The 55,975-nt window shown below is 62.2% G+C and carries 57 protein-coding genes and 2 pseudogenes (2 of these 59 only partly in view); 38 read left to right on the forward strand and 21 right to left on the reverse strand.

Features of this window, described 5'->3' with window-relative positions; genetic code table 11:
* The 6 genes from DBV08_RS21905 to DBV08_RS21930 form a co-directional block, all read right to left on the reverse strand.
* Positions 1 to 343, reverse strand: the 5' portion of a protein-coding gene (locus DBV08_RS21905; protein ID WP_095973530.1) for an N-acetylmannosamine-6-phosphate 2-epimerase. 365 nt of this gene lie to the left of the window's left edge; only the first 343 of its 708 coding nucleotides appear in the window; it begins with the start codon at positions 341 to 343; the stop codon falls past the left edge of the window.
* Positions 340 to 1,269 (reverse strand): ROK family protein, encoded by a 930-nt coding sequence (locus DBV08_RS21910; protein ID WP_124568825.1) that lies wholly within the window; start codon positions 1,267 to 1,269, stop codon positions 340 to 342. Before DBV08_RS21910 ends, DBV08_RS21905 begins: the two co-directional genes overlap by 4 nt.
* A 1-nt stretch (position 1,270) precedes the next feature.
* Positions 1,271 to 2,200, reverse strand: coding sequence for a dihydrodipicolinate synthase family protein (locus DBV08_RS21915; protein ID WP_095973532.1), 930 nt, complete (start codon positions 2,198 to 2,200; stop codon positions 1,271 to 1,273).
* Positions 2,201 to 2,272: 72 nt separating this feature from the next.
* Positions 2,273 to 3,331 carry a Gfo/Idh/MocA family protein gene (locus DBV08_RS21920; RefSeq protein WP_124568826.1) on the reverse strand — a complete coding sequence of 353 codons (1,059 nt, stop codon included), beginning with the start codon at positions 3,329 to 3,331 and terminating at the stop codon, positions 2,273 to 2,275.
* Entirely contained in the window at positions 3,328 to 4,323 is a 996-nt protein-coding gene (locus tag DBV08_RS21925) for a Gfo/Idh/MocA family protein (RefSeq protein WP_124568827.1), read from the reverse strand. The genes DBV08_RS21920 and DBV08_RS21925 overlap by 4 nt, the downstream gene beginning before the upstream one ends.
* Positions 4,320 to 5,378: a Gfo/Idh/MocA family protein gene (locus DBV08_RS21930; RefSeq protein WP_124568828.1), complete on the reverse strand. Its 1,059-nt coding sequence runs from the start codon at positions 5,376 to 5,378 to the stop codon at positions 4,320 to 4,322. Before DBV08_RS21930 ends, DBV08_RS21925 begins: the two co-directional genes overlap by 4 nt.
* Positions 5,379 to 5,652: 274 nt before the next feature.
* Here DBV08_RS21930 and DBV08_RS21935 point away from each other — a divergent pair, with 274 nt between their 5' ends.
* The 6 genes from DBV08_RS21935 (at position 5,653) to DBV08_RS32380 (ending at position 12,192) form a co-directional block, all read left to right on the forward strand.
* Positions 5,653 to 7,278, forward strand: coding sequence for an ABC transporter substrate-binding protein (locus DBV08_RS21935; protein ID WP_124568829.1), 1,626 nt, complete (start codon positions 5,653 to 5,655; stop codon positions 7,276 to 7,278).
* A gap of 43 nt (positions 7,279 to 7,321) precedes the next feature.
* Positions 7,322 to 8,281, forward strand: coding sequence for an ABC transporter permease (locus DBV08_RS21940; RefSeq protein WP_029254514.1), 960 nt, complete (start codon positions 7,322 to 7,324; stop codon positions 8,279 to 8,281).
* Entirely contained in the window at positions 8,281 to 10,356 is a 2,076-nt protein-coding gene (locus tag DBV08_RS21945) for a dipeptide/oligopeptide/nickel ABC transporter permease/ATP-binding protein (RefSeq protein ID WP_221621616.1), read from the forward strand. Before DBV08_RS21940 ends, DBV08_RS21945 begins: the two co-directional genes overlap by 1 nt.
* Complete coding sequence (locus DBV08_RS21950) at positions 10,353 to 11,171, forward strand: ABC transporter ATP-binding protein (protein WP_124568831.1); 819 nt, start codon at positions 10,353 to 10,355, stop codon at positions 11,169 to 11,171. The genes DBV08_RS21945 and DBV08_RS21950 overlap by 4 nt, the downstream gene beginning before the upstream one ends.
* Positions 11,172 to 11,231: 60 nt before the next feature.
* The gene (locus DBV08_RS21955) at positions 11,232 to 11,969 is read left to right on the forward strand and encodes a FadR/GntR family transcriptional regulator (protein ID WP_007734278.1); all 738 of its coding nucleotides are present in this window, start codon (positions 11,232 to 11,234) and stop codon (positions 11,967 to 11,969) included.
* 67 nt (positions 11,970 to 12,036) lie between these two features.
* A complete protein-coding gene (locus DBV08_RS32380; RefSeq protein WP_019746984.1) occupies positions 12,037 to 12,192 on the forward strand; it encodes a hypothetical protein in 156 nt (51 codons plus the stop codon).
* Positions 12,193 to 12,247: 55 nt separating this feature from the next.
* On the opposite strand, the gene DBV08_RS21960 is transcribed toward DBV08_RS32380, so the two are convergent.
* Both DBV08_RS21960 and DBV08_RS21965 read right to left on the reverse strand, forming a co-directional pair.
* Complete coding sequence (locus DBV08_RS21960; protein ID WP_003945863.1) at positions 12,248 to 13,363, reverse strand: nitronate monooxygenase family protein; 1,116 nt, start codon at positions 13,361 to 13,363, stop codon at positions 12,248 to 12,250.
* Positions 13,363 to 15,036, reverse strand: a complete 1,674-nt coding sequence (locus tag DBV08_RS21965; RefSeq protein ID WP_039973409.1) for an acyl-CoA synthetase — start codon at positions 15,034 to 15,036, stop codon at positions 13,363 to 13,365. Before DBV08_RS21965 ends, DBV08_RS21960 begins: the two co-directional genes overlap by 1 nt.
* A gap of 79 nt (positions 15,037 to 15,115) precedes the next feature.
* On the opposite strand from DBV08_RS21965, the gene DBV08_RS21970 reads away from it, so the two are divergent.
* Complete coding sequence (locus tag DBV08_RS21970; protein ID WP_070796348.1) at positions 15,116 to 15,940, forward strand: crotonase/enoyl-CoA hydratase family protein; 825 nt, start codon at positions 15,116 to 15,118, stop codon at positions 15,938 to 15,940.
* Between the two features lie 106 nt (positions 15,941 to 16,046).
* On the opposite strand, the gene DBV08_RS21975 is transcribed toward DBV08_RS21970, so the two are convergent.
* On the reverse strand, positions 16,047 to 17,021 hold the full coding sequence (locus DBV08_RS21975; protein WP_124568832.1) for a hypothetical protein: 975 nt from the start codon (positions 17,019 to 17,021) through the stop codon (positions 16,047 to 16,049).
* Between the two features lie 172 nt (positions 17,022 to 17,193).
* Positions 17,194 to 18,231 (reverse strand): LLM class F420-dependent oxidoreductase, encoded by a 1,038-nt coding sequence (locus DBV08_RS21980; protein WP_095971001.1) that lies wholly within the window; start codon positions 18,229 to 18,231, stop codon positions 17,194 to 17,196.
* A gap of 73 nt (positions 18,232 to 18,304) precedes the next feature.
* Here DBV08_RS21980 and DBV08_RS21985 point away from each other — a divergent pair, with 73 nt between their 5' ends.
* The 6 genes from DBV08_RS21985 to DBV08_RS22010 all read left to right on the forward strand — a co-directional run bounded on the left by DBV08_RS21985 (position 18,305) and on the right by DBV08_RS22010 (position 23,421).
* On the forward strand, positions 18,305 to 19,282 hold the full coding sequence (locus DBV08_RS21985) for a Zn-ribbon domain-containing OB-fold protein (RefSeq protein ID WP_172436585.1): 978 nt from the start codon (positions 18,305 to 18,307) through the stop codon (positions 19,280 to 19,282).
* 10 nt (positions 19,283 to 19,292) lie between these two features.
* Positions 19,293 to 20,363, forward strand: coding sequence for a thiolase domain-containing protein (locus DBV08_RS21990; RefSeq protein WP_124568833.1), 1,071 nt, complete (start codon positions 19,293 to 19,295; stop codon positions 20,361 to 20,363).
* On the forward strand, positions 20,363 to 21,544 hold the full coding sequence (locus DBV08_RS21995) for a thiolase domain-containing protein (protein WP_095970999.1): 1,182 nt from the start codon (positions 20,363 to 20,365) through the stop codon (positions 21,542 to 21,544). Before DBV08_RS21990 ends, DBV08_RS21995 begins: the two co-directional genes overlap by 1 nt.
* Before the next feature lie 36 nt (positions 21,545 to 21,580).
* On the forward strand, positions 21,581 to 22,444 hold the full coding sequence (locus tag DBV08_RS22000) for a TIGR03619 family F420-dependent LLM class oxidoreductase (protein ID WP_095970998.1): 864 nt from the start codon (positions 21,581 to 21,583) through the stop codon (positions 22,442 to 22,444).
* Positions 22,445 to 22,453: 9 nt separating this feature from the next.
* Positions 22,454 to 22,864, forward strand: a complete 411-nt coding sequence (locus DBV08_RS22005) for a nuclear transport factor 2 family protein (protein ID WP_007734269.1) — start codon at positions 22,454 to 22,456, stop codon at positions 22,862 to 22,864.
* A 176-nt stretch (positions 22,865 to 23,040) separates the two neighbouring features.
* A complete protein-coding gene (locus tag DBV08_RS22010) occupies positions 23,041 to 23,421 on the forward strand; it encodes a VOC family protein (protein WP_020906296.1) in 381 nt (126 codons plus the stop codon).
* A gap of 194 nt (positions 23,422 to 23,615) precedes the next feature.
* On the opposite strand, the gene DBV08_RS22015 is transcribed toward DBV08_RS22010, so the two are convergent.
* The gene (locus DBV08_RS22015) at positions 23,616 to 24,866 is read right to left on the reverse strand and encodes a cytochrome P450 (protein WP_007734267.1); all 1,251 of its coding nucleotides are present in this window, start codon (positions 24,864 to 24,866) and stop codon (positions 23,616 to 23,618) included.
* A gap of 174 nt (positions 24,867 to 25,040) precedes the next feature.
* Between DBV08_RS22015 and DBV08_RS22020 the strand changes: the two genes are divergently transcribed.
* From DBV08_RS22020 to DBV08_RS22035, 4 genes are all read left to right on the forward strand, one after another.
* Positions 25,041 to 26,204 (forward strand): steroid 3-ketoacyl-CoA thiolase, encoded by a 1,164-nt coding sequence (locus DBV08_RS22020; protein WP_095970996.1) that lies wholly within the window; start codon positions 25,041 to 25,043, stop codon positions 26,202 to 26,204.
* Position 26,205: 1 nt separating this feature from the next.
* Complete coding sequence (locus DBV08_RS22025; RefSeq protein ID WP_095970995.1) at positions 26,206 to 26,694, forward strand: nitroreductase family deazaflavin-dependent oxidoreductase; 489 nt, start codon at positions 26,206 to 26,208, stop codon at positions 26,692 to 26,694.
* A gap of 57 nt (positions 26,695 to 26,751) precedes the next feature.
* Positions 26,752 to 27,165: a hypothetical protein gene (locus DBV08_RS22030; protein WP_021342917.1), complete on the forward strand. Its 414-nt coding sequence runs from the start codon at positions 26,752 to 26,754 to the stop codon at positions 27,163 to 27,165.
* Positions 27,166 to 27,259: 94 nt separating this feature from the next.
* Complete coding sequence (locus DBV08_RS22035; protein ID WP_095970994.1) at positions 27,260 to 27,931, forward strand: GNAT family N-acetyltransferase; 672 nt, start codon at positions 27,260 to 27,262, stop codon at positions 27,929 to 27,931.
* Positions 27,932 to 27,995: 64 nt separating this feature from the next.
* Here the strand turns inward: DBV08_RS22035 and DBV08_RS22040 are convergent, their stop codons facing one another.
* On the reverse strand, positions 27,996 to 28,910 hold the full coding sequence (locus tag DBV08_RS22040) for an SDR family oxidoreductase (protein WP_095970993.1): 915 nt from the start codon (positions 28,908 to 28,910) through the stop codon (positions 27,996 to 27,998).
* A 102-nt stretch (positions 28,911 to 29,012) separates the two neighbouring features.
* On the opposite strand from DBV08_RS22040, the gene echA20 reads away from it, so the two are divergent.
* Genes echA20 through DBV08_RS22060 form a run of 4 tightly spaced genes read left to right on the forward strand, consistent with a single transcriptional unit; the run spans position 29,013 to position 32,515 of the window.
* Positions 29,013 to 29,789, forward strand: coding sequence for a (7aS)-7a-methyl-1,5-dioxo-2,3,5,6,7,7a-hexahydro-1H-indene-carboxyl-CoA hydrolase (gene echA20 / locus DBV08_RS22045; protein WP_003945611.1), 777 nt, complete (start codon positions 29,013 to 29,015; stop codon positions 29,787 to 29,789).
* A 7-nt stretch (positions 29,790 to 29,796) separates the two neighbouring features.
* Positions 29,797 to 30,705, forward strand: coding sequence for a cholesterol ring-cleaving hydrolase subunit IpdA (gene ipdA / locus DBV08_RS22050; RefSeq protein ID WP_003945662.1), 909 nt, complete (start codon positions 29,797 to 29,799; stop codon positions 30,703 to 30,705).
* Positions 30,702 to 31,457, forward strand: coding sequence for a CoA-transferase subunit beta (locus DBV08_RS22055; RefSeq protein ID WP_003945796.1), 756 nt, complete (start codon positions 30,702 to 30,704; stop codon positions 31,455 to 31,457). The genes ipdA and DBV08_RS22055 overlap by 4 nt, the downstream gene beginning before the upstream one ends.
* The gene (locus tag DBV08_RS22060) at positions 31,454 to 32,515 is read left to right on the forward strand and encodes a nitronate monooxygenase family protein (protein ID WP_124568834.1); all 1,062 of its coding nucleotides are present in this window, start codon (positions 31,454 to 31,456) and stop codon (positions 32,513 to 32,515) included. The genes DBV08_RS22055 and DBV08_RS22060 overlap by 4 nt, the downstream gene beginning before the upstream one ends.
* 79 nt (positions 32,516 to 32,594) lie before the next feature.
* Here DBV08_RS22060 and DBV08_RS22065 read toward each other — a convergent pair whose 3' ends face one another.
* Together DBV08_RS22065 and DBV08_RS32960 are read right to left on the reverse strand one after the other, a co-directional pair.
* Positions 32,595 to 33,140 (reverse strand): IclR family transcriptional regulator, encoded by a 546-nt coding sequence (locus tag DBV08_RS22065; RefSeq protein WP_235172392.1) that lies wholly within the window; start codon positions 33,138 to 33,140, stop codon positions 32,595 to 32,597.
* Positions 33,141 to 33,179: 39 nt separating this feature from the next.
* Positions 33,180 to 33,251: pseudogene (locus DBV08_RS32960) on the reverse strand (helix-turn-helix domain-containing protein); the annotation flags it as partial.
* Here DBV08_RS32960 and DBV08_RS32385 point away from each other — a divergent pair.
* Positions 33,226 to 33,492: a hypothetical protein gene (locus tag DBV08_RS32385; protein WP_185564883.1), complete on the forward strand. Its 267-nt coding sequence runs from the start codon at positions 33,226 to 33,228 to the stop codon at positions 33,490 to 33,492. The pseudogene DBV08_RS32960 and the gene DBV08_RS32385 overlap by 26 nt on opposite strands.
* Positions 33,493 to 33,551: 59 nt before the next feature.
* Entirely contained in the window at positions 33,552 to 34,706 is a 1,155-nt protein-coding gene (locus DBV08_RS22070; RefSeq protein ID WP_124568835.1) for a Rieske 2Fe-2S domain-containing protein, read from the forward strand.
* 246 nt (positions 34,707 to 34,952) lie between these two features.
* Here DBV08_RS22070 and DBV08_RS22080 read toward each other — a convergent pair whose 3' ends face one another.
* On the reverse strand, positions 34,953 to 36,158 hold the full coding sequence (locus tag DBV08_RS22080; RefSeq protein ID WP_095970988.1) for a winged helix-turn-helix domain-containing protein: 1,206 nt from the start codon (positions 36,156 to 36,158) through the stop codon (positions 34,953 to 34,955).
* A gap of 34 nt (positions 36,159 to 36,192) precedes the next feature.
* The gene (locus DBV08_RS22085; protein WP_124568836.1) at positions 36,193 to 37,482 is read right to left on the reverse strand and encodes a TetR/AcrR family transcriptional regulator; all 1,290 of its coding nucleotides are present in this window, start codon (positions 37,480 to 37,482) and stop codon (positions 36,193 to 36,195) included.
* Between the two features lie 540 nt (positions 37,483 to 38,022).
* On the opposite strand from DBV08_RS22085, the gene DBV08_RS22090 reads away from it, so the two are divergent.
* The 11 genes and pseudogenes from DBV08_RS22090 to DBV08_RS22140 all read left to right on the forward strand — a co-directional run.
* Entirely contained in the window at positions 38,023 to 38,832 is an 810-nt protein-coding gene (locus DBV08_RS22090; RefSeq protein WP_095970986.1) for an ABC transporter permease, read from the forward strand.
* Entirely contained in the window at positions 38,832 to 39,689 is an 858-nt protein-coding gene (locus DBV08_RS22095) for an ABC transporter permease (protein ID WP_095970985.1), read from the forward strand. Before DBV08_RS22090 ends, DBV08_RS22095 begins: the two co-directional genes overlap by 1 nt.
* 3 nt (positions 39,690 to 39,692) lie before the next feature.
* Positions 39,693 to 40,916, forward strand: coding sequence for an MCE family protein (locus tag DBV08_RS22100; protein WP_124568837.1), 1,224 nt, complete (start codon positions 39,693 to 39,695; stop codon positions 40,914 to 40,916).
* Complete coding sequence (locus DBV08_RS22105; protein WP_124568838.1) at positions 40,913 to 41,944, forward strand: MCE family protein; 1,032 nt, start codon at positions 40,913 to 40,915, stop codon at positions 41,942 to 41,944. Before DBV08_RS22100 ends, DBV08_RS22105 begins: the two co-directional genes overlap by 4 nt.
* Positions 41,944 to 42,999 carry an MCE family protein gene (locus tag DBV08_RS22110; RefSeq protein ID WP_124569050.1) on the forward strand — a complete coding sequence of 352 codons (1,056 nt, stop codon included), beginning with the start codon at positions 41,944 to 41,946 and terminating at the stop codon, positions 42,997 to 42,999. Before DBV08_RS22105 ends, DBV08_RS22110 begins: the two co-directional genes overlap by 1 nt.
* On the forward strand, positions 42,996 to 44,093 hold the full coding sequence (locus DBV08_RS22115; protein WP_124568839.1) for an MCE family protein: 1,098 nt from the start codon (positions 42,996 to 42,998) through the stop codon (positions 44,091 to 44,093). Before DBV08_RS22110 ends, DBV08_RS22115 begins: the two co-directional genes overlap by 4 nt.
* On the forward strand, positions 44,090 to 45,154 hold the full coding sequence (locus DBV08_RS22120; RefSeq protein WP_124568840.1) for an MCE family protein: 1,065 nt from the start codon (positions 44,090 to 44,092) through the stop codon (positions 45,152 to 45,154). The genes DBV08_RS22115 and DBV08_RS22120 overlap by 4 nt, the downstream gene beginning before the upstream one ends.
* On the forward strand, positions 45,151 to 46,371 hold the full coding sequence (locus DBV08_RS22125) for an MlaD family protein (protein WP_124568841.1): 1,221 nt from the start codon (positions 45,151 to 45,153) through the stop codon (positions 46,369 to 46,371). Before DBV08_RS22120 ends, DBV08_RS22125 begins: the two co-directional genes overlap by 4 nt.
* Positions 46,358 to 46,915: a mce associated protein mas1a gene (locus DBV08_RS22130; protein ID WP_124568842.1), complete on the forward strand. Its 558-nt coding sequence runs from the start codon at positions 46,358 to 46,360 to the stop codon at positions 46,913 to 46,915. Before DBV08_RS22125 ends, DBV08_RS22130 begins: the two co-directional genes overlap by 14 nt.
* Before the next feature lie 24 nt (positions 46,916 to 46,939).
* Positions 46,940 to 47,845, forward strand: a complete 906-nt coding sequence (locus DBV08_RS22135) for an oxygenase MpaB family protein (RefSeq protein ID WP_124568843.1) — start codon at positions 46,940 to 46,942, stop codon at positions 47,843 to 47,845.
* A gap of 489 nt (positions 47,846 to 48,334) precedes the next feature.
* A pseudogene (locus DBV08_RS22140) lies at positions 48,335 to 48,661 on the forward strand (transglycosylase family protein); the annotation flags it as partial.
* A gap of 366 nt (positions 48,662 to 49,027) precedes the next feature.
* Here the strand turns inward: DBV08_RS22140 and DBV08_RS22145 are convergent.
* From DBV08_RS22145 to DBV08_RS22155, 3 genes are read right to left on the reverse strand one after another with little or no spacing between them, the layout of a single operon-like run.
* Complete coding sequence (locus DBV08_RS22145) at positions 49,028 to 49,519, reverse strand: NUDIX domain-containing protein (RefSeq protein ID WP_124568844.1); 492 nt, start codon at positions 49,517 to 49,519, stop codon at positions 49,028 to 49,030.
* Positions 49,520 to 49,542: 23 nt separating this feature from the next.
* Complete coding sequence (locus tag DBV08_RS22150; protein WP_124568845.1) at positions 49,543 to 50,964, reverse strand: alpha/beta hydrolase; 1,422 nt, start codon at positions 50,962 to 50,964, stop codon at positions 49,543 to 49,545.
* 5 nt (positions 50,965 to 50,969) lie between these two features.
* Positions 50,970 to 51,242, reverse strand: a complete 273-nt coding sequence (locus DBV08_RS22155; RefSeq protein WP_003945457.1) for a DUF2277 domain-containing protein — start codon at positions 51,240 to 51,242, stop codon at positions 50,970 to 50,972.
* A gap of 132 nt (positions 51,243 to 51,374) precedes the next feature.
* On the opposite strand from DBV08_RS22155, the gene DBV08_RS22160 reads away from it, so the two are divergent.
* Together DBV08_RS22160 and DBV08_RS22165 are read left to right on the forward strand one after the other, a co-directional pair.
* On the forward strand, positions 51,375 to 52,253 hold the full coding sequence (locus DBV08_RS22160; protein WP_124568846.1) for a bile acid:sodium symporter family protein: 879 nt from the start codon (positions 51,375 to 51,377) through the stop codon (positions 52,251 to 52,253).
* Positions 52,254 to 52,334: 81 nt separating this feature from the next.
* Complete coding sequence (locus DBV08_RS22165; RefSeq protein WP_124568847.1) at positions 52,335 to 53,345, forward strand: ABC transporter substrate-binding protein; 1,011 nt, start codon at positions 52,335 to 52,337, stop codon at positions 53,343 to 53,345.
* Positions 53,346 to 53,392: 47 nt separating this feature from the next.
* On the opposite strand, the gene DBV08_RS22170 is transcribed toward DBV08_RS22165, so the two are convergent.
* A complete protein-coding gene (locus tag DBV08_RS22170; protein ID WP_124568848.1) occupies positions 53,393 to 53,980 on the reverse strand; it encodes a TetR/AcrR family transcriptional regulator in 588 nt (195 codons plus the stop codon).
* Between the two features lie 95 nt (positions 53,981 to 54,075).
* Between DBV08_RS22170 and DBV08_RS22175 the strand changes: the two genes are divergently transcribed.
* Both DBV08_RS22175 and DBV08_RS22180 read left to right on the forward strand, forming a co-directional pair.
* Positions 54,076 to 55,476: a cytochrome P450 gene (locus tag DBV08_RS22175; RefSeq protein WP_124568849.1), complete on the forward strand. Its 1,401-nt coding sequence runs from the start codon at positions 54,076 to 54,078 to the stop codon at positions 55,474 to 55,476.
* Positions 55,477 to 55,571: 95 nt separating this feature from the next.
* A complete protein-coding gene (locus DBV08_RS22180) occupies positions 55,572 to 55,889 on the forward strand; it encodes a DUF4333 domain-containing protein (protein ID WP_124568850.1) in 318 nt (105 codons plus the stop codon).
* A 54-nt stretch (positions 55,890 to 55,943) separates the two neighbouring features.
* Here the strand turns inward: DBV08_RS22180 and DBV08_RS22185 are convergent, their stop codons facing one another.
* A protein-coding gene (locus DBV08_RS22185; protein ID WP_124568851.1) for an acetyl-CoA C-acetyltransferase crosses the window boundary here: on the reverse strand, positions 55,944 to 55,975 show its 3' portion. 1,117 nt of this gene lie beyond the right edge of the window; the window shows 32 of its 1,149 coding nt (coding positions 1,118-1,149); its start codon lies beyond the right edge, outside the window — the gene reads right to left on this strand; its stop codon occupies positions 55,944 to 55,946.

Here is a 55,975-nt window from a genome sequence, read left to right on the forward strand (position 1 = left end):
ATGTCAATCCGTCCGGACGCGTTCGCAGAGTGGCATCGGCGGCCACGATCTGCGCACCGGTATCGACAACTTCGAGAGCTGATTCCCTTGTCGGCGTGATGAACACGCCCTCGGAACCGATCTTCGTCAAACCGATCACCGGTACCTTCACTGCCGACACGACTGCGGCGACATCCGGGGTTCCGCCCACACCGCCACAGCGGATCGCCACTGCTCCTCCGTCGACCGCGGCGCGGGCCATCCTCTCGATAGTCCCGGTGTCACGCAGGGCATGGCCGTGTCCGGCCTGACAGGACACGATCAGCTTTCCGCTGATGATCGTGAGCAACTCTTCGACAGTCACGGTGTTACCTCGATTCGTGTTGCGGCGGCCAGGAGCGCAGCTCCGACGAGCGGCGCATCGGTGCCCAGACGGGCTGGAAGAATGGCGGTTTCGGCAATGGGACCCATCGCTTCCACCCGGAAAGCGGACGTCAGCGGCGACAAGAGGTCGGCTCCGATCTGGGCTGCGCCGCCGCCGATGACGATCACCTCGGGATCGAATGCGGTGGCGACGCCAGCCAGGACTCGGCCGAGCAGAGTACCGGCGTCGGCGACCACGGCACGGGCGATCGGATCGCCCGAGTGCATGAGCGCCACCACTGCCTGCAACGGTCGAGTGGGCACACCCGCCCGCGCTGCGTACTCGGCTGCCATGGCCGGACCGGACGCGACTGCCTCGAGGTGATCGGTTCTGCCGCAACCGCAACCTATCGCCCCGGAGACCGGAACCAGCAGATGCGCGAGTTCGCCGGCTGTTCCGTGGGCACCGTGGTACAGCTGACCGCCCACGGTCAACGCGCCACCGATTCCGGTACCGATCGAGACGAACAGTGCAGAGGTTCGACCGCGACCGGCGCCGATCATGTTCTCGCCGTGGGCCATCGCGCGCACGTCGTTGTCCACCGTCACCGGTAGGCCTGAGTGCGCCTCGAGTTCTCCGCGAACCTCGGCGCCACTCCATCCGGACAGAATGTCGGAGGCGAAGACGACGCGGCCACGCACCCGATCGATGATTCCCGGTGCACCGACTCCGATTCCGGCTACCGTGTGATTCGCCCTCAGACGGTCGACCAACGCGGTAGCGGTCCCGAGAACGGCTTCCCTACCCGCGGTCGGTGTTGCGGCACGAACGGTGTCGATCACGTCTCCGTCGGACGTCACCACCGCGGCAGCCACTTTGGTGCCGCCGATGTCGATACCGATCCATCGCTTCTGCCCAGATGTCATGTCAGAGGAGCCCGGCCCGTTCGAGAACGACCTTGATCGTTGCGGTCTCGGACTCGTCGAGCGAGAGCATCGGGGCGCACATCGTGTTGCCGGTTATGACGCCGCGCAGGGCCAGAGCCGTCTTGAACGCGCCCAGACCCGCGGCACCGGCACTGACGCGACCCGGTGTCGGCGCCTCGACGATGGAGAACAGATCGGTGAGTCGATCCTGCTCGGCCTTCGCTGCGGCCCAGTCTCCTGCCTGCGCGGCGCGCCACAGTCGCACGTAGCCGTGCGGGTCCACGTTGGCCAGGCCGGGCACTGCGCCCGAAGCACCCATCAGCAGGCATCCGTCGACGACTACCTCGTGCCCGGTGAAGACGGCAAAGTTTTCGAGCTCGGCCGACTGACGGAGCAACATACGGAAACTGACGTCGTCGCCGCTCGAATCCTTCACTCCGGCGATGACTCCCTCGCGGCCGAGTTCGACCAGCATTGCCGGGTTGAGCTTGCTGTGGACACGAACCGGCACGTCGTAGGCGAACAACGGAAGATCCACTGCGGCGTGGATGGATCGGAAATGTGTTGCCGTCTCGGCCGCGTCGGTGATCGCATAGAACGGCGCCGTCGCGACGATGGCATCCGCACCCGCTTCGCGCGCCTGCTCGGCGACGGCGATGACCCGGTTGGTGGTCATGTCGTTCACTCCGACGAGGACCGGGACCTGCCCGCCGACGTGACCGATGGCCGTCTGCACCACCTGGGCGCGCTGAGCGTCGGTGAGGTAACCGACCTCACCCGAGGAACCGAGGACGAACAACCCGTCGACTCCGGCTTCGATCTGCAGTGAGAGCAGGCGTTCGAGCGACGTGGTGTCGACCTCGCCCTCGAGCGTCAGGGGTGTGACGATGGGCGGGACGATTCCGCTGAAGGTGGTGGTTTCCGTGCTCATGGGGTCTCCATATGTTGGTTGTCGGATTGAGTTGTGGGTGCGGCTGTCAGGGAGAACTGTCAGGGAGAACTGTCAGGGAGAAACGGAGACCGGCTGACCGCTCGAGGCGGACCGATAAGCAGCGTCGATCACGCGCATCGACGCGCGGGCGTCTGCCACGGTGTAGTCGGGTTCGGTCCGTGTGGGGAGTCGATCGAGCACGTGAGAGAGAAAGCTCGACACCGCGTTGTCCGACCCGAAGCCGCCGATGGGTGATGCGGTCACGTCTCCCGAGGCCGCGAAGTGTGTCACCGCGGGTTTGTCGTCGTCGGAACTTGCGTATCCGTGGGAGCCGAGGACCCGAACCGTCGCGGTATTCGCACCGAAACCCGGTGCTGCGGGGATTCTTCCGACGGTCACCGTCGCGGTGACGCCGTTTTCCAGGGCGAGCGAGATCAACGCTGTGTCTTCCACACCGAATTGCTGGTGGGCGCCGCCGTAGAGCGTGCTCGTCTCGGCGTACACCTCGGTGACGTCCAGACCGGTCAGGTATCTGAGGTAGTCGGCGGCGTATCCGGCGAAGTTCACCACTTCTCCCCCGCCGGACAGCGCCGGATCCACCACAAGTTCGGGACGCTCGACCGAGGTGGCGAAATGTGTTCCGCTTGCCAGGAACTCGATGTCCACGTGGCGCGGCAATCCGAGGCTTCCGGCATCGATCCAGCGGCGCAGTCGTCGCAGCGCAGGTGAATGAGTGCGGTTCACCACCGTACAGATTCGCCCGTTCGACCGTGCGGCTTCCTCCACCGCCGCGGCCTCCGCCTCGTCGACGCCCACCGGCTTGTCCACCAGGACGTCGAGTCCCGCGTCCAATGCGGCAATCGCAAGCCGTGCATGCCTGGTCGGCTCACTGCAGATGATCGCCAGGTCTATCCGTTCTGGGTCGAGGAGCTCGTCGAGTTCGTCGATCCACTCGATGTCTGCGGCCTTTGCCATCGCGATCCCGTCCTCACGAATCCAATCGGGGACCGAGGATTCGTCGGAGGCCCCGACCACGCTCACTCGAGGATCGGAACGCAACAGGTCCGCGTAGGAACCGGCATGCCTGACGCCGCTGACAAATCCGACGCGGATCGAACCGGTGCCGGTCATCGGTGTTCTCCGATCGAGATCGCACGGCCGGTGTCAAGTGATTGCTGGGCAGCGATGGCAGTCGCGAGAGCTGCACGCACCTGCCAGTTCTCGACTATCGGGCTCGCGGAACCGTCGAGTGTGGCGATCCAGTGACGCATCTGATGCGACATCGCGTCCTCGATCGACGACGGCGGCGCGTTGGTCGTGTCCGTCATCAGTCCCGGGTCGTCGCCGGTGTCGTGCGCGAGCGTGCCGGAAGTTCCGGACACCACGATCCGGCGCACCATCTTGCCCGATTGCGGTAGTGCGTAAGCCAATTCGATGAGTGCCAGCGATCCGTCCTCGAAGCGAACGGTCAGATGGAAGCTGTCGTGCACGGGCATCCCCGCTGCGAAGGTGGGGAAACTACGAGCGAACACGCGGATCGGACGACGACCGATCAGCCACGTCACCAGATCGAGTGCGTGGGTTCCGTTGTGAACGGGGTGACCACCCGAGCGTTCCTTGTCGTGTTGCCAGCCTCGCCAGCCCCCTGGCCAGACGTGGCCGGTGTACCAACTGAGGTGGATCAACCGGGGGTCCCCGATGGCGCCTTGCGCAACCGAGTTTCCGATCGAGGTGATCGACGGCTGGAATCGTACGGTCTGTCCGACCATCAGGGACGTGCCGCCACCTTCGGTGGCCTCGACCATCGCGTCGAAGTCCGCGACTGTCAACGCAGCCGGCTTCTCCACGTGCACATGCTTTCCCGCGCGGCCGGCGGCTATCGTCACGGGCGCATGGTCGGGAGTGGCTCCGACGACGTTGACCGCGTGCACCGTCGGGTCTGCGAGAATCTTCGCCAGATCGGTACTGGCCTGCGCGCCCGGCGCCAATGCCGCAACCGATGCGGCCCGGTCCAAGTCACTACCGAATACGTAGGCGACTTCGACCGATGGAATGCGCGCCAGAGCGCTGACGTGATCCCGAGCGATTCCGCCACTGCCGATGACGGCTACACGCACGGTCACTTCGCACTTCCCGACAGCGCTGCCGGTTCGCCGCCACCGAGTCGCACCTGTTCGGCGACGACGAGTGCGCGTTCGCGTGCGTATGTCAACGGCGAGTCGGCATCAGCCTTGCCGTCGAGAACTGCTGCCATCTCGTCGATTTCGTGGCGAATCGCAGCCTGCATCCACAGCGAGGATCCTCCGTTGCCCGAGTTGTACTTCTGCGTCCTGCTGGCAGCGTCGATCAACGATTGGTTCTCGGCGTCGAGGTCGAAGATCGGCCACGACTCTTCGACCCGTCCCCCGCGCAGTCGGCTGACCCGGCCGGTGTGGAAGTCCGCGTGGACCGAGCCTTCGGCGGCATCGACCGTCAGCTCCCACGAAGAAGTGTGTGAACGCGTCGAGATAGTGTGTCTGCCGATCGCGCCGCCGGCGAACGACACCACTGTGTTGCGGAAGCCGTCGTCCGCGGTGGCGATGCTCGACACGGCAGTCACCTCGCCGCCGAGCCAGCACATCAGGTCCAGTTCGTGAATCTCGTGAGTCAGTTCTCCACCCGTCCGGGTCTTGTCGAGCTTCCACCACTGTGGATCTGCGCCGCCGGTGTCGATCCATCGTGAGCGAGACGTTTCGATCGCAGCGACCTCGCCGAGCTCTCCCGAGGTCAGCAGGTCGGCCAGACGTCGTACACCCGGCATCATCCGCATGATGTGACCGACCATCAGCGGCGAACCGCTCGCGTCGGCGCTCGCGATCATGTTCTGCGCATCGACCAATTCGACGGCGAGTGGCTTCTCGACAAAAACTGCCTTGCCGTGCTCGAGTGCCGCGATGGCAGGTTCGGCGTGCGCGTGATTGGGCGTCGCGACGACAACGAGGGCCAACTCCGGGTGAGCGGCCACCACGGCGTGGTCGTCTGTCGGGGTTGCCGAGAACTCGGCGGCGACGTCCTTAGCCCGCTCGAAGTCACGGTCGCACAGCATCGCCAGTTCGAAACGTGGATGGGCAGCCAGCTCGCGAGCGAGGGAACTACCGAAGAATCCGCAACCGACCACACCGACTTTGTATCGGGTCATGAAGTCTCCAAAGATTGGATGAGGGATGTCCTATGTTATACGGGCGGCGCCTTCACCCGTCAATTCGACTTCGGTAACACAGTCTTCATCTATGCAGGTAAACGCACTATTTTTTATTCCAAACCTCTCGGAACTCGAAGTTCCGCGGCGCGAGTTCCGAAGATTCTCTAGACGCTTTCTGATCCACAATGTAAGTTACGCAACATCGGACGTCGAACATAGGACATCCCCTATCCACTCCCCCGATGTCCCGCTCCCCGCCTTGGAGGCCGCCTTGAAGAACGAACGACCGCTGAGCTCCGCGTTCACCCGCCGAGACCTGTTCCGGTACACCGGGCTGTTGGGAGCTGCAGCAGGTATCACCGCGACTCTCGCGGCTTGTGGCGGCGGCCCGTCGTCGACCTCGGTAGTCGGCGGTTCCGCGAGCACCGGCGATCTGACCACCGCCATCGGATACGGCAACGACCAGAGCTTCGACCCGATGCAGACTGCATCCGGTTTCCTCATGGCGGCCGTCAACCACGTCTACGAGGGACTGCTCGAAAACGATCCCGGCACCGGTGAGACGTATGCGGCGCTCGCACAAGCCGTCCCGACCGACGCCACCGCCTCGAGCTGGACCATGAAGATCCGCGACGGTGCAACCTGGCACGACGGCACTCCGGTCACCTCGGACGACGTCGTCTTCACCTTCGACCGCATCCTCGATCCACAGCAGAACGTACTGATCCGCTCCTTCTTCTCCTCCTGGTTGCAGTCCGTCACCAAGGTCGACGACCAGACGGTGACCCTGAACTTCAACTACCCGTTCAGCGCTGCCGCACAGCGTCTCTCGATCGCCAAGATCATGCCCAAGCACGTCTTCGACGGTCATTGGGACGAGGCCAAGTCCGGCGCGCTGGTCGTCGGTTCCGGTCCGTACAAGCTCAAGAGCCACACCCCCAAGAGCAACACAGCTTTCGAGGCCTACGAGGCGTACAACGGGCCGCGTCCGGCCAACTTCGCGACGATGAACTGGCTGTCCATCGTCGACACTTCCTCACGCATCGCACGCGTCTCGGGCAACAATGCCGGTGCACAACTCGCCGACAACATCCCCGTCGCCAACGTCCCGACTCTGACCACCGGCGGGCGCACCGTCGAGGGCAACCCGGGCATGAACCTCATGTACCTGCTCTTCGACACCACTCAGGCACCGTTCGACGACGTTCGTGTTCGCCAGGCGATGTTCTATGCCATCAACACCCCGAAGATGATCGAGATCGCCCTCGGTGGCAAGGCAGCACCGGCCACGAGTTACCTGTACGAGCGCAACCCCGACTACGCGCGGGCGTCCACCGTTTACTCGTACGATCCGGACAAGGCCCGCTCACTCCTCGCTTCCGCCGGTGTCAGTGGCCTCGACCTGACGCTGCTCTCCACCAACGTCAGCTGGTTGGCCGACTGCTTGCCGACCATCAAAGAGTCCTGGGACGCAGTCGGATTCAACACGACGCTCGAACCGCAGGACACCAGCGCCATGGTGAGCAAGCTCAACAGCGGCCAGAAGTTCCAGATCGCTGCGGGTACGTCCAACCCCCAGGCATTCGGCAGCGACGTCGACCTCCTCGTCCGCTACACGTACAGCAAGGGCGGCTTGTGGACGAAGACCTACGCCAAGTGGGACGACACCCCCGAGGCGCAGAAGATCTACGCCACCATGGACGAAGCCACCCGCGAGACCGACCCGGCAAAGCGCAGCACCCTCGTGCAGTCGTACCTGAACCAGATCGCCGAAAATGCTGTCTACTACCCGGTTCTCCATCAGGAACTCCTGACTGCGTGGGATCCGAAGAAGATCGCTGACGTCACTCCGCTGCCGTACCCCGGCGTCAACCTGCTTCAGGCGAAGCCGGCCTGATACCCGCGCGCTCGGCCGTTTCCCACAACTGAGAGATCCCCCGATGGCAAGAGTCCTCCCCATGCTGATCAGGCGATTACTGATACTGATCCCCCTGATCCTCGGCATCATCGCGTTCGTCTTCATCGTGATGCAGTTCGCGCCCACCGATCCCGCAACCGCGGCGTTCAACGGCGGCAACCCGACTGCGGAACAGTTGCAGCAGTTCAAGGAAGAGAACGGACTGCTCGATCCGCTTCCGCTGCAATACGTTCACTTCGTGACCGATCTGGTCAGTGGCAACATGGGTGACAGTCTGATTTCCGGTACCCCGGTGTTGGATTCGATCTCCACCGCTCTGCCACTGACCATTCAGCTCACGGTTCTCGGACTGGTGATCGCCATCGTGCTCTCGCTGATCTTCGGTGTCACCAGCGCACTGTTCCGCGATCGTTGGCCGGATCAGGTCATCCGAGTGATCTCCCTCGGTGGTGTGGCAGCACCGTCATTCTGGTTGGCACTGCTGATGATTCAGTACCTTGCTGTCCAACTCGGATGGTTCCCTACCGGTGGCTACGTCAATCCGAGCGACTCCGTCGGTGACTGGCTCTGGTACATGGCGCTCCCGGCGCTGTCTCTGTCACTGCCCGTCGCGGCGCAACTGACGCGAATCATCCGCACGTCCATGGTCGAGGAGTTGGACAAGGACTACGTCCGTACCGCAATCGGCAGCGGCCTGCCCTATCACGTGGTGATCGGACGGAATGTGTTGCGTAACGCGCTGATCAACCCGCTCACCGTTCTGGGCCTGCGTGTCGGTTACCTCCTCGGCGGCGCCGTGGTCATCGAGCAGATCTTCGGCCTTCCCGGAATGGGTCAGCTCATGATCAACGGCGTCACCAACGGTGATCCCGCAGTCGTTCAGGGTGTTGTCATCGTGATCGCGGTCGGCTTCGTCGTCGTCAACCTCGCCGTCGACATCCTCTACCTGCTCGTCAATCCACGACTTCGGAGCGCAGCATGATGAGAAGAAAACTCACCGAGAAGCTTTCGCGACCCGGTATCACCTTTTCTCGCTTCCCCCTCTCGGCCTGGCTGTCGATGGCGGTTCTCGCGATCATCGTGCTCGCCTGCCTCTTCGCGCCGCTGATCACGCAGTACACCCCACTCGAACAGGCGGTCGGTACCGCGGGCCCCAGCGCCGAGCACTGGTTCGGTCAGGACAGTCTCGGCCGAGATCTGTTCAGCCGCTTGCTCTACGGCGGACGCTGGTCGCTGACCATCGGTCTCGGTTCCACCTTCCTCGCACTGTGCGCCGGCGCTCTCATCGGATCGGTGGCCGCAACGAGCCGAAAAGGCGTCGACGAGACCATCATGCGTGTGCTCGACGTAGTCATGGCGTTCCCTGGCATCGCGCTCGCTGCCGTACTCGTCGCAGCCTTCGGTGGTTCGATCCCGGTTCTGATCGTCACGATCGCGTTCCTCTACACGCCGATGGTGGCCCGCGTCGTTCGCGCGAACGTTCTCGCTCAGTACGGCGAGGACTACGTCGCGGCCGAAAAGGTCATCGGCGCAAGAACTTCACACATCGTCGTCAAGCACGTCGTAGCCAACTGTGCTGCGCCCGTTCTCGTCTTCTGCACTGTCATGGTCGCCGACGCCATCGTGCTGGAGGCCAGCCTGTCGTTCATCGGCGCCGGTGTCCGTCCCCCGGATCCGTCGTGGGGATCGGTGATCGCCGACGGCAAGAACATGGTCCTTCTCGGTGGTTGGTGGGCAACGGTATTCCCCGGACTGCTCATTCTTCTGACGGTGCTCTCCCTCAACGTGCTCGCGGAGGGCCTGACCGACGCGATGGCAGATCCGAGTCTGAAGAAAACCAAGAAGACGCCCTCCGCACTGGAAGCAGCGCAGACTGCCGCAGCGGAGGAGACCTCCAACGAGCTCATTCTGGAGGACGAAGCTGCAGTCACCGAGGCCCCGGAGTTGATCGACGACTTCGCCGACTCCAGCGTCGTGAAAGATGTTCTGAAGCCGGCCGCCGAGCCGACCCCTCTCGAAACTCACCTGAAGATCCTGGCGGAAACCGAGCGGTCTCGGTCCGATCGTCTTGTGTACGAGGGCGATGCAGCGCCCCTCCTCGAGGTCCGCAATCTCACGATCCGGTTCCCCGAACGCTACGGAGACACGGCGATCGTCGACAACGTGAGCTTCACCGTCCGCCCGAACGAGACGATGGCACTGGTCGGCGAGTCCGGTTGCGGAAAGTCGCTCACTTCGCTGGCGATCATGGGTCTACTGCCCAAGACAGCAGTGGTGACCGGCGAGATCCTGTTCGACGGCGTCAACGTCCTCGAACTGAACAACCGGGAGCGAAACAAGCTGCGCGGACACGACATGGCGATGATCTACCAGGATGCGCTGAGTTCTCTGAACCCGGCGATGCTGATCCGCGCGCAGTTCAAGCAGCTCACCAAGCGTGGCGGTACCCGCACAGCCGAGGAGTTGCTCGAACTCGTCGGACTCGATCCGGTGCGCACTCTCGCCAGCTACCCACACGAGCTTTCCGGTGGTCAGCGTCAGCGCGTCCTGATCGCGATGTCGCTCACCCGTAGTCCGCGGTTGATCGTCGCGGACGAGCCCACCACCGCCCTCGACGTCACCGTCCAGGCCCAGGTCGTGGACTTGCTCAACGACCTTCGGGAAAAGCTGGGATTCGCGATGGTCTTCGTCAGCCACGACCTGGCCCTCGTTGCCTCCCTCGCCCACAAGATCACGGTGATGTATGCCGGTCAGGTCGTCGAGTCGGCGCCGACGAGTGACCTGCTCGTCGATCCCCGCCACGAATACACTCAGGGCCTTCTCGGTGCCGTTCTCTCCATCGAGGACGAAGCGCCGCGACTGCATCAGATCCAGGGAACCGTTCCGTCACCCGGAAGCTTCGCGCCGGGAGACCGTTTCGCCGAGCGTTCCACCCGCCCGGATTCCGATCCCCTCCGTAAGCCGGAGATGGTCCGTATCGACGGGACCGAGCATTTCTTCGCGAACCAGTCCGCGACTCCCGCACACGCAGAATCGGAATTGGAGAGCGTGCGATGACTACAGCTGAAGCACCCATCCTGGAACTGAAGAACATTCACGTCGTCCACAAGACCCGTTCGGGATCACTGTTCAAACCCGGCACGGTTCACGCGGTCGACGATGTCAGTATCGCCGTACGACGAGGGGCGACGATCGGCATCGTGGGCGAGTCGGGTTGCGGTAAGTCCACTCTGGCCAAAGTCATGGTCGGACTCCAGAAACCGACGTCGGGCGACGTGGTATTTCGCGGCCGAAGCGCTCTGACCCGATCGGCGGGCGTGCGCAAGGAGTTCGGGCGGGCGATCTCGATAGTGTTCCAGGATCCGGCTACCGCACTCAATCCGCGAATGACGGTGGCCGACATCCTCACCGATCCGCTCGACGTCCACGGCATCGGCAACCGCGCGAGCCGAACAGCCCGCGTTCGCGAGCTGGTCGGTTTGGTGGGGCTCCCTCAATCCGCACTCGAAGTCATCCCGAGTCAGATCTCCGGCGGTCAGCGTCAACGTGTCGCGATCGCGCGTGCGCTCGCGCTCGAACCCGACGTCATCGTCGCCGACGAGCCGACGTCGGCTCTCGACGTCTCGGTGCGAGCGCAGATCCTGAACCTGCTCAGCGACATCAAAGCTCGACTGGGGCTCGGCATGGTGTTCATCTCGCACGACATACAAACGGTGCGGTACGTCTCCGACACCATCGTCGTCATGAACGCCGGGCGGATCGTCGAGCAGGGAACGGCGCAGGAAGTATTCGACAACCCGTCGGACGCGTACACGGCCAAACTGCTGGGTGCGGCGCCCAGTCTCCTGCAACGCACCGTTGACGTGGGTTGACCAATGGAGCGGATGACCGGACATAGGATGAAGGACGTTCGTATCAGAAAAGGGGAATCGATGTCTGTCCGGAGTGGCACACAGGGCGCTCGTTTCAGCGCGCAAAACCGCATGCGCGCACTTCAGACGGACATCATGAACTTGATCCTCGAACGCAGACTCTCCCCTGGCGACCCGATGCCCACCGAGGCCGAACTGTCCGAGGAGTTGGGAATCGGCCGGAACACGCTCCGCGAGGCACTCAAGGTTCTGCAGGCCTTGGGCGTCGTCGAGATCCGTCACGGCTTCGGAATGTTCGTCGCCCCGAGCAACTTCGACGCTCTCGCCGACGGCCTGACCTTCCGCGGCCGGTTGTCGTTGCAGGGCACCGGGCACGAGGCGATGGAACTGGTCGACATTCGTCAAGCACTCGAGACCGGATTGATCGGTGCGGCAATGGCCGAGATGACGTCGGCCGACCACGCCGACCTCGACGAACTCGTCACCGGTATGGAGGTTCGTGCCGCCGCCGGGAAGAACTTCTCCGACATCGACGCGACCTTTCACTCCCGCCTGTACTCCCCGCTCGACAACCAGGTCCTCGCTCAGTTGATGGACGTCTTCTGGCAGGTGTACAGCGAGATTCAGCAAGCCATCGGGCATTCGGACACGCCACTGATAGACATCGCGTCGAAGCACCGTGCGATTCTCGACGCGATCCGTACGGGTGATGCCGTCGAGGCGGCGCACACTCTCGATGTGCACTTCGGTGGCCTGCGCGAGCGGATCGCCAGTCTCCATGCGTCCGAAGCGCAGTAATCTCGAAACACGTGATTTTGCTCCGCTGCCTCACCATCGCGCCCGTTCTTCCGGCAAAATTACGGGTATGAAGAACCCGAACCTGACGCCTTCGCGCGTTCTCGCAGTTGTCCTCGCTGCCGCCCTCGTCATTTTCGTGATCGCACGTCGCCGCGACGACGGCGCCCTCAGCCGCGGAGAATGGTTGTCGGACAGCGTCGGACCGGACGACCTCGCCGGCTGAAACGACGTATGCCCTCGGCCGAAACTCGGCCGAGGGCATACGTACGTGTCATCTACTACTTCATCGAATCCAGTCGGGTTCGCGCGTCCTCGAACCCTGACACCAGCTCTGCCATGACCTCGGCGACGGGGCGGATCTCGTTCATCCGGCCCACGATCTGGCCGACGGGCATTGCCACAACTTCCGGGTTCTCCGATGCAGCGATTCTCTGATGAGCGTCGCTGACCAGCAGGTTCTGCAGCGGCATCGGCAAGGGCGCCGGTGCTCCCGGGTTCGACCAGGCTTCCGTCCACTTGGTCTTGAGCAACCGAGCGGGCTTACCCGAGTAGATGCGCGAACGTACGGTGTCGGCCGACGTCGCGCCCAACAGTGCACGCTGAATAGCGGACGGGCCCTCGCCCGACGCACTGCCGAGTTTGTATTCGGAGGTGGTGAGCCAGTACGAGCCCATCCATACTCCAGACGCACCGAGTGCGAGTGCAGCAGCCACCTGACGGCCGCTGCCGATACCGCCGGCAGCCAGTACAGCAGCTGAATCACCCAGTGCATCAACAATTTCCGGGACCAGAACCATCGAAGCGATCTCGCCCGTGTGACCGCCGGCCTCGTAGCCCTGCGCGATCACGATGTCGACGCCGTTCTCGACGTGACGACGTGCGTGCTCGACGGCGCCGGCCAGTGCCGCTACCGGAACGCCCTTCTCGTGCGCCTGATCGATGACGTCCTTGGGCGGCGATCCCAGCGCATTCGCGATCAGCGCAATCCGATGCCCCAGAGCAACATCGACGTGGGACCGCGCCACCGAGTGAAGCCATCCCAGTACGCCGGTCGCATGCTCGACGTCGTCGGACAGCGGCGGCACCCCCAGTTCGTCCAGCGTGCGATTGACGAAGGCGCGGTGCTCCTCCGGGATCAGCTTGTCGAGATCGACGGCACCACCCTCGGTCGGCACCTTGGCCGGCATGACGATGTCGACGCCGTACGGCTTCCCGTCGGTGTTCTCGTCCATCCACGTGAGTGCAGCTTCGAGCTCTTCCGGGTCGTTGAACCGGACGCAACCGAGAACGCCCAGACCGCCTGCGCGACTGATCGCGGCGGCGACGTGCTCGGAAGGAGTGAATCCGAAGATCGGGTATTCGATGCCGAACTTGTCGGCCAGATCCGAACGCATCAGGCTTCCACGCTTTCGTTTGCGGACGCCACAGGAGCGCCGTTTCCGTTGTGATCGTCAGCCTCGCGCGATTCCGTCTCGGCCTTGGCCCAGCGGTAGTCGGGCTTGCCTGCCGGATTGCGCTTGATCTGGTCGACGAACCACACGCTGCGCGGAACCTTGTATCCGGCAATCTCTTTGCGCGCCGCGGTGGCGATGTCGTGCAAGGTCGGCGACGTGCCTTCACGTACCTGAACCACTGCGGCAACCCGCTGACCGAAGCGCTCGTCGGGGATACCGACCACCAGCACGTCGAAGATGTCCGGGTGCGCCTTCAAAGCGCCCTCGACCTCTTCCGGGTACACCTTCTCGCCGCCGCTGTTGATGGACACCGAACCGCGGCCGAGCATCGTGACCGTGCCGTCGGCTTCGACCTGCGCGTAGTCGCCGGGGATCGAGTAACGAACGCCGTTGATGGTGCGGAAGGTTTCGGCCGTCTTGACCTCGTCCTTGTAGTAGCCGAGCGGGATGTTGCCCTTGCGAGCGAGCATGCCGCGCTTGCCCGATCCGGGTTCGACCTCGTTGCCGTCGTCGTCGAGAACCGTTGTGGAGGCGTCGATCTTGACCGTCGGGCCGCCGGTGTGCTTCTGGCCCTTGCTCAGCACTGCCAGTCCACCGAAGCCGGTCTCGGACGCGCCGATGGAGTCGGTCAGCAAGCGGTTAGGCAGCAGTTCGAGAAACTGCTCCTGGATACTCGGAGAGAAGAGTGCAGCACTGCTGGCCATCACGTAGAGCGTCGAAAGATCGTACGGCTCACCGGTCTCCGGGTTTCCGGCGATCAGTGCGTCGAGCATCGGGCGGCCCATCGCGTCACCCGTGATGAAGATCAGGTTGACCTTGTGCTTGTCGATGTTCTGCCACACCTCGTGGGCGTCGAATTCGGGGTGCATCAAACAGGTTCCGCCGCCGAAGAGGCTGTGGAACACCGCAGACTGCGAACCGCCGTGAATCATCGGGGGGATCGGGTAGCGGATCATGCTCGGGTTGGCAGCGCCGACCTTCGCCATCTCGTACTCGTCCTCGACCGGAACGCCGGTGACGAAGTTGATGCCGCCGCCGAGCACACGCCACCAGTCCTCGTGACGCCACATGACGCCCTTGGGACTTCCGGTGGTGCCGCCGGTGTAGAGCATGAAGATGTCGTCGTTGCTGCGCTCTTCGAAATCACGCTCACCCGAACTCTGCGCGAGTGCGTCCTCGTAGCCGATGCCGAAAGCACTGAAATCCAGATCGGTGCCGTCCTCGACCACGATGACGGACTTGACCTTGGGAGTGTTCGGCAGGACGTTCGCGACCTTGTCCGAGTAGCGGCGCTCGTGAATGAGTGCCACCATGTCGGAGTTGTCGAAGATGTACTGCAACTCGTTCTCGACGTACCGGTAGTTGATGTTGACCATCACGGCCCGGATCTTGAAAACGGCGACCATGGCCTCGATCGCCTCGATGACGTTCCGGCAGTAGATGCCGACCTTGTCACCCGGCTGAACGCCATGTTCACGCAGGTAGTGACCGAGGCGGTTTGCTCGGTCCTCCAACTGCGCATAAGTCATCTCGCGGTTGTCCGAGACCAGCGCAACGCGGTCCGGAACGAGGTCGATTGCGTGCTCTACGAAGTCTGCGATGTTAAGGGCCACGAGTTCAAAGTAGAACGTGTTACCGTTTCTGGCAAGACCCAATTTGAGAGCCAGCTCACAGACCCGCCAGGAGCCATCAGTGTCCACTTCGACGACCGAAAAATCAGACATTTCGGAAACCGCGCCGCATTGCCTCGTGGAGAAGCGCGGCCACGTTCTCATCGTGACCATGAATCGCCCCGAGCGTAAGAACGCCATCACCGGCGAGATGATGGCGATCATGGTCGACGCCTGGGACCAGGTCGACAACGACCCCGAAATCCGCGTGGCGATCCTGACCGGAGCGGGCGGCGATTTCTGCGCCGGCGCCGACCTCAAGAACATGTCCGCCAAGCCGCCGGGAGATTCCTTCGCGGGCGGCGGCGTCGACATGTCCAAGATCGAAGGCCTCCTCAAGGGTCGCCGGTTGACCAAGCCGCTGATCGCCGCGGTCGAGGGTGCAGCCATCGCCGGCGGAACCGAAATCCTGCAGGGCACCGACATCCGCGTCGCAGGCGAGAGCGCAAAGTTCGGCGTCTCCGAAGCCAAGTGGGGGCTCTTCCCACTCGGCGGTTCCGCAGTGCGTCTGGTGCGCCAGATTCCGTACACGATCGCGGCGGACATCCTGCTCACCGGTCGTCACATCAAAGCGCCCGAAGCCAAGGAGATCGGGCTGATCGGCCACGTCGTCCCGGACGGACAGGCCCTCGACAAGGCGCTGGAGCTCGCCGACCTGATCAGCGCCAACGGCCCCCTCGCCGTGCAGGCGATTCTCAAGACCATCCGCGACACCGAGGGCATGCACGAGGAAGAGGCCTTCCAGATCGACGCGCAACTGGGCATGAAGGTGTTCATGAGCGCGGACGCAAAGGAGGGACCGCGGGCTTTCGGTGAGAAGCGGGCACCCCAGTTCAAGGGCATCTGAGTAAAGGTTGTCTGACCCATCCCCTCTGACCCACCCTGTCTGACCCACCCCCTTTTCGAGCGAACGTACCTTTCGGCGCCTTCAGTGCGCCGAAAGGCACGTTCGCTCAGCCGGTTTCGTCCATTTTCACCCACCTCGACCTCGCGAACACCTGAGGCCGAGGACGGGATTGCGCCAATCTGTAGTGCGCACGCAGGTCCTCGATCACGCGATCAGGGTCCGTTCGCAGTGCACTGGGCACCGTCGGCAACACGATGATTCCCGCATTCTGCATTCGCGTCCGACGTTCCACCGTGCGCTTGTAGTCCGTCGGCGCGGCATGCCATTCCAACGAGTCGATGTCCCACGCAAAGGCAACCGAATCGATCCATCCGTCCGGAATTGCGATGAAGTCTCCCTTCGCATCCCGGATCTCATGGTTGAACAACATTTCCGGCAGACCGCTCCGCTGCCACAGTTTTCGCGCGTGAACCTCCGGAACCGAGTGGACGTTCGCGTTCACTTCGCGCAACACGACCCGAGGTAGCGCGGACCCCCGACTGCTGCCCGCCTCGAGTTCCTTCGCAAGTTCGCGCACCGAGACGTCGCCACGCTGAACGACCTCGGCAATGAGTGCCCGTGTGGGATCGAGGGCCTTGCACCGCCTCGCAGCGTCGAGTAGTGCCCTCGGCAGCGGCGCACAGCGCAGACCGTTGCGAATCTCCGGCTCAGGCAGTCGAACAGTGCGCTCCACCGTGACGAACCCGACCGATTGAACACGACGGTCGATGGGGATGAGCACCTGCACATCCCCGGAATGCATCCGATATCCGTACTCCGACATGGCAGATCGCCCGGTCAGCAGAGACTCGTCACCGCTCAACATGAGCGCAGCGATCGATCGTTGACGCGCCGTCGGCTGACCATTTCGGAGCAGGATGACTCCTGGCAAAATGCGCTGCCAGGGTCCACCCACTCGGCACCGAGTGTGCACGGCGGAGTTGGACACGCCCAATCGCGCCAACTCCGCCGTTCGGATCACTCCGCTTCTACTGACGCGGTAGATCGCGTCCAGATCATCGCCCCACGTTCCACGCCGCATGGTTGCAGCATGACTCGAGTGGCAGCGCGGGCTCCGGAGGCGACCTGGGGTTTTGGCGGCCCTGTGGATAACTTTCGGCGAGCGAACGGCGCGTTGAGCGCCTCAGATGCGCTGAACGTGCCGTTCGCTCGAAAAAAGGGGGGTCCCGCTCGAAAAAAAGGGGGCGCCTCGCTCAACCACCCACCGCGGCCGCTAGCTCTCGCACATGGTCGGCGTCGCGGCAGGTCACCAGCAGCATCGTGACTCCGGCTTCCTCCCAACGCTTCACGTCGGCGCGCACCTCGTCGACGTTGCCGATGATCATGGTCTCGGTGACCATCTCGTCGGGGACGACGGCAGCGGCTTCCTCCTTGCGGCCCGACATGAAGAGGCGACCGATCTCGTCGACCTCCTTCTCGTAGCCCATCCGCTTGTAGACCTGCGCGTGAAAGTTCAACTCCGGGGCGCCCATTCCGCCGACGTAGAGGGCGGTCATCGGTTTGAGAGCGGCGATGGCGCCGGCGCGGTCGTCGGTCACGATGACCTGGCACGTGGCGGCAACCTCGAAGTCTTCGCGGCTACGACGGGCCCCGGCGCGAGCAAAGCCTTCGTCGAGCCACTTGTTGTACATCGGGGCCAGGCGCGGGGTGTAGTAGATCGCCAGCCACCCGTCGGCGATTTCGCCGGCAAGCGCGACGTTCTTCGGCCCTTCGGCGCCGAGCCAGATCGGGATGTCCGCACGCAGCGGGTGCGTAATGGGCTTGAGCGGCTTGCCAAGTCCCGAACTGCCCGGTCCAGCATACGGCAGAGGGTAGTGGGGACCGGGACTGGTGACGGGCGCTTCACGGGCAAGGACCTGGCGCACGATCGAGACGTATTCACGGGTGCGTGCGAGCGGTTTCTCGAAAGGCTGGCCGTACCAACCTTCGACGACCTGTGGTCCGGATACGCCGAGCCCGAGGATCGTTCGTCCGCCGTTCAGGTGGTCGAGGGTGAGCGCGTGCATGGCACAGCTGGTCGGTGTTCGCGCCGAGATCTGTACGACGGACGTACCGAGCCGAACCTTCTCGGTGCGCGATCCCCACCAGGCGAGCGGAGTGAAAGCGTCCGAGCCCCACGACTCCGCCGCGAAGACCGCGTCGAATCCCGCACCTTCCGCAGCCTCGATCAGTTCCGGGGCGTTTGCCGGCGGCTGTGCGCCCCAGTATCCGAGTTGCAACCCAAGCTTCATCGCACGCCTCCACATTGCCGGTGATCAGAAGTGACTCTTGCCACAATCTCTAGAACCTGTTCTACTCGATCTTGTGACCATCGGAAAGAGCGGGGTGGCCGACAAGCCCCTGAGCGCACCATTGAATCTCCATTTCGACTACACCAGATCGACGGGACCGACCATCGGCGCGTTCGTGACTGCCCTGCGTGATCGCAAGGTGATCGGCGCACGAGGGTCGAACGGTCGTGTCTTCGTGCCGCCACCGGAATTCGATCCGGACACGGCCGAACCACTGACCGACTTCGTCGGAGTCTCCGACGGCGGAACGGTCGTGAGTTGGACGTGGATGCCCGAACCCATCGAGGGTCAACCACTGACGAAGCCTTTCGCGTGGGCCCTGATCAAGCTCGACGGCGCGGACACGTCCATGCTCCACGCGGTCGACGTCGACTCCCCCGACGACATCAGCACCGGCCTGCGGGTTCGTGCTCGCTGGGCGTCGGAGCGGATCGGGCAGATCAAGGACATCGAGTGCTTCGAACCAGGTGAGAGCGAAAACGGCATCGCGACAGTCGATCCCAGCGCCGATCCTGTCACCATGATCACGACGCCTGTCGACCTGCACTTCATGCATTCCGCTTCAGCCGAGGAGAGTTTCTACCTCCGCGGTCTCGCCGAGGGCAAGCTGATCGGTGGTCGTAGCGGACCCGAAGACAAGATCTACATCCCACCGCGCGGCGCCAATCCCACCAACGGGAAGCCGACGAGCGAGCAGATCGAACTGCCGGACAAGGGAATTGTCACCACCTTCTGCATCGTCAACGTCCCGTTCCTCGGGCAGCGGATCAAGCCGCCCTACGTGGCCGCCTACGTGCTTCTCGACGGGGCCGACATTCCGTTCCTGCACTTGATCCTCGAATGTGATGCCGCGGACGTACGGATGGGCATGCGCGTCGAAGCCAAGTGGAAGCCTCGCGAAGAGTGGGGTTACACCCTCGAGAACATCGAATACTTCCGGCCGACAGGTGAACCCGACGCCGAGTACTCCACCTTCCAACACCACCTGTGAGGCTCCTGAAATGACTTCTGCAGACATCGCAGTCGTGGGCTTTGCTCAGGCACCCCACGTCCGCGAAACCAACGGCACCACCAACGGCGTCGAGATGCTCGTCCCGTGCTTCCAGCAGCTTTACAGCGATCTGGGAATCACCAAGTCCGACATCGGCTTCTGGTGCTCCGGATCTTCCGACTACCTGGCCGGTCGCGCATTCTCCTTCATCTCGGCCGTCGACTCCATCGGAGCGGTACCGCCCATCAACGAATCTCACGTCGAGATGGACGCTGCGTGGGCCTTCTACGAAGCGTGGATCAAGATCTTGACCGGCGAGGTCGAGACCGCGCTGGTGTACGGATTCGGCAAGTCTTCCGCCGGGCACCTGCGCAAGATCCTGTCCATGCAGCTCGATCCGTACCTCGTCACTCCGCTGTGGCCCGACTCCGTCTCGATCGCCGGGCTTCAAGCCCGACTCGGACTCGACGCGGGTAAGTGGACGCAAGAGGACATGGCGGAGGTGGCGGCTCGCAGCCGTCGTCACGCGCTGAGCAATCCGAAGGCTCAGCTCGCGGGCGAGGTCGACGTCGAGGCACTTCTCGCCAGCCCCTTCCTCGCAGATCCGTTGCGCGCACACGATTGTGCGCCTATCACCGATGGTGCGGCAGCAATCGTCCTGGCCTCGGGTAACCGCGCCCGCGATCTCTGCGAGCGGCCGGCGTGGATCACCGGGCTCGAGCATCGCATCGACTCCCCCAACCTGGGCGCACGTGACCTGACCACGTCACCGTCCACTACGTCGGCGGCCAAGGCGGCAACGGGCGGCGAGGTCGGCAACATCGACGTCGCCGAACTGCACGCACCGTTCACTCACCAGGAATTGATCTTGAAGGAAGCGATCGGCCTGACCGACGCCACCACGATCAACCCGTCCGGCGGACCGCTGAGCGGCAACCCACTGTTCGCCGGTGGTCTGGAACGAATCGGCCACGCCGCCAAGGCGATCTTCGACGGCCAGGCGAATCGCGCTCTGGCCCATGCAACAAGCGGCCCTGTGCTGCAGCAGAACCTGGTAGCAGTCTTGGAGGGACGGAACTGATGGCCGGAACGCCTCAACTCGCGGCCGTGCTCGGCACCGGCCAAACTCACTACGTCGCAAAGCGTCACGACGTCTCGATGGCGGGCTTGGTCCGTGAAGCCATCGACGCAGCGATGCTCGATGCCAACGTCGGCTGGGACGACATCGACGCCGTCGTCATCGGAAAGGCCCCCGACCTGTTCGAGGGTTCGATGATGCCCGAACTCGCCATGTCGGATGCCCTGGGCGCCAACGGAAAGCCGTTGCTGCGTGTTCACACAGCCGGCTCGGTGGGCGGTTCGACGGCTATCGTCGCCTCCAGTCTGGTCAAATCCGGGGTCCACAAGCGGGTTCTGACGGTTTCCTGGGAGAAGCAGTCCGAGTCGAACGCCATGTGGGCGCTGTCCACACCGGTTCCGTTCAACATGCCCGTCGGCGCCGGTGCCGGTGGATACTTCGCCCCGCACGTCCGTTCGTACATTCGTCGATCGGGCGCACCGGAGCACATCGGCTACCTCGTCGCGGTGAAGGATCGGCTGAACGGCAGCCTCAATCCGTATGCGCACCTGCGGCAGCCGGACATCACCTTCGAATCGGTGAAGGCATCTCAGATGCTCTGGGATCCGATCCGCTACGACGAGACCTGCCCGTCCTCGGACGGCGCGTGCGCTCTGGTGATCGGCAACGAGGAAGCTGCCGCACAGGTGGAGGCCGAAGGGCGTTCCGTCGCCTGGATCCACGCGACGGCCATGCGCACCGAGCCGACCTTCTATGCCGGACGCGATCAGGTCAATCCGCAGGCCGGCCGTGACGCCGCGGCCGCGCTGTGGAAGTCAGCGGGAATCACCGATCCGCTCAACGAGATCGACTGCGCCGAAATCTATGTCCCGTTCTCGTGGTTCGAGCCGATGTGGCTCGAGAACCTCGGCTTCGCGGAGGAAGGTCAGGGCTGGAAGCTGACCGAGGCCGGAGAAACCGCGATCGGCGGCAAGCTCCCGGTCAACGCCTCGGGAGGTGTTCTCTCGTCCAACCCGATCGGCGCCTCGGGCATGATCCGGTTCGCCGAGTCCGCGATGCAGGTCATGCACCGCGCCGGCGATCACCAGGTGGCCGACGCCCGCAAGGCTCTCGGCCATGCCTACGGCGGTGGCTCGCAGTACTTCTCGATGTGGGTCGTCGGCTCCGAACGCCCCACCACGTAAGCAGCAGCACACACGCCGATCAGGAAGAGGCCGAAGATGAAGTACACCGTCGGGGTTGCCATGAACCCCTTGGACCAGTTAGCCGGTATCGCCAAAACGGCCGAGGAATGCGGCTTTTCGTCGATCGCTCTCCCCGATTCACTGTTCTTCATGGAAACGCAGGCGGCGGATTACCCGTACACCCCGGACGGGTCTCGGATGTGGAATGCCGAGACCCCCTGGGTCGATCCGCTGATCGCCGCGGCCGCAATGGGCGCCGTGACCGAGAAGATCGAGTTCTACACCCAGGTGCTCAAGCTGGGTAGCCGCAATCCGGTCCTGCTCGCGCGGCAGGTCGGATCGGTGGCGGCACTGACGAACAACCGCTTCGGCTTCGGCGTCGGAATCGGTTGGGCTCCGGAAGAGTTCGAGTGGTGCGGCGCTCCGTACAAGCGTCGGGGCGCACGTGTGGACGAGATGATCGACGTTCTCAAGCTGATTCTCGGCGGCGGCATGGTCGAGTACCACGGTGAGTTCTTCGATTTCGATCGCCTGCAGATGAGCCCGGCTCCCACCAAGCCGGTTCCGTTCTACGTCGGCGGCCACACCGAGGTCGCACTCAAGCGAGCTGCACGAGTCGGCGACGGATGGACGTCGGCGATGATCAAGTTCGACGACCTGGTGGGTGTGATCGCACGACTGCGCGAATTGCGCGCCGAGTACGGCCGCGAGAACGAGCCGTACGAAATCCAGACGGTGTGCATCGACCGTTTCGGCAAGGACGGTTACGCAGAACTCGAGGACGCCGGCGTCACGGACATCATCACCGTGCCTTGGGTTTTCGACGGAATCGGATTCGATGCCCCGCTCGAGGCAAAGCAGGATTCGATGCGCAAGTTCGCCGAACAGTACATCAACTGAGGAGCTGCGATGACCGACGAGCACCCCGCCCGCGTCGCGGGTAACGCATCGCGCGCCGCCGCGAGTGGCAAGAACAAGGAAGCCTGGCTGGACCTCTTCGCCGAGGACGGCTGGGTGGAGGATCCGGTCGGGCCGTCGGGTTTCGACCCCGAGGGCAAAGGCCATCACGGGCGTGAAGCGATCTCCAAGTTCTACGACATGACGATCGCCAACGCGGACAAGCTCGAGTTCCTGATCGACGATTCCCTGGTGTGCGGCAACGAGAACGTCAACATCGGCAAGATCCGTACGACCATCGGCGGCTCGATCATCGACGCCGAAGGCGTGTTCGTCTACCGGGTGAACGACGACGGCAAGATCGCGTCGCTTCGAGCATTCTGGGAAGTGGACCGTGCGATGAAGACGGCGCGCAAAGCCTGAGAACCCCCCCCAGTACGAGAGCGGCCCCGGTCATCGACCGGGGCCGCTCTCGTCGTAGTCGAATCAGCCTGTCGTACTTGCACCGAGAACCTCGAAATGGTTTCCTGGTTCCCAACGTCGCGTGTCGATGACGGACTGCGTCAGGCATGGAGGCGTCGTACTGCAAGGGGTCACTCATGACCATTTCGTTCAATCACACCATCATCGCCGCAAAAGACCGACAAGAGTCGGCGTGGTTCTTCACTCACATGTTCGGTCTGCCAGGCCCGGTCGAAGCCGGCTACTTTCTCGGCGTTGAACTCGAGCACGGCGTGACACTGGACTTCGCACAGGTGGAAGAGGGCGCCGAGGTGGCGTCTCAGCACTACGCTTTCCTCGTCTCCGAAGATGACTTCGACGGCATCTACCAGCGAATACAGGCGTTGAAACTGGATCACTGGGCCGATCCGCGCCAGTCGAGTACCGGCTTCAACACCAACGACGGTGGGCGTGGTGTCTACTTCCTCGACCCGTCGGGACATTTCCTGGAAGCGATCACCAAACCGTACGGCGGCTGAATGAGAGAGTGAACTACAAACGGCGGCGCCTACGGGAGATGAGGGATCCCGCAGACGCCGCCGCAGTTCCAGGTTGCCAACGAGTGGCTCCCCGGAACGTCTACTGTAGTTCTGCGTGTTCGAGAGTGCAGAGGCAACTCCCGAAAAGCTACACAGAACCTACTCGCCGGTTACCAGGTCAGTATATGTCCGGATCAGTGTTTGACCGGGCAGCCCGATGTCTTGTAATCAACCTGAAACTCTTTGATGCCGTTGAGCCAGCCCGAGCGCAGGCGGCGGGGATCGCCGAGCCTGGTGATGTCGGGTAGGTGATCGGCGATCGCATTGAAGATCAGATCGATTTCCAGACGGGCCAAGTTGGCGCCGATGCAGTAGTGCGCACCGGTGCCGCCGAATCCGAGGTGCGGATTGGGGTCACGCATGATGTCGAACTTCGTGGGGTTCTCGAAGACGTCTTCGTCGAAGTTGGCCGACGCGTACATCATCACGACGCGATCGCCCTTCTTGATCTTCTGTCCGCCGAGTTCGGTGTCTTCGAGCGCGGTGCGCTGGAAGGACGTCACCGGGGTGGCCCAACGAACGATCTCGTCGGCCGCCGTCTTGGGACGTTCCTTCTTGTACAGCTCCCACTGGTCGGGATTGTCGAGGAAGGCAACCATGCCGTGTGTGATGGCATTGCGAGTGGTCTCGTTACCCGCGACCGCAAGCAGGATCACGAAGAAGCCGAATTCCTCTGGGGAGAGCTCATTTCCGTCGATGTCCGCTTCGATGAGCTTGGTGACGATGTCATCGGCGGGACACTTCTTGCGCTGATCCGCCATCTGGTACGCGTATCCCAGAATCTCCATCGACGCCGCCTGCGGGTCGATGTCGAACTCGGGGTCGTCGTACGACGTCATCTGGTTGGACCAGTCGAAGAGCTTCATTCGATCTTCCTGCGGCACACCGAGAAGTTCGGCGATGGCCTGCAGCGGAAGCTCGGACGCGACCTGCACCACGAAGTCTCCGGCACCGCCGGCAGCCGCGGTCGTGACGATCTTTTCGGCACGCTCGGTCAGTTCCTCGCGCAGGCTGTTGATGGCGCGCGGGGTGAATCCGCGGGAGACCAGCTTGCGCAGCTTGGTGTGCTCCGGAGCGTCCTTGTTGATGAGAATGAACCGCTGCATCTCGACGTTCTCACGCGGGATGTCGTCGGCGAAGCGAGGAATCGCAGTGTTCTCGTGGGTCGAGAAGATGTCGCTTCGCTGCGAAACCTCCTTGACCTCTTCATGACGGGTGACCACCCAGAAGCCCTCGTCCTGGAATCCACCGATTTCCGGGGGCTGCGGATTCCACCACACGGGGGCCGTCTTCCGGAGTTCGGCGAACTCCTCGAACGGCATGCGTTCCGCGTAGATGTCGGGGTCCGTGAAGTCGATTCCCTCGGGGAATGCGGGCTGTGCCACTGATGTCTCCTGCCCTAAGCCTTTTCATCACAGGGGTGATGGGGATCCGTGATGTGTAACACGTTCTACTCTCATTGAAACACAAGCCTGCTTACTAGGAAAGGAAACGTCGACAGGTCTTGCTTCCCGCAGAGAACCTGTTCTACTTTTTCATTACAAGGAAAGGAGCCCGCTGTGGGCACACCAGTAATCGTCGAGGCTGTCCGTACACCGATCGGCAAGCGCGGAGGTTGGCTCGCCGGTCTGCATGCCGCCGAGATCCTCGGAGCGGCCCAGAAGGGCGTTCTCGACCGGTCGGGAATCGACCCGCTGCTCATCGAGCAGGTGATCGGCGGCTGCGTCACCCAGGCCGGCGCTCAGTCCAACAACATCACGCGCACGGCATGGTTGCATGCAGGTCTGCCGTGGCAGACCGGCGCAACGACCGTGGACTGCCAGTGCGGTTCCGCTCAGCAGGCGAACCATCTGATCGCCGGACTGATCGCCACGGGCGCCATCGACGCCGGCATCGCCTGCGGCATCGAAGCCATGAGCCAGGTTCCCCTCGGCGCAAACGTCGGCGATCAGGCCGGACCGCGTCGACCCGCGACGTGGGACATCGACATGCCCAACCAGTTCGAAGCTGCAGAACGTATCGCACGCCGACGCGGTCTTACTCGCGACGACGTCGAAGCTCTCGGCGTCCGCTCGCAGGCGCTGGCCAAGCAAGCTTGGGAGGAAGGGCGTTTCGACCGCGAGGTTCTCGAACTCTCGGCACCCCAGGTCGACAAGGAAGGAAACCTCACGGGCGAGACCAAGCTCGTCAATCGCGATCAGGGCCTGCGCGATACGACGGCGGAGTCCCTTGCCCGACTGAAGCCCGTCCTCGAAGGCGGGATTCACACGGCCGGAACGTCTTCCCAGATCTCCGACGGTGCTGCCGCAGTCCTGCTCATGGACGAGGACAAGGCTCGCGCGCTCGGATTGAAGCCGCGTGCCCGCATCATCGCCCAGGCGTTAGTCGGCTCGGAGCCGGAATTCCACCTCGACGGACCGGTGCAGGCAACCAGTCGCGTTCTGGAGAAGAGCGGAATGAAGATCGGCGACCTCGATCTGTTCGAGATCAACGAAGCATTCGCATCCGTCGCACTGTCCTGGGCTCAGGTTCACGAACCCGACTTCGACAACGTCAACGTCAACGGCGGCGCGCTCGCTCTCGGCCATCCGGTCGGCAGCACGGGATCTCGACTGATCACCACCGCACTGCACGAACTGGAGCGTCGCAACGGCTCGACGGCTCTGATCACGATGTGCGCCGGCGGCGCGCTGGCCACCGGAACCATCATCGAGCGTATCTGAGATGACCACTCCCCCAGCCAAACCCAAGGGACTCGACGCTCCGGCGACGGTCAAGATCATCAAGTGGATGTCGAAGGCAAACGTCGCCATGTATCGCGCCACCGACGGGAGGCTGGGTAGCAAGTGGCGGGTCGGCAGCGCGTTCCCACGCGGGCTGCCGATCTGCCTGCTCACCACCACCGGTCGCAAATCCGGCGAGGAGCGGATCAGTCCGCTGCTGTTCCTCGAGGACGGCGAAGACGTGATTCTGGTGGCGTCGCAAGGCGGTCTTCCGAAGAACCCGATGTGGTACCTCAACATCAAGGCGGATCCGGTGGTGACGGTGCAGATCAAGTCTCGGATCCGCTCGATGAAAGCCCGCGTCGCCACCGAGGACGAGCGCGCTCGGCTGTGGCCGAAGTTGACGGCGATGTATCCGGATTTCGACAACTATCAAGCCTGGACCGACCGGATCATTCCCGTCATCGTGTGCGAGCCTCTGAAGAACTAAACGAACTGTTTACAACACAACGTTTACACTGGCCCGGGTTCGTGCCACCCTGGGTTCATGACCGATGACCAGTTCAGACCGATCGATTCCGGCCGCGAACGCGCACATCGCGAGTACGCCGGGCTCTTTCGGATCAGCGAGCGCCACGGCGCGACCCAAAGCCAGCGCGCACGGCAATCCCATCCGGAGATGCTCGAGCCCTACGGCGCGGTGCGCGTCGTGGCTCGTCTTGCCGGCGGAACCGACACACCACAACCGAACGAACCCGAGGTCGACGACGCCGACGTCATGGCTGCATTGACTTTGATCCCCAAGGCCCGAGCCGAAATGGAACAGCTGGAAGCGCTGTTCCTCGGAATTGCTCGCGAACGTGGCATGACCTGGCAGGATATTGCCTTCGGACTCGGACTCGGCAGCACTCAAGCCGCCCGCCAGCGCTACGAACGGCTCGTTCGCCGCACCGGAGGCTGAACGCGTGCCATAACGGGCGAGTTGGAGCACTATTGACTCGTACGGTCCGCACGGCGTTTCGACAGAGCCTCGAACACAGCAAGGAGTCGCATATATGACGACGCATATTCAAGATCAGATCCTGGACCGACGCGAGATCACTTCCGCACTCGTGCGTGCGCTGGAGCGTCGCCACGAGGTGCTGGATGCAGTGGTCGACAGCAAGGACCACCAGGAGGCACTGACCACCGTCGCGGAACTCCTCGGCACGTCGGAAGCAAATGCCGAAGCAGTTCTGAGCCTCAAGTTCAGCGCACTGACCAAGGCTGCACGCGATCGCATCCAGGGCGAGCTGGAGAATCTCGACGCAACACTCGAATGGACGACGCTCGATCGCCCCGCGAGTAGCGGGCAGAACTTCAGCTTGCGTCCGTTCAGCGACAGCGCAGAAGACAAGTCGCTGTTCACGATTCGTTCGGGCGAGCAGCTCGGCGAAGACGGCAATCCGTGGAGCGAGGATCGAATCGAAGCCGAGCGCGTCGGCGGTCTCGGTCGTATCGACGACGAGAGCGCTGCCTGGTTCGTCGCCGAGGACGTCTCCGGCGACAGCCCGAAGAGCGTCGGTCTGGTGTTCGGCGAACTCGACGGCCAAGAGGTCAACGTCGCGATCTGGATTGCACCCGAGTCCCGCAAGAAGGGCTACGGCACCGCATGCGTGAAGCATTCGCGGCGCGAGCTCGCAGCAGAGTTCCCCGGCACCGTGCTGGTGGTTCGGGCGCCTGCGTAGGCGGCACGCCTGTGAGTGGTTAAGGAGTCCCTGCACTCCTTAACCACTCACGGGGCCGGAGGCCCTACGCCCCGTACACCGGCGTCGGAATCTCAGCCTTCTCCAACAGCGCTGCCACGACGGGCCCGATCTCCTTCGGGTCCCAACGGTCACCCTTGTCCTCGCTCGGGCCGTGACGCCAGCCCTCCGCGACGGTGATCTTTCCGCCCTCGACCTCGAATACCCGGCCCGTGACGTCCTTGGCCTCGGCGCTGCCGAGCCAGACGACCAGCGGCGAGATGTTCTCGGGAGCCATGGCATCGAAGCCCTCTTCCGGAGCTGCCATCGCTTCTGCCATCGCCCCACCTGCACCGACTGTCATGCGCGTGCGCGCAGCAGGTGCGATCGCATTGACACTGACGCCGTAATTCTTGAGCTCGGCCGCGGCCTGGATGGTCATCTCGGCGATACCGGCCTTCGCCGCAGCGTAGTTGCCCTGGCCGATCGAACCCTGCAGTCCTGCACCCGAACTGGTGTTGATGATGCGTGCGTCGACGGTCTTGCCCGCCTTGGCTTCACCGCGCCAGTAGGCAGCAGCGTGACGCAGCGGCGCGAAATGCCCCTTGAGGTGCACACGGATTACCGCGTCCCACTCGCCTTCGCTCATGCCGACGAGCATGCGGTCACGCAGAAAGCCCGCGTTGTTCACGAGTACGTCCAGGCCACCGAAAGTGTCGATCGCGGTCTTGATCAGATTTTCGGCGCCCGCCCAGTCTGCGACGTCGTCTCCGTTGACCACTGCTTGGCCACCTGCAGCGATGATCTCCGCGACAACCTGCTCGGCCGGACTTTCGCCGGTCTCGGAACCGTCGGCACCCGCACCGATGTCGTTGACGACGACCTTGGCACCCTCAGCCGCGAACGCCAACGCATGCGCGCGTCCGATACCTCGACCTGCCCCGGTGATGATGACTACGCGTCCGTCGACCAATCCACTCATTTTTGTCTCCTAATGCACTCTGCTCGGGCTTGTCGGCTCCGCTTGTGTGCTAACTTACCAAGCAATCGCTTGGTTTGGTACACAGACGTAAGGAATCCCGATATGGGCATCAGCACCTCCTCCGACGGAACCGGCATCACCACGGTCACCATCGACTACGCGCCGGTCAACGCAATCCCGTCCAAGGGATGGTTCGAGCTTGCCGACGCCATCCTCGACGCGGGCAAGGATCTGAACACGCACGTGGTGATCCTGCGAGCCGAGGGACGCGGATTCAACGCCGGCGTCGACATCAAGGAGATGCAGGCCACCGAGGGATTCGACGCACTGGTCGCCGCCAACCGCGGTTGTGCCGCAGCCTTCGCCGCCGTCTACGACTGCGCTGTGCCCGTCGTCGTGGCAGTCAACGGATTCTGCGTCGGTGGCGGCATCGGACTGGTCGGGAACGCGGACGTGATCGTCGCTTCCGACGACGCGATCTTCTCCCTCCCCGAGGTCGACCGCGGTGCACTCGGCGCTGCCACACACCTCTCGCGCCTGGTGCCGCAACACATGATGCGCACGCTCTACTACACGGCGCAGAGCGTCGACGCCCACACACTCAAGCAGTTCGGCAGCGTCTACGACGTGGTTCCGCGCGAGAAGCTCGACGAGTGCGCTCGCGAAATCGCCGCGAAGATCGCCGCCAAGGACACCCGCATCATCCGGTGCGCCAAGGAAGCCATCAACGGCATCGACCCGGTCGACGTCAAGGGCAGCTACCGCCTCGAGCAGGGCTACACCTTCGAACTCAACCTCCTCGGCGTGTCCGACGAGCACCGCGACGAGTTCGTCGCCACCGGCAAGCCGCGCGAGAACGCAACCCAGAAGGAAGGCTGAGAAAAACATGGCTAGCAAGCGTGACAAGACGAAGTCGCTCGACGAGGTAGTCGGCGAACTCCGCAGCGGAATGACGATCGGCTTGGGCGGCTGGGGATCTCGCCGCAAGCCGATGGCCTTCGTGCGTGCGATTCTGCGTTCGGACATCAAGGACCTGACCGTGGTCACTTACGGCGGACCGGATCTCGGACTGCTGTGCTCGGCCGGCAAGGTCAAGAAGGCGTACTACGGCTTCGTGTCCCTGGACTCCGCGCCGTTCTACGATCCGTGGTTTGCCAAGGCGCGCACCGCCGGTGAGATCGAAGTGCGCGAGATGGACGAAGGAATGGTCAAGTGCGGCCTCGAAGCCGCTGCCGCCCGTCTCCCCTTCCTCCCGATCCGCGCCGGCCTGGGTTCGGACGTCCGCAACTTCTGGGGCGACGAACTCAAGACCGTCACCTCCCCGTATCCCGAGGCCGACGGCCGTTCCGAGACCTTGATCGCGATGCCTGCGCTCAACCTCGATGCGTCGTTCGTCCATCTCAATCTCGGTGACAAGCACGGCAATGCCGCGTACAACGGCGTCGACCCGTACTTCGACGACCTGTACTGCATGGCCGCCGAGAAGCGTTACGTCTCCGTCGAACGCATCGTCGAGACCGAAGAACTGGTCAAATCCGTTCCACTGCAGAACCTTCTGCTCAACCGCATGATGGTCGACGCCGTCGTCGAGGCACCCAATGGTGCACACTTCACGTTGGCCGGCGAAAGCTACGGCCGCGACGAGAAGTTCCAGCGTCACTACGCCGAGTCCGCCAAGACCCCCGAGTCGTGGCAGGCGTTCGTCGACACGTTCCTCTCCGGCAGCGAAGAGGACTACCAAGCCGCAGTAAAGAAGTTTGCCGATTCATCAAAGGCAGGGGAGCAGGCAAAATGAGCGAATCCACCGTCACCCGCGCAGAGTACGTTGTTCTCGCATGCGCTGAAATCTTTTCCGGTGCAGGCGAAATCATGGCCAGCCCCATGTCGACGTCGTCCACCATCGGCGCTCGCCTGGCTCGGCTCACCACCGAACCCGACCTGCTGATCACCGATGGTGAAGCCCTCATCCTCGAGGACACTCCGGCAGTCGGAACGAAGGGCCCCGTCGAAGGATGGATGCCCTTCCGCAAGGTGTTCGACGTCGTCGCTTCCGGCCGTCGCCACGTTGTCATGGGTGCCAATCAGCTCGATCGCCACGGCAACCAGAACCTCTCCGCTTTCGGCCCGCTTCAGCAGCCGACGCGTCAGATGTTCGGTGTGCGCGGCGCCCCGGGTAACACCATCAACCACGCGACGAGCTACTTCGTCCCCAAGCACTCCAAGCGAGTGTTCGTCGACAAGGTCGACGTGGTGTGCGGTGTCGGCTACGACCAGATCGACCCCGAGAACCCGGCATACAAGTACCTGAACATCCCCCGCGTCGTCACCAACCTCGGTGTCTTCGACTTCGGAGGTCCCGGAAACACGTTCCGCGCGTTGAGCCTTCACCCCGGCGTCACGGCGGAAGAGGTAGCCGAGAACACCTCGTTCGAGGTTGCCGGACTCGCCGAGGCCGGTATCACCCGCGACCCCACCGCCGAAGAACTCCACCTCATCCGTGAGACCCTCGATCCGCGCAACCTCCGGGACCGTGAGGTCTCGGCATGACCCCCACCCTGAAGACCGCGCTGACCGAACTGGTCGGTGTCGAGTACCCGATCGTGCAGACGGGTATGGGCTGGGTTTCCGGGCCCGCACTGACGTCGGCGACGGCTAACGCCGGTGGTCTCGGCATCCTGGCTTCGGCCACGATGACCTACGACGAGCTCGAGCACGCGATCAAGAAGACGAAGCAGCTCACGGACAAGCCGTTCGGCGTCAACATGCGTGCCGACGCCACCGACGCCCCGCAACGCGCGGACCTGCTGATCCGTGAGGGCGTCAAGGTCGCGTCGTTTGCCTTGGCTCCCAAGAAGGAACTGATCGCCAAGCTCAAGGACCACGGCATCGTCGTCGTACCTTCGATCGGTGCCGCGAAGCATGCGGTCAAGGTTGCGTCCTGGGGCGCGGACGCCGTCATCGTCCAGGGCGGCGAAGGTGGTGGTCACACCGGCGGTGTGGCAACGACATTGCTTCTCCCCTCGGTTCTCGACGCGGTCGATATTCCGGTCATCGCCGGTGGCGGATTCTTCGACGGCCGCGGGCTGGCTGCCGCGTTGGCGTACGGCGCTGCCGGTGTCGCGATGGGGACGCGTTTCTTGCTCACCAGCGACTCTTCGGTACCCGATTCCGTCAAGCAGGAGTATCTCAAGCGCGGACTGACGGATACAACAGTCTCTCGCAAGGTCGACGGCATGCCTCACCGCGTGCTCAATACCGACTTGGTCAACAGCCTCGAAGCTTCCAGTTATGCAACCGGTTTGATCGCCGCAGCCAAGAACGCCACCAAGTTCAAGGCCATGACAGGCATGAAGTGGTCGACGCTCGCCAAGGACGGTCTGGCGATGAAGCGGTCGGGTGACCGCACTCTGATGCAGATCATCATGGCCGCCAACACCCCGATGTTGCTCAAGGCCGGACTGGTCGAGGGCAACACCGAAGCCGGTGTTCTCGCGTCGGGTCAGGTTGTCGGCATGATCAACGATCTGCCCAGCTGTAAGGAATTGATCGAAAGCATCATGGAAGGTGCTGTGGGGCGTATCGACGCGCTTGCGGCTCTTCGCTGACCCAGATTTGTCCGAGTGCGTCTCCCCCACTGCGCTTTACGCGTAGTCGAGGGAGGCGCACTCTGTGCGTTGCGCGGCACTACCCGGTCTGCCGGTGACGACGGTCCGGCACCTCGAAATACTGGGAGATTGCCACGGCGGCCATCTGCACGGGTGCAACGTGCCGATCGTCGATCTTGCCTCGAACCAGCGGGCCACTGATCGACAGACCGACTTCGGTCCCTCCCAGTGCACCGACCCGTACTCCGATACAGCCGAGTCCCGAAGTACACGTGCCGAATACGACGCCGCGCTGACGGTGGGCAATTTCAGAAGGCTGCGCGAGCGGCGAACGGCGATCCGCCGCCAAGAGCGCTTTGCCTATGGCCGAGGACCGTGCAGGAATTCGAGTGCCGACGCCTGTCTGGAGTTCGGGTATCGCCCGGCTGCCGATCTTCTGGACGTAGCGCACGTTGCTTCCCTCGAGGACTCCGAGATGGACAGCCTGATCCGTGACGAGGTGCAGGTTGTACAACAACGGCACCACCACTCTCTCGAACTTGTTTCGATACAACGAAATTGCCCCGAGGTCACCGAGCTTGTCTCCAACTTCGTACTCGAGCCCTTCTCGTCGAAGCCAGTCCATTCTCACAAGCTTCAGAAGCATCCTGTGCACGGACGACCGCGGAATTCCGGTTCGACGAGCCACCTCCCCCAGCGTCAGTCGAGGTGTGTCACGAAAGCAATCCATCACCATCGCCAGTCTGTCGAGAGTTGACATGGGTATGGGCTCTTCGGTGATCGGTCCGACCAACATGGATGTCTCCGTTCCGGTGATCCGTCCGTCGAGCGGGCACCGCTGGGCGATGTGTTCGCTGCCGACTGCCAATCTCGGCTCAGTCGGCGCGCTCCGCCAGGGCATTTCCCACCGTGCGGGAGACGAACCCGCCTGGTCACTGCCACCTGCACCTATACCGATCACCGGTTGCGCCCGTTGAACCTGAGCTCACTCCTCGCCACAGTGGCACGGACAGACCCCTGAACAGAGGACGGCGTTATGACCACAATGGACCTGGGCGAAGTCGACGAATTCCGCGTCATCGACGAAGGCGTTACCCCTGAGCGGTTTGCCCGCGGCTGGCACTGCCTCGGGCTCGCGAACGATTTTCACGACGGAAATCCACATCCGATCGAGGCCTTCGGCACCAAACTTGTCGTATTCGCCGACAGCCAAGGCGAGGTGAAGGTCCTCGACGCGTACTGCCGACACATGGGTGGAGACCTCAGTCAGGGCACGATCAAGGGAGATTCGATCGCGTGCCCATTTCACGACTGGCGCTGGGGAGGCAACGGAAAGTGCACGGCGATTCCCTATGCCCGCCGGGTGCCTCCGCTTGCCAAAACCCGCGCCTGGACCACGCTCGAACAGGATGACCTGCTCTTCGTCTGGCACGATCCCGAAGGCAATCCGCCTCCTGCCGAGGTCGCCATTCCGATCATCAAGTCTGCGGAGCACGAGTGGACCGATTGGGTGTGGAAGTCGATAGTCATCGATACGAACTGCCGAGAAATCGTCGACAACGTCGTCGACATGGCGCACTTCTTCTACGTGCACTTCTCGTTCCCCACCTATTTCAAGAACGTCTTCGAAGGGCACGTCGCGATCCAGGAGCAAAGTGGCATCAACCGCGACGACATCGTGACCTGGACCGACCCCGACGTGCCGAAGTTGGTCTCGAACCTCTCGGTGGCTGCCTATCACGGGCCGTCCTTCATGGTCGACGATCTGGTGTACCAGTACGAAATGTTCAAGGTGGATTCGGTTTTGATCAACTGCCACTACCCGATCAGCCCGAACAAGTTCGTCCTGATGTACGGCATCACCGTCAAGAAGACCGACGAACTTCCCACCGGAATAGCGGACCAAACCGTTGACGCGATGATCGGTTACATCGGCGTCGGGTTCGAGCAGGACATCGAGATCTGGAAGAACAAGACTCGCATCGACAACCCGCTGCTCTGCACCGAGGACGGTCCGGTCTATCAACTGCGACGCTGGTACGAACAGTTCTACGTCGACGTCGCCGACGTCACGCCCGAGATGGTCGATCGCTTCGAATTCGAAATGGACACAAGCAAACCCATCGAGGTGTGGAAGCAGGAGGTCGCGGACAACATCGCTCGCAAAGCCGCTGCAGGGGTGGACCGATGACCATGGAACCGCTGGACTGTGAGCGGTGCGGAGCATACGTCCTCGTCGAGAAGAACAGTTGGCACCACACGTCGACTCAGTGGCGATCAGATTCTCGCACCACATGTTTGGAGTACCGCGAACACGTCGCACCGACGAGCATTCGATCCGGAAGCTGCTCCGAGTTGAGAAAGTCCATCAACAGAGCCGCAGTCGACGGGCGCATAACCGTACCCGAATGACACTCGCCCTCGCGGCCACGACGGCTCACGCAAGGGCGGCGGACAGATCCCGAGACAGCGTGCCCTTGTTCTCCACCTCGATGGTCTCGCAGCCCTGCCAATGCGCAGTTCTGCGAAGGAGTTCCGCCAACCGGGGAGCAGTGTCGGCGTCCGCGGTGGGTTCGGCCCACGCCGCGCGCACCAGCAGCCGACGGTTCTGACGGTCGTTCTTCAGATCGACTCGGGCACAGATCTTGTCGTCGATCAGGACCGGGAGCACGTAGTACCCGTGAACTCGCTTGTGGGCTGGAGTGTAGATCTCGATCCGGTAGTGAAAGTCGAAGAGCCGCAACGCTCGATCGCGTGCCCACACTACCGGATCGAAGGGGGACAACAACGCTTCCGCACGGATGGACCTGGGACGCTTCGCTTGTGGATCGATCCACACTTCTCGTGCTTTACCTCGACGCTCCCAGCCGTCGACGGATACCCGGCGCACACTGCCGGCCTCTTCGAGTTCCTGCAACGCGGTTCGTGCTTCTGCGCTGGGCAGACGAAAATAGTCGGCGATGTCGTCGAGTGTGCCCAGACCATGTGCCCTCACTCCCCGCAGCACCAGCTCGCGTATCGCCTCCGACCGCTCGACCCGTGCGTCGAGTATCTCGGGTTCAAGCATCTGCTCGGCCAGGCCGTAACGACGCTCGAAACCGGCGCGCCCCGCCGAGACCACCTCGCCCCAACGGAACAGCGTCTCGAGCCCGACCTTCACATCGGACCACCCCCACCACGGACCGCGTCGTGTGTTCGCTTCGTGTTCGATCTCGCTCGCCGCCATCGGACCGTTGTCGCGCAACTCCTGCCGCAACCAATCGAGGAAGACACTCCGGTCGGAAGCCCACCCGTCCTTGTCACCGAGTGCTTTGGCGCGAAACTGATCCATCCGCCAGCGGAACAACGGCCACATGTCCACCGGCAAGAACGTTGCCTCGTGGCCCCAGTATTCGAGGTAACCCGAGCCGGGGGCGAAGGCGAGCTGATCGAGTCTGGATTTGTCGTACGCCCCCAACCGAGCGTAAACCGGCAGGTAGTGACTGCGCTCGAAGACATTGACCGAGTCGATCTGCAGCACCTGCAACCGGTCCATCACGCCGACCAGATTGCGACGCGTGACCGTCGTGGGATGCGATTTGCCGAATCCCTGAGCGGCAAGCGCTATGCGACGGGCAGCTGCCAGTGACACGACTTCGCTCATAGTGGGCCAGACTACGCACACCCACCGACACGTTTCAGGAGGCCGATGTTCCGCGGCGCGTGGACACGGTCGAGGCGGCCTGACGGCCGAACAGTACTGCCGACATGAACATCTGCAACCTGGCCGCGTTCTCCGCGGCAGCGTCGAATTTCATCATGCGGCCGACGTCCGGAACCAGGTTGAGCGCAGCATGAACCACGAACTTCGCCTCTACCGCCGACAGTTCAGGCCGGATTTCGCGGAGTACCCGCGCCCATTCGACCACGTAAAGCTTCTGGCGATTCTTCAGATCGCTTCGATGACTCGGCAGAAGGTTGTTCATCTCGGAGAAGTAGACCGACATCAATTCGTGCTGTGCGAACGACAATTCCACGTACATCGCCGACAATGACCGGAGCGCTTCTTCGTGTGAGCCAGCGGAATCGAACACCGCTGCAGTAGCCAAGTCCAAGCGATCTGCGGCTCGATAGAATACGGCGCCGAGAAGCTCGGCCTTGCTGGGAAAGTAGCGGTACATACCGGAGGCGTTCAAGCCGGCGGCCGCAGCGATCTCTTCGATGCTGACGTCGTGATACCCGCGAGAGTCGAAGAGTCGCACGGCTTCCTGCAGCAGACGTTCGCGTTTGTTCGTGGTCACCGTTCTGGGCAACGAGGACTGCTCCAGGCGGCTCGCGGTGGTTGCGCCCTCGCCGTGATCTATCGCCAGACACGCCTCGAGCAGAACCTGCTCCATCACCCGCTGGGGCAGTAAGAGATTATGGACGGTGATGCTGCCGATCACGCTGAACATCGCTGCCACGACGAGGGTCTTTTCACGCGCCGTCATTGCCGGATCGGAGCGCGAAAGATGCCGGGCTACCCGGCGATTGACCGCACTGGCTTGCGCTCGAACGGATTTCCGATCGTCGGCTTCGAGATACCGGCTCTCCCACCGATAGATTCCGGCCGTACGCCGATTGCGAATTGTCGTTCTTATCACTGCAATCAGATCTTCGCGCAACCGCTGCGCGTCGGTCGCTGCAGGCGCAACCGAGACGACGTCCAGGGCACTGGCGAGCGCTTCGGTCAACTCCAACGCCGCGTGGCGGAACATCGCGTACTTGTTCGGAAAGTGCCGATAGAGCGCCGAACCCGAAATACCCACAGCCGACGCGATGTCATCGACACTGACAGCTGGATATCCGCGCTCACTGAACGCGATTGCCGCCGCTGCCGAGATCTGCGCCTTGCGATCCTTCGGGCGCCTCTTGACGGAATCGGACCTCGCCTGCCGAACAATCCCGCTCGACGACTGCGCGTCGACGAACTGCTCGCTCGGGCTCACCGTCTACCCACTCTCCAGCCTTCACGCTCGAAGTACCTCGATCCGCCTGTCCAGCAGACGAGAATCAGCATAAGCATGATTCCGAGGATTCACACACATTTTTCAGCACATTGCGTTGCTGCCGCCAGATAACAGCTGGTGAAACGCCGTTCGATCACGACATACAACTTCGCCCTGACGCCAGCCGACGAGCCCCTCACCGAGAATTTCGGTTAACAAAACGTTGCCCGAAGCCGCCGACAATGGGTAGGGTCACCGCTCGAAGCTCAGTCCCTACCGCCGCGAAGCAATCCGACTGACAGATTCGGAATATTCGTAAACATACACGGGGCGGTGGCATGAACAGCCCCGATACTTCCACGTCAAAAGCGGAAATTCGATCAACACTGCAGACAAGTCGACGAGAATTTCGGTTCACATAATGCTTGCTTGGACACATATATGTGTGAGATGCTTCACAGGCAGTTCGCTCGACCGCCAGCGCTCGAACAGTTCGAACTCCGTGCCGAACACTGTTGATCTGCAAAGGAATTCAATTAGATGACGTACGAGCTACCAGCCGCGAAGGGCCCGGTGCGAGACGTAGCGTTACAGGGGGGCTATCTGATCGGATTCTCGGTTCAGGCACTCTTCGGCCTGTTCACGGCAATCCTCCGCAGACGACTCTCGTTGCACGAGACGGTTACCCAGACCCTGTTCATCGGCCGCGTCAGCACCGGCCCATCGTTGCTTCTCATGATTCCGATCGGTGTCTTCATCGCCGTGTCGGTCGGCGAACTGGCAGGCAGGATCGGCGCTGGTGGCTATTCCGGGGCAGTCGTGGCTTTCATCATCGTCGGTCAAGCCGCGGCATTGGTGTGCGCATTGATGATGGCCGGTGTCGCCGGGTCGGCGATCTGCACGGATCTGGGTTCACGAAAGATCCGTGAAGAGATCGACGCGATGGAAGTGATGGGCATCGACGTGATCGAGCGCCTGGTCGCACCGAGATTGGTTGCAGCAGTGATCGTCTCCCTTGCACTGTGTTCGATGGTGACCTTCGGCGGTGTGATCGCGTGCTACCTGTACCACATCTACGTCCAGCATCTTCCCGCCGGAACCTTCATGGCAACGTTCAGTCAGTACGGTCGATCTTCCGACTTCGTCATGGCTTTGGTGAAGGCGGCAATCTTCGGCCTCGCTTCGACTTTGGTTGCCACCTTCAAAGGTCTGCATGCAAAGGGCGGCCCTCGCGGCGTTGCCGACGCAGTCAACGAAGCGGTCGTCATTGCGTTCGCGCTCGTCTTCATCGTCAACACGGTGTTGTCCGCGTTGTACACCGTGATCGTGCCGGCAGTCGGTGAATTCTGATGTCACTCGTCGATCTCCGGATCCGAGCGCGTCAGGCCGGCAGGCCGTTACGGACCGCAGGCGACGGCTTGGTATCGCTCGGTCAGCACGTCACCTTTTACATCCGCACCATCGCCTCGATACCTTTCGCTCTCACCAAGTACCGCAAACACGTGCTCGGACAGATCAGCGAAGTCAGCTTCGGAACGAACTCGCTGTTGTCCGGCGGCGGAACCATCGGCATCGTGTTCGCGATGTCTCTCGCCGCCGCGATGATGCTGGGTGTGGAGACACATCGCGGTCTCGAACTTGTCGGCATGACTTCGCTCTCGGGCATGCTGTCCGCGGTTGCCAACACACGCGAACTTGCACCTGTTGTCGTCGCTATCGCGTTGGCAGCCAAAGTCGGAACGGGTTTCACTGCCCAGATCGGGGCCATGCGTATCTCCGACGAGATCGACGCCCTGGACTCGATGGCGATCCGATCGATCCCGTTCCTCGCCGGTACGCGGGTGATCGCTGCCATGATCTGCGTCATCCCGATCTACATGATCGGACTCTTGGCCAGCTACCTCTCGACCCGACTGGTCGTCGTGTTCTTCAACGGCGCGTCGGCAGGTACTTACGACTACTTCTTCCATCTGGCGATCTCGCCGCAGGACCTCCTGTATTCGGGACTCAAGGCGGTGGTCTTCGCCGCCGTCGTCGCGCTCGTGCATTGCGCGTACGGCTACTACGCCTCGGGCGGACCGGCGGGTGTCGGTCAAGCTGCCGGCCGCGCGCTTCGGACCGCCATCCTTGCGATCGGAATCCTCGACGTGCTGATGACTTTCGGCCTGTGGGGCCTCGTCCCCCAGATCCCGGGAATGGGGATCTGAGCCGTGGACAGACTCACTACACGCACGAAGATCGTCTATGCACTGCGCGGCACCATCGCCATCGTGGTGGCCGTCGTGGCAGCAGTGACGATGGTGCTACGCGGATCCGGAAACCTCGAGCAGAGCACCGACGTGTTCGTCGCGGTTCCGGCCACGGCGGGCCTGATCAGCGGCGAGGCACCGGTCCGGTACCACGGGGTCAACATCGGCCGAATCGGTGAAATCGAATCAGGAACAACAGAATCCGTTGTGCAACTACAGATACAGACTGACGATGCATCAAAGATTCCCGCCGACGTGATGGCTCGCGTCGTTCCACGTACGTTCTTCGGTGACATCTACATGCAACTCGTGGACGACCCGACGCGACAGGGCCGAACGACCCTCTCGGACGGTGACGAAATCCGCATGGACGACGGACCCGAGGCCGTCGCCCTCTACGACGTGTACACCAAGTTGGTCGGAGTCCTCACAGCGATGCAACCCGAGAAACTTCAAACGGCTCTGACCGCACTCGGCCAAGCTCTGGACGGAAACGGAGCCGAGATCGGTACCACGATAGACAATCTCAGCGCCGCTTCCGGTGCACTGGCTCCTGCCGCCCACCAATTCCTGCAATCCACTCCGGAATTCCGAACTGTCGTCGACGCACTGGACCGCGCGACCCCCGACATTCTCGATACCCTCGCCGCAGCCACATCCGTCTCGAACAACATGGTCGCCAACAGGGCGAACCTCGAGACCTCGATCGGCGCGGCGGCCGTATTCGCCGCGACCGTCGACGATTTCGTCGCGACGAACAACAGCAACATCATCACTGTGATCGATTCCGCCGGAAAGATACTCGCGACCACCGCCGCCAATCCCGACGGACTGCGTTCCACTCTCGCCAATGCCAGCACGTTCGGCGCCGCCGGAGCTCGGGTCTTCGCCACCGGAAAGTTCGACATCACAGCAGTCGCCACGTTCGCCGAACCGCTCCCCTACACGGGCGCCGATTGCCCGCAGTACGGGGACTCGCGCGGCGCGCAATGTTCCGGCGCCAACCTGACGCCAATGCAACCCGTCAGTGCCCCGGTCGTGGGCGACGAAGCCGAGGCTGCCACGCTGCGATACCTCGAAGACCAACTGCAGGGCGGCTCGCCGGAGCAGTCGGACACCCCCAACCCGGCAACAACACTGATGTTGGGGCCGATGGTCAGAGGTAACGAGGTGACCGTCCCGTGAAGGTCCGTCCTGGCCAGGTTATTCGGTTGTCACTCTTCTGCATCACCGGCGTCGCCTGCGCGTCGTTCGTGGCGAACACGTTGTCGGTTCCGGTTCGCGGAAGCACTGATTCGTACTCGTTCGAGTTCACCGACGTCGAAGGACTCAACCCCGGTAACCCTGTCACCATGTCGGGTGTGCGCGTCGGCCGCGTGGACTCGGTCGCGTTTGCCGACAACGGCGGCGGTACGAGCAAGGCGATCGTCGACGTCGAAATCGAATCACAGTATTCACTCGAGTCGGATGTCCGTGCCGCAGTTCGTTACGGCGACATGCTGGGTGCTCGATACCTGGCACTGACCCAGGATCACAGTGCGACAACGGTATCCGCACAACGGCTCGAACCAGGTGACACGATACCGCTGGCGCAGACAACTCCGCCGATCAACTTGACCGCACTGATGAACGGCTTCAAACCGTTGTTCGCCGCACTCGAGCCCGAGCAGGTGAACACCCTCACGCGGAGTTTTGTCGAAACCTTCAACGGTCAGGGCCAAGCAATGACCACACTTCTCGATCAGATCGCGGCCATGAGTTCCGGCCTGGTCGACCGTCAGGACGTCTTCGCGCAACTACTCACGAACATGAACACTCTTCTCACCTCCGTGGACGAGCGCCAACCCGAATTAGTCGGTCTGCTGGACGGTTTGAACAGCCTGAGCACCGCCGTCGTCGGTCAGAACGATCAACTGGTCTCGCTCTTGGACCAGGGAAACCGGACTGTCTCGTCGTTGGCTCAGATCATGGCCGGGTCGAATGGCGCATTCGGTCAGACCGTGCAACAACTCGAAAGTGTCACCGGCAGTTGGATTGCGAGCACCGACGAGTTCAACAGGCTGGTCACCAACCTTCCCCAGTTCGCCGACGCCGCCAACCGTATCGGCAGCTACGGAAGTTTCATCAGCCTGTATCTGTGCAATTTCACTCTGAAGGCAGGCGACATGGAGGCCAACATCTTCGGTCCGACACATTCACCGGTGTGCTCATGATGTTCCTGGTCAAACTGATCGACGTGTTCGTCGGCATCATGCTCTTCCTGTTCAAAGGGGATCGCCGACGCAGCGGTAGCGGAACAGCTCTCGCGCTGGGTAGTCTCGGAATCTTCGTTCTGGTGGTGGGACTCGCCGCCGCACTGGGCATTCCGAAACTCTGGTACAACGTCCGCACGTCGGCATACACAGCCGAGTTCGCCAATGCCAGCGGGCTCTCCGACACAGACCCCGTCTATGTTGCCGGGGTTCCCGCGGGCCGAGTGGATTCGATCGATCTTGCCGGCGACCACGTGGTCGTCAACTTCCGCTTGGACAAGGATCAACCCTTGGGAAACCAAAGCACAGCGACTGTGAGACTCAAGACGGTCCTGGGCAAGCGCTACCTGGAGATCGTGCCGGCCGGCGTGGTCGACGACTCCGACGGGCGGGTCATTCCGCTCTCTCGCACAACCGTGCCGTACAGCCTCGACGACGTCAGCAGTGACGCCACCAATGCTGCCACGGGTGTCGACCTAGCGGCGATGGAGTCCATGATGAACACCCTGTCGCAGGTGATTCCCACGGATTCCGATCAGGTGGGCCGGGCTCTGGCCGGAATCAGCGGCGCCTCGGCTGCTTTCGCGCAGAATGGTGAGCAGATCGACCAGATTCTCAGCATGTCCCGCGAGCTGTCGGACATGGCTGCGGCACAAACCGATTCGATAGTCGGTACTGCGGCCAATGCTCAGACGATCGTTCGCACTCTTGCGATGCGCAAGGACGCCTTGACTCAACTGGTCGACAACCTGACAATCATCATCTCGAAGCTCTCGACCACCTTCGTCGATCGTCAGGAAGAGTTCGGGGCCATGACCGACAACCTGGTCGCGGTCACCACCACGCTGAAGAACAACGCAGATCAGATCGACCTGCTGCTGACTCGTCTTCCTTCCGCTCTGCGTTCGGTCACCGACTCCACCGGCACCGGTAATTGGACCGACGTCAACGCGCCGGCGGCCGTGATCCCGGACAACCTGCTCTGCGCGCTCGGCATCATGGAGGGCTGCAAGTGAACACACGAAAAGCTGTCACTGCCATGCTGGTCGTGACCCTGGCTATTGCACTCCCCGGTTGGTACGTCTTCGGACGAACCGATCAGTCCAAGACCGTCTACGCCGATTTCAGCTACGTCGGCGGGATCTACGAGGGAAGCAAGGTCACCGTCCTCGGAGTCGGCGTCGGGACAGTCACGTCGGTGGAACCTCGCGGAACTTCTGTTCGAGTGGCGATGTCGATGCCCAACTCCGTCGATCTGCCCGCCGACGCTTCGGCCTATGTTCTCAATCCGTCGGTTATCAGCGATCGCCACATCGAACTCGGTCCGGCGTACACCGGCGGAGAGACGCTGAAAGACGGCGATCAGATTCCGATCGAACGGTCCCACTCCCCCATAGATTTCGACGGGTTGATGGGAAGCGTCAGCACTTTGGCCGACGCATTTGCCGGGGACGGAGGCAATCTCGGTGATCTCGTGAGCCGCGGCGCCGCCGGATGGCAGGGCCAAGGCGATCAATTCAATACCGCAATTCGCAACCTCAGCACGGCAACCGGAGTTGTCGGCGCACGGTCGGAAGACATCGGTGCCCTCGTCGACAATCTCAACACGTTGATGAATGCTCTCGACGCGCGGCAGGTCAGCCTGGACGAACTTGTCGGTGACCTCGGCGTATTGGGTGATCAGTGGGCGGGCCAGAACATGGACATCTCACAGCCTCTGCAGGATCTGCAGGTCGTCTTCGACCAGTTGAACAGTTTCATGACAACTCACGGCGACGATGTCGGCGCAATAGCCGACAACGTGCGAGTTCTCGGTGACACTCTGGCTTCCAAACAACCTGGCCTCGCCGAGTTCATGGACCTGGTGCCGTTGATGATGCAGAACCTCTCCCAAACTATCGGCCCTGATCAGCGCGGGCGCATCCGGCTCAACGTCTCGACTGCATTGACTCAGTTCGCGGTTGCAAAACCGCTGTGCGACACCTACAAGTTGCCGATCTGCACCGGGGCCGGGTTCACGAATCCGATTTCCTTCCCCCTCAGTACTTCTGATCCGCTCGGCATCGCCTCCGCGATTTCCGGCGGAGCCGTCCCCGGAGGTGGCAATTGACGCGGCACTCGGTTCGAATAGTCGCCGGTGCCACGATCATCGGTGTGGGTTGTGCGGCCGTGTTCGCCTTCGGCGGCTGTAGCGCAGGCATTCAGGACCTTCCGCTGGGTCGTTCGGCCGACGGTGACGCGTACAACGTGGCGCTACAGTTGGCCGGCGCCGACGGTCTGGTGCTGGGAGCAGACGTCCGCAGCGGCCAGAAAGTCATCGGTCGAGTATCCGCACTGTCAGCCGACGTCGTCGGAGCCGACGTGACGCTGAGTCTGGACGCCGCGACGCAGTTGCCGGACAACGTCGAAGCATCCGTCGAACTCCCGTCCGCACTGGGAAACCCTTTCATCAGACTTCGGGTGCCGGAAGTTCCGTCCGGCTCCACGCTCAGCGACGGCGACACGATTCCGGAGTCTCGCACCGAGATCGGTCCGCAGGTCGAAAGTGCACTTGCCACCCTCGGCACGGTTCTGACCGGAAGCGGTATCGATCAACTCGACACCGTTGTACGCGAACTGAACACCGCGTTTTCCGGGCGCTCGGGTGAAGTTCGTTCTCTGACCGAGACCCTCACTTCGCTGATGGCAGAGGCAAGCAGCCACCGCAGCGAGTTCGACGAGGCCGTCGACCTCGCTGCCCGGGTCTCCTCCCAACTGGCTGGGCAACGGGTAGTTGTCGACAACTACCTCGATTCCGTTCCACAGGTGGTGTCGATTCTCGTCGGACAGAAGGATCAGATTGCGAGCCTGTTGAACTCGACCGTTCAGCTCGCCACCAACGCAAACACCATCCTCGATTCCTCACCCAACGGGCTCGACGCGATGCTGCACGATGCGTCGACCGTTGTGGGAACTCTGGATTCGTTCAATTCGGAGATCGGCCAGACACTGGCGAACATGAACGGGTTGCTCGAAAACTTCACCAGTGCAGTCCAAGGTGACTACCTCGTGTTCGACGGCGCTCTGGATATTCCGGGAACGATCGACAAACTGTGGAGCGGCGGTATGGCAGGTCAATCGATCGCGCCGGCGGGAACTCTCACCGATCTACTTCAGGGAGGTCCACGTTGAGTCGCCTTGCGCTTGTTCAACTCGTCCTGTTCGCTCTGATCGCCGCTGTAGTCATCCCTTTCGGAATCGTCTACGTGGTCGGCCCTCAGGGTTTCGGTGGCCAAATCCGGCTGCACGCCAACATGTCCGACGCCTTCGGACTTACCAAGGGCACGGTCGTCACGTATCGCGGAGTGCAGGTGGGGAAGGTGAGCGAAGTCGAACTCGACGCAGGCACCCGCTCGGCTCGGGTGGAACTCTCACTCAACGACAACACGGAGATACCCACCGACAGTGTCGCCAAGGTGACGATGGGTACAGCCGCCGGAATCCAGAACGTCGACATCTACCCCACCACGGATCACGGCCCCTATCTCCGAGATGGCGACGAGATCGCCATGCCCGCGGATCAGCAGCCGGTGCAGATGAGCCAGTTGATGCTTCAGGCGTCCGGTGTCCTGGAAGGGATTGATCCACAAGCGATCAGCGACATCGGGACCGAATTGGGGAATTCGTTCAACGGGCTCGGCCCGAGCTTGGCGACGATGATCGACAACGGTGGGACCATGTCGGCGCAGTTGAACGACCAGTCGGCGGAACTCGCCGCGCTGCTGTCGCGAACCTCCACGTTGGTGGACTCCATGGCGACACAATCGGATTCGTTTGCCCGAGGAATGGCGGCTGCCAAGAACTTCACCGAACAACTCGAATCCAACGCTCCGGTGCTGATCTACCTCACCGATCATTCGCCCGCCGCCCTGAACAGCGCTCAACAGTTGTTCGACAAGTACCACAACACTTTCGGAGCGGTCCTGGCCAATCTCGTCACTGTCGCACCGATCATCTCCGACCGCACGGACGCCCTGGAAACCGGACTGGTCACGATCCCCGAAGGACTTGCCAAACTGGCATCCATCGTCAAAGGCGATCGCGCCGATTTCGCGTTGGTTGCCACGCAAGGGCCGGTGTGCAACTACGACACTCCCAGGCGAGAGGTAGGCGATCTCTCCCCCACCAGTCCGAGTCTGGCGATGTACTGTCCCCCCGCCGACGACCTCGTCCAACGCGGAGCACAGAATGCTCCCCGCCCGAACGACCTCGGATTGCAGAACTCGACGGTCCCTGGCACGCCGATCGGACCGCCCGTCGTCCCAGATCCGATTCTGATTCCGACCGGAGTCGACGCCCTGAACTACTGGAGATTGATGTTGGAAGGACTGGGAAATGGCACACCGTGACAACGCACTACTCGACGAGGCAGAAGCCGAGGTGGCCGAACATCCGACTTCTCCGTCGCTACTTCGCCGCCTGAAGGAGCCACGCAACGCACTGATCTCACTAATGGCGGTAGCGCTGGTCGCAGCATTGGTGGTGCTCGGATTCCAGATGTACTCGGCGAATCAGGAAGACACGCTGCGGCAGGAAGCGCTGGACACCGCGAGGGAGTACTCGACCATCATGTCCTCCTTCGACTATCAGAACCTCGATGCCAACAAGGACACCATCGCGTCGATGTCGACCGACGAATTTGCCGGCACCTACCGAACCATGGTCGATTCACTGCGCGAGGTTGTCGCTGGAGGCCAAGGTCAGGCGAGCGCGACAGCGACAGACGTCGGCATCGACACGCTCGAAGATTCGTCGGCCGAAGTACTCGTGTTCGTCGACCAGCAGGCCAAGAACATTGCTGCGCCAGAAGGCAATACACAGAAGTACCGGATGGTCATATCCCTGGTCCGCTCGGACGACCGGTGGCTCGTGAGCAACGTCGAGACCAAGTAACTCACCCCTCACGGAGGAAGATCGATGCCCACTCACTACCTGGATTCGGAAAAGTCCGAGTCGTCTCTTCGAACCGATCAGACACGCATCACCATCACGGCCGAGCGTAGGCGGTGGGCCCGTAAACCCGCACACATCACCGACGCACTCGATTTCTGGTCGTTCGCGGGTGCCGCTGCCAACGTCATCCTGCAGCTCGGCTGGCCCGAGGTCGCCTACGGCGTCATGGAGAGCAAGGTCGAATCGGGTGCTCTGACAGTGCATCCGTGGAAGCGCGCACGAACCACGACGCAGTACCTGACGGTCGCGATCCTGGGTAACGAGGAAGAGCGAAAGGCTTACCGCGAGGCCGTGAACTCGGTGCACCGACATGTGAAGTCGGATTCAAACAGCCCGGTCAAGTACAACGCCTTCAATCGCGAACTCCAATTATGGGTTGCTGCATGCCTGTTCATCGGTTTCGAAGACAGTCATCAGTTGCTGCACGGCAAGATGTCCGAAGAACAGGCGGAATCGTTCTATCAGTCCGCGTCAACGTTGGGAACGACGCTGCAGGTCACCGAGGAGATGTGGCCGGCCACCCGCGCCGACTTCGAGCGCTACTGGAACCTCGGTTGCGAACGCGTCGTCATCGACGAACGCACCAAGCAGTATCTGGTCGACCTCGTCAACCTTCGAATGATCGCGTGGCCGATACGCCTGGTGTTCCGAAACTTGCTGCGGTTCCTGACGGTCGGATTCCTACCACCGATCTACCGCGACCAACTCGACCTCGAATGGACCGAAGACGATCGCCGCCGATTCGAACACCTCTTCATTTTCGTGTCGTTCGTCAACAGGTTCATCCCACGCTCCATCCGTCAGGCCGGCAACACCATTCAGATGCGCGACATTCGCCGTCGGATCAAGGCGAGCAAGAATCTCGTTTGAGCCCAGGACCGGCAGCGCGATGATCGTTTCAATTCTGCTGCGCTGCAGGTAAATCGGGTCGGTCGGTCGACAACCGATCACGGCTGGACAGGGGTTCCAGAGCGACTGAAATCGGGTCGAAAAGCCGACAAACCGGGCCGATCGAGCGACACATTCGCCGCGCAGCGACGCCGTCGAGGCGCTTTTGAAGTGACTTGCATCACACTTTATCTCGTTTATGTAACGCCATGAGAGGTGGCATATCGCCACGCAACCTGGGAAAACACTCTTTGATGCATTTCTGTTGCACAAACATGTGTCGACACGCCGACCCGTGACCAATCCGTAATCATCTCTTATGGTTGGTGACAGCCCGATCAACCGGGCATTACCGAATCGCCACCGCCCGTCCCACCCCGCGGTTCGGACTCGACAACATTCCTAGTGGTGGGAGCGGAGCTGAGACGGTCACCGTCCTCCGTCGGCGGGACTCGAGAGGATTTACAAAAAATGACCAAGACCACCGTTACCCGTGCCCTTGCCTCTGTCGCCGCAGCCGGAGCTCTCGCAGCCGGAGCCGTCGGACTGACCGCCGGCACCGCATCTGCAGCCACCCACGACTGGTCGGGTGTCGCGGAATGCGAATCTTCGGGCAACTGGGCTGCGAACACCGGAAACGGCTACTACGGCGGACTCCAGTTCAGCCAGAGCACGTGGGAAGCCTACGGCGGAGCGGGCAGTGCCGCCAACGCCAGCCAGGCAGAACAGGTCCGCGTCGCGGAAAACGTCCTCGCCGGTCAGGGCGCCGGCGCGTGGCCGGTCTGCGGACAGTACCTCCGCTGATTCCAGCTCACGTAATGCGTCACTGCCCGGTGTTCGTCGNNCGACGAACACCGGGCAGTGTCTTTTCAACCGACAGTTATCTTCCGCTGCCACTGCTGTTGAAAGAAGTTACGTCAGTGCGTGATCCATCAGGATGCCGCGGCGCGAGCGAGGTGTACCGGCTGGCCTTACTGTCACCCATCAACCCACGAAGCCGCATCCACCATCGTTGGAGCATCCGTCGGACCCGGCTACCCGAAGTGACCGGCGCCGCCGTAGACGCGGACGGGATGGGTTCCTTGCGCACATAGTGCTCCATAACCCCAGCTTAACCCTCTTTCGATGCCCAAAGGCTCGATTGCAACCACTGCCTCGCAGCCCTTACAACGACCGAACAAACCGTTCCGGCGAACTCGGTGGCCCATTCTTGACCAGGCAGGCGAAGCGGTCGGGTAAATCTCGTGGCCCGAACACTTCTCGACCTTCGTGTGACAGAAGGCGGTCAACGCTCCACCACTCGAAGTGCTCGACAAACTCGGAGGCAAGCGCTTCGCGCCCCAACGACCCACAGGGCTCGAATGCAGCCTCCACCGGCACGAGGAAGTAGTCGTTGATCGCACCGTCCCAACCCGGCAATACTGTCGGATCACGGATCTCCTCATGCCACACATGGGTGGCGGCGCCGTAGTCGCGCAAGCCGATCTCCTCGTCCAGTTCGCGCGCGAGCGCCTCGGACGGGATTTCGTCTCCTTCCAAGCCTCCGCCCGGAGGACACCAGACCGTCAGCCCGCCCCCGGGTGCGATGAATCGATAGAGCAGAAGACGGGACTGGTCGTCAACGACCAACCCCCTGGCCGAATGCCTCAGATGCATGAGTGCCACTGTAAGGCGGCAGGTCAGGCCATAACGGCCAACTCCGGCAACCCTGCAACCACAACCGCAAGGTTGTAGCCGGACATCCGCAGTTCTCCGTTGTCCCCGGTCCTCGCGTACTCCGCATGCCCGAAAGCCCGCTCGTGTTTGACCCCGTCCGGGGTGACTCCTTCAGCCGTGGACAACCGATGAAACTCGGTGCGCGTCGGATCGCCGCCGAAACGGCCGAACCCCGCGATGCTGTCGCCTTCCGCTTTCATGACGTAGACGTGGCGGTCGGCGATACCGAGGTCCGATTCCACCTTGGCCCGCACGCCGGGCGAACCGTAGAACACCACGTCGTCGACTGCTGCGCTGGCTCCGCGCTGCAGCGCAAGAGAAGTCGCGAGCGATCCGTAGGAATGGCCCAGCGCTGTGATGTGGACGCGGTCGTTGACCGACGCAGCACGAAGGCCGTGAAAGAAGCTGCCCAATGCGTCGGCGGCTATGCCTGCTTTGGACGATCGACTGACGTCGAAGCTGGCCCGACCGATGTCGAACTTTCCAGGCCCGATCACCTGTGGCGCGTCGTATCCGATCCAGGCGATGGTGGCCACGCTTTCCCTTCGGCCGGCCAGTTCGAGTTGGCGCATCGCCTCGGCTCGCAATCGTGTTGCCTCGCCGACCATTCCGCGCATCGAGTCCTTGACGTTGGTGTTCAATCCAGGAATCGTCACGGAGATGTGATCCGCGGTGTCCGGATCACCGATCGCAATTGCGGCGAAGCCTCGTTCACCCGAGCGCATGTCCATCAGCAGCAATCGTCGACAAGGTTCGGCATGGAACAACTCGTCGAGCGCGTCCAAATCCTCGAGTTTACGTTCGGCGTACCACTGGCCGGCCCCGGTGTTGCTCAGTCTGCCGCCGAAGAACTCTCGGTGAAGTTCTTGCGAGATTCGCACCGAATCATCTTGCAGCCGTGCGCGTTCCGATTGAATCCGATCGAGATTGGCAGGACTGCGAACCGCTGCAGGAATTCCGTCGAGGTTGGCGATCAGATCGGGTGCGTGGCGCAACATCTGACGCTGCCGATCAGGGCTGAACGCTCGCCACTCCTCCCCCACGCGCACAGCTTTGTCACGGAGGTCGGTGCCGACCTGGGACCGCAGCGACAACGCATGATGAAGATCCGCGCTGACGAGCAATGCCTCACCGATCAGTTCTCGCACTGCAACCTCGAGCAACTGGGCGTGCACGTGGAGCGGGTGACCGTCGGCGATGGGCGCAACGGCAGAGACGGTTCCGTCCTGACGAATATGCAAGTCGTCGGCGACGGCTTCTTTGCGCAGAGTGGTCAGTCGTCGACGGATGTCGCGGACGCGGTGAGCGACCAGAACGCCTTCCAACCCAGCGGACAGCTGATCCAAGGCTTCGACGTCCCATACGTCGATATCTGTGAGATCCACTCGGGTCAGGACGAACGAGCAGCGATCCGAGCCTGTACTTCCGGGCGACGCAACGGCGGGACGGTCTGCGGCGGCTGTCTACGAGGCGGCAGGGCGCTGAGCAGGCGTGTCGTCGTTTCGGTTACCTCACGCACCGCTTGCTCGAAGGCGTCTCGATTGGCGTCGGACACCTTGGCTATCCCGCTCACCTTACGTACGTATTGGCGAGAGGCTGCCTCGATCTCCTCCGGCGTAGCTGCGGGCTCGAGTCCACGAAGTTCAGTGATGTTTCGGCACATAATTCGACGATAACCCTGCTCACCGACGCCGTCACGGTTCGATACATCAATGTATCCAAACTGCCACGCAGATTCGGGCATCACGGTAGTTTCAGTGAAATTCCCCCAGTGACTGGAAGTAGCCACTAACTCATGGACTCTGCACTCACCTCCGTCGGCCTACCCGCCGCACTCGCCATCATCATGTTCGGCCTCGGGCTTTCCTTGACGGTCGGAGATTTTGCCCGCGTGGCAAAAGCGCCGAAAGCCGTCTCGATTGCCCTGATCTGTCAGTTGTTGTTGCTCCCGGCTGCGGCCTTCGGCCTGGTCAGGTTGTTCGACCTCGACCCTCTGCTCGCCGTCGGCATGATGCTTCTCGCCGCATCACCGGGCGGCACGACGGCAAACCTGTTCAGCCATCTGTTCCGCGGCGATGTTGCTCTCAATGTGACACTGACTGCGGTCAATTCGGTGATTGCGGTGGTGACCCTTCCACTGATCACCAACTTCGCGCTGGGGTACTTCGAACCCGAAGACGCGGACGGCACCCTCGGACTGCAGTTCACGAAGGTACTTCAGGTCTTTGCCGTCGTACTGATTCCTGTCGCCCTCGGAATGTGGGTTCGATTGCGCTCGAACGCCTTTGCCGAGCGCATGGACAAGCCCGTCCGCATCGGATCTGCGGTGGTTCTGGCACTGGTGATCGTCGGAACGGTTGTATCCGAACGCGAGAACATCGCGGACTATCTCGTCGACATCGGCGCCGTCGCTGCGTTGTTCTGTCTGCTGAGCCTTTCGATCGGTTACGTCGTTCCCCGGTTCTCCGGCATCGAGGACCGACAAGCCATCGCCAGTTCCATGGAAATCGGCATCCACAACAGCACGCTGGCGATCACCATCGCCGTCAGTCTTCTCGACAATGTGCAATTGGCAGTACCGGCGGCGGTGTACGGCGTTCTGATGTTCCCGCTCGCCGCGGCCTTCGGCGCCACCATCACCCGCAAGTCACGGACATTGGCCGAAATCGACTAAGATAAGGCGGTTTTCGATATAGGTGGTCTGGTATCGCCGACCCTACGATCGATACGGACTCAGACCGAAGGGTATCGAAGAATGCTGACCACCACACCTACCGTGCCGGACGAACGCGCCTGGCAAGAACTAGTCGACGCACTGACCCGTCGCCGATTCGGCATCGGAGCCGGAATGGCAGCAGTAGCAACAATTCTGTCGTCCTGCAGTTCCAGCGACGGTTCAAATGCCTCTGATGACGCTCAAATGCGCACCGTCACCACGCCGTTGGGAACTTACGACATACCGACCAACCCCAAGCGGGTCTTGGCCGTCGACGCCCGAACCGACCTCGAGCTCGCCATTGCCCTCGAACTACCGGTCTTCGGATACAACATCTCACCCGCCACCGAGTGGGTTCCCGTCGACGACTCGGCCGAATACCTCAGCGACAAGCCCAATCTGGAGCAGATCCTCGGACTCGCACCCGATCTCATCATCTGCGTCAACGCCGACAACGAGTACTGGCCCGCTGCAAAGCTTCAAGCCATCGCTCCTGTCCTGACGACCGAATCGAAGCAAACGTGGCGGGAGAACCTAACCCACCTCTCCGATTGGTTGGGTCGAACACCCACCATGGATCGCCTGATCACCGACTACGACGCTCTGATCACCGACATTCGCTCTCGACATGCTTCGGCGATCGCGGGAAAGACCGTCGCAAGCTTGTCCTACAGTCCGGACAAGGCCACGATCTACATCGACAGCCTTCCCGTGTCGGAGGAAACTGGCAAGAAGAATCGCCAACCCACCGACATGACGCTCGCCGACATCGGCGGAAGAACTTTGAAAACAACCGGTTTCGACAATCAGGGACGGCTGAGCATCGAGGAGATGGATCGCCTTCGCGATTGCGACGCGTTCATGGTTTCCGTCACCGACAGCAGCGACACCACCTTCGATCAACTCTCGGACAACAAGTTGTGGCAACGACTTCCAGCCGTGCAGTCCGGGAACGTCACCGTTCTGCACGGCAGTACGTACTACGGATCCATCTACACCAACACGTACGTAGCCAAGGGCTGGGACGAACTCTATTCGACGCTCGACTAGTCGGACTTGTTCGTAGAGATTCCGGCTGCTCCCGAGCGGTCGGCATTTCACGTTTCGAGGTCGATACCCAATGCTCCGGAGAGGGTCCGCAGACAGATCACTCTCAACTCTTCCTGCGGTATCGAAGGTTGATCGAGCCAGTCGAGGCAGACGGCCCGGACGAAAGCGATCCATCCCCGCACTGCGACGGCAGCGATCTGTCTTTTTTCGCCCTCGAATTCCAGTGCGTCGAGGATTCGAATCTGCTGCTGTTCGAGTTCCCGTTCGACGATCGCTCGGATGCCGGCCTCGGCTGAGAGCGTGCCCACGTTGATGGCGCGCACTCCCCTGCTGTGCGACTTCACGTACGCGAAGTACGCATCCAACCCGGCTGCCACTTGTTCGCGCACCGGCAGCGACGCGTCGGGTGCGGTCACCTCGAGCAGGTGCTGCGATTCGCGCTCGACGATTGCGGCGAAGAAGTCTCGCTTGGTCGGAAAATAGTGGTACATCAACCCGCGCGAGACGCCCGCAATCTCGGCGACCTCTTCGATCCACACGTCCTCGTACGAGCGGTCGGCAAAAAGTTGCGCGCCGATGTCGAGCAACTGCGTGCGCCGCTGCTCTCGGTCCAGGCGTTTTCGTGGTGCAACCATAGGCAAGTCAGATTACTACTTGACACCGATTCAGTAAGGCGTACTTTGCGTACTAGACACCAATTCAGTAAGCGATCTCACCCGGGGGACACATCATGAGCGTCGACACCACTCCAGAGGCGACGACCGATGCTCGGATCCCGCATCCGGCGTGGCGCCTGCCAGTTCTCGGCGACGTCCTCGGGATCAACATCCGGACGCCTCTGCAGAACTCCGTGAGCATCGGCCGAGAACTCGGGCCGATCTTCGAAAGAAACGTCCTGGGCAATCGCTTCGTCTTCGCCTCGGGCGCGGACATGGTGGCAGAACTGTCCGACGAGTCCCGGTTCGCGAAACACCTCGCACCCGGGGTCAAAGCGCTACGCGGAATCGGCGGCGACGGACTGTTCACGGCGTACAACCATGAGCCCAACTGGGGCAAGGCGCACAATCTCCTGGCACCGACGTTCAGCCAGACTGCGATGCGCTCGTACCACCGCACCATGCTCGACGTGGCCGGCGAGTTGGTCGACCACTGGGACAGTCGTGAAAGTGACTCCCCCGTAGACGTCTCCGCTGACATGACCAAGCTGACACTGGAGACCATCGGACGCACTGGATTCAGCTACTCGTTCGACTCTTTCGAACGTGAAGAGCAGCACCCGTTCGTCAAGGCAATGGTCGGCGCACTCTCCCATTCGCAGCGCACGACGTTCCTGAAGTCGACCGCCCTCGGGCGAGTGCTCGCGCGTCGCGCTGATCAACGTGACGAGGTCCGCAAGGCGTACATGGCCGAGGTTGTGGACGAAGTGATCCGTGCCCGGCGGACAAGTACCGAACCGGGGCCTGAAGATCTCCTCGAACTGATGTTGCGGGCGGCACGCGAAAACGATCCCAACCGTGTCGACGAACTGAACATCCGCCACCAGGTCGTGACCTTCCTCGTCGCCGGACACGAAACCACCTCCGGCGCATTGTCGTTCGCGCTCTACTACCTCTCGCAAAACCCTGAGGTGCTGGCCAAGGCTCGAGCCGAGGTCGACAAGGTGTGGGAGGGTGAGGAACCCGCCTTCGAGAAGATCGCGAAACTTCGATACGTGCGACGCGTCCTCGACGAATCGTTGCGTCTGTGGCCGACCGCTCCCGCCTACGGCCGCGCGGCACTCGAAGACACCACGCTCGTCGGCAAGTATCCGATGAAGAAGGGTGATTGGATGCTCGTCCTCATCCCCTCACTTCATCGCGATCCGGTGTGGGGCAACGATCCCGAGGCGTTCGATCCGGATCGATTCTTGCCCGCCAACATCAAAGCCAGGCCGGCGCACGTGTACAAACCCTTCGGGACCGGTGAACGTGCCTGCATCGGAAGACAATTCGCCATTCACGAAGCGGTCCTCGTATTGGGCACCATCTTGCAGAAATATACGATCGAAGCTGATCCGGCTTACGAGTTGAAGGTAGCCGAACGGCTCACCCTGATGCCCGAAGGCTTCAACGTGACGGTCCGCCGACGCTGACCTCGGAAAACTGCGTCGAGTAAGTCGGTTGAACAGTCCCAAATGCGGTAATCCAAGCTGGCAGCAGCAAGCACCGGCGCACTCTGGGAGTTCACATGGCAAAGAGGCCTGCAGTTGGAATCGTTCTACTCTCGGCGGCATTGGCCACGGGAGCGTGCTCGGCAAGCGTCGGGACGCCGCAAGTGGACAAGTCCGAAGTCGCAAGTCAGATCTCCACTCAACTCGCGGAGAAGATCGGCGAGCCACCCGACGACGTGACGTGTCCGGAGAACCTCGACGCCGAAGTCGGCGCATCGATCACGTGCATCCTGACCGAGCAGGGCACCGAATACGACGTCACAGCTACCGTGACCAGCGTTGACGGTGAAAGTGCGAACTTCGATATCAAGGTCGCGGATGTGCCGAACAACTAACTGCTGTGCGCCTTTATTAACCGCCGGCGGTTAATAAAGGCGCACAGCAAGGCGTCAGAGCCGCTCGATAATCGTCGCGTTCGCGG

The organism is Rhodococcus sp. KBW08, from assembly GCF_003852455.1.
Lineage (GTDB): Bacteria > Actinomycetota > Actinomycetes > Mycobacteriales > Mycobacteriaceae > Rhodococcus_F > Rhodococcus_F baikonurensis.

What these genes read in the sequence shown, in the direction of transcription:
- DBV08_RS22080 (WP_095970988.1), bottom strand. Translation starts at nt 36,158, where the DNA reads ATGAGCGAAGTCGTGTCACTGGCAGCTGCCCGTCGCATAGCGCTTGCC.
- DBV08_RS21930 (WP_124568828.1), bottom strand. Translation starts at nt 5,378, where the DNA reads ATGACCCGATACAAAGTCGGTGTGGTCGGTTGCGGATTCTTCGGTAGT.
- DBV08_RS21980 (WP_095971001.1), bottom strand. Translation starts at nt 18,231, where the DNA reads ATGAAGCTTGGGTTGCAACTCGGATACTGGGGCGCACAGCCGCCGGCA.
- DBV08_RS22155 (WP_003945457.1), bottom strand. Translation starts at nt 51,242, where the DNA reads ATGTGCCGAAACATCACTGAACTTCGTGGACTCGAGCCCGCAGCTACG.
- DBV08_RS22130 (WP_124568842.1), top strand. Translation starts at nt 46,358, where the DNA reads ATGGCACACCGTGACAACGCACTACTCGACGAGGCAGAAGCCGAGGTG.
- DBV08_RS22010 (WP_020906296.1), top strand. Translation starts at nt 23,041, where the DNA reads ATGACCATTTCGTTCAATCACACCATCATCGCCGCAAAAGACCGACAA.
- DBV08_RS22025 (WP_095970995.1), top strand. Translation starts at nt 26,206, where the DNA reads ATGACCACTCCCCCAGCCAAACCCAAGGGACTCGACGCTCCGGCGACG.
- DBV08_RS22030 (WP_021342917.1), top strand. Translation starts at nt 26,752, where the DNA reads ATGACCGATGACCAGTTCAGACCGATCGATTCCGGCCGCGAACGCGCA.
- DBV08_RS22135 (WP_124568843.1), top strand. Translation starts at nt 46,940, where the DNA reads ATGCCCACTCACTACCTGGATTCGGAAAAGTCCGAGTCGTCTCTTCGA.
- DBV08_RS32380 (WP_019746984.1), top strand. Translation starts at nt 12,037, where the DNA reads ATGAAGAACCCGAACCTGACGCCTTCGCGCGTTCTCGCAGTTGTCCTC.
- DBV08_RS21950 (WP_124568831.1), top strand. Translation starts at nt 10,353, where the DNA reads ATGACTACAGCTGAAGCACCCATCCTGGAACTGAAGAACATTCACGTC.
- DBV08_RS22095 (WP_095970985.1), top strand. Translation starts at nt 38,832, where the DNA reads ATGTCACTCGTCGATCTCCGGATCCGAGCGCGTCAGGCCGGCAGGCCG.
- DBV08_RS22090 (WP_095970986.1), top strand. Translation starts at nt 38,023, where the DNA reads ATGACGTACGAGCTACCAGCCGCGAAGGGCCCGGTGCGAGACGTAGCG.
- DBV08_RS22145 (WP_124568844.1), bottom strand. Translation starts at nt 49,519, where the DNA reads ATGCATCTGAGGCATTCGGCCAGGGGGTTGGTCGTTGACGACCAGTCC.
- DBV08_RS22070 (WP_124568835.1), top strand. Translation starts at nt 33,552, where the DNA reads ATGACCACAATGGACCTGGGCGAAGTCGACGAATTCCGCGTCATCGAC.
- DBV08_RS22180 (WP_124568850.1), top strand. Translation starts at nt 55,572, where the DNA reads ATGGCAAAGAGGCCTGCAGTTGGAATCGTTCTACTCTCGGCGGCATTG.
- DBV08_RS21945 (WP_221621616.1), top strand. Translation starts at nt 8,281, where the DNA reads ATGAGAAGAAAACTCACCGAGAAGCTTTCGCGACCCGGTATCACCTTT.
- DBV08_RS22110 (WP_124569050.1), top strand. Translation starts at nt 41,944, where the DNA reads ATGTTCCTGGTCAAACTGATCGACGTGTTCGTCGGCATCATGCTCTTC.
- DBV08_RS21920 (WP_124568826.1), bottom strand. Translation starts at nt 3,331, where the DNA reads ATGACCGGCACCGGTTCGATCCGCGTCGGATTTGTCAGCGGCGTCAGG.
- DBV08_RS22005 (WP_007734269.1), top strand. Translation starts at nt 22,454, where the DNA reads ATGACCGACGAGCACCCCGCCCGCGTCGCGGGTAACGCATCGCGCGCC.
- DBV08_RS21990 (WP_124568833.1), top strand. Translation starts at nt 19,293, where the DNA reads ATGACTTCTGCAGACATCGCAGTCGTGGGCTTTGCTCAGGCACCCCAC.
- DBV08_RS22175 (WP_124568849.1), top strand. Translation starts at nt 54,076, where the DNA reads ATGAGCGTCGACACCACTCCAGAGGCGACGACCGATGCTCGGATCCCG.
- DBV08_RS21955 (WP_007734278.1), top strand. Translation starts at nt 11,232, where the DNA reads ATGTCTGTCCGGAGTGGCACACAGGGCGCTCGTTTCAGCGCGCAAAAC.
- DBV08_RS21975 (WP_124568832.1), bottom strand. Translation starts at nt 17,021, where the DNA reads ATGCGGCGTGGAACGTGGGGCGATGATCTGGACGCGATCTACCGCGTC.
- DBV08_RS22170 (WP_124568848.1), bottom strand. Translation starts at nt 53,980, where the DNA reads ATGGTTGCACCACGAAAACGCCTGGACCGAGAGCAGCGGCGCACGCAG.
- DBV08_RS22160 (WP_124568846.1), top strand. Translation starts at nt 51,375, where the DNA reads ATGGACTCTGCACTCACCTCCGTCGGCCTACCCGCCGCACTCGCCATC.
- DBV08_RS22035 (WP_095970994.1), top strand. Translation starts at nt 27,260, where the DNA reads ATGACGACGCATATTCAAGATCAGATCCTGGACCGACGCGAGATCACT.
- DBV08_RS22060 (WP_124568834.1), top strand. Translation starts at nt 31,454, where the DNA reads ATGACCCCCACCCTGAAGACCGCGCTGACCGAACTGGTCGGTGTCGAG.
- DBV08_RS22065 (WP_235172392.1), bottom strand. Translation starts at nt 33,140, where the DNA reads ATGGACTGGCTTCGACGAGAAGGGCTCGAGTACGAAGTTGGAGACAAG.
- DBV08_RS22040 (WP_095970993.1), bottom strand. Translation starts at nt 28,910, where the DNA reads ATGAGTGGATTGGTCGACGGACGCGTAGTCATCATCACCGGGGCAGGT.
- DBV08_RS22000 (WP_095970998.1), top strand. Translation starts at nt 21,581, where the DNA reads ATGAAGTACACCGTCGGGGTTGCCATGAACCCCTTGGACCAGTTAGCC.
- DBV08_RS21960 (WP_003945863.1), bottom strand. Translation starts at nt 13,363, where the DNA reads ATGCGTTCGGATCTGGCCGACAAGTTCGGCATCGAATACCCGATCTTC.
- echA20 (WP_003945611.1), top strand. Translation starts at nt 29,013, where the DNA reads ATGGGCATCAGCACCTCCTCCGACGGAACCGGCATCACCACGGTCACC.
- DBV08_RS22165 (WP_124568847.1), top strand. Translation starts at nt 52,335, where the DNA reads ATGCTGACCACCACACCTACCGTGCCGGACGAACGCGCCTGGCAAGAA.
- ipdA (WP_003945662.1), top strand. Translation starts at nt 29,797, where the DNA reads ATGGCTAGCAAGCGTGACAAGACGAAGTCGCTCGACGAGGTAGTCGGC.
- DBV08_RS21910 (WP_124568825.1), bottom strand. Translation starts at nt 1,269, where the DNA reads ATGACATCTGGGCAGAAGCGATGGATCGGTATCGACATCGGCGGCACC.
- DBV08_RS21940 (WP_029254514.1), top strand. Translation starts at nt 7,322, where the DNA reads ATGGCAAGAGTCCTCCCCATGCTGATCAGGCGATTACTGATACTGATC.
- DBV08_RS21915 (WP_095973532.1), bottom strand. Translation starts at nt 2,200, where the DNA reads ATGAGCACGGAAACCACCACCTTCAGCGGAATCGTCCCGCCCATCGTC.
- DBV08_RS22055 (WP_003945796.1), top strand. Translation starts at nt 30,702, where the DNA reads ATGAGCGAATCCACCGTCACCCGCGCAGAGTACGTTGTTCTCGCATGC.
- DBV08_RS21995 (WP_095970999.1), top strand. Translation starts at nt 20,363, where the DNA reads ATGGCCGGAACGCCTCAACTCGCGGCCGTGCTCGGCACCGGCCAAACT.